Annotated in this window: 55 protein-coding genes and 1 riboswitch (2 of these 56 only partly in view); of the genes, 34 read left to right on the forward strand and 21 right to left on the reverse strand. The window is 68.7% G+C overall.

Annotated features, from left to right (window positions below):
• On the forward strand, positions 1-653 hold the 3' end of the coding sequence (locus ACWAT3_RS04455) for an ABC transporter ATP-binding protein (RefSeq protein ID WP_460796203.1). 1,471 nt of this gene lie to the left of the window's left edge; only the last 653 of its 2,124 coding nucleotides appear in the window; the start codon falls outside the window, past its left edge; its stop codon occupies positions 651-653.
• 226 nt (positions 654-879) lie between these two features.
• Here the strand turns inward: ACWAT3_RS04455 and ACWAT3_RS04460 are convergent, their stop codons facing one another.
• On the reverse strand, positions 880-2,667 hold the full coding sequence (locus ACWAT3_RS04460; protein WP_460796205.1) for a D-alanyl-D-alanine carboxypeptidase family protein: 1,788 nt from the start codon (positions 2,665-2,667) through the stop codon (positions 880-882).
• 60 nt (positions 2,668-2,727) lie between these two features.
• Positions 2,728-2,838: riboswitch (TPP riboswitch) on the forward strand.
• Between ACWAT3_RS04460 and ACWAT3_RS04465 the strand changes: the two genes are divergently transcribed.
• From ACWAT3_RS04465 to ACWAT3_RS04475, 3 genes are all read left to right on the forward strand, one after another.
• Positions 2,830-3,477 carry an ECF transporter S component gene (locus tag ACWAT3_RS04465; RefSeq protein WP_460796207.1) on the forward strand — a complete coding sequence of 216 codons (648 nt, stop codon included), beginning with the start codon at positions 2,830-2,832 and terminating at the stop codon, positions 3,475-3,477. (Overlaps the previous riboswitch by 9 nt.)
• 8 nt (positions 3,478-3,485) lie before the next feature.
• Complete coding sequence (locus tag ACWAT3_RS04470; protein WP_460796208.1) at positions 3,486-4,937, forward strand: ABC transporter ATP-binding protein; 1,452 nt, start codon at positions 3,486-3,488, stop codon at positions 4,935-4,937.
• On the forward strand, positions 4,934-5,713 hold the full coding sequence (locus ACWAT3_RS04475) for an energy-coupling factor transporter transmembrane component T family protein (RefSeq protein ID WP_460796210.1): 780 nt from the start codon (positions 4,934-4,936) through the stop codon (positions 5,711-5,713). Before ACWAT3_RS04470 ends, ACWAT3_RS04475 begins: the two co-directional genes overlap by 4 nt.
• 1 nt (position 5,714) lies before the next feature.
• On the opposite strand, the gene ACWAT3_RS04480 is transcribed toward ACWAT3_RS04475, so the two are convergent.
• Entirely contained in the window at positions 5,715-6,440 is a 726-nt protein-coding gene (locus ACWAT3_RS04480) for a phosphotransferase (RefSeq protein WP_460796212.1), read from the reverse strand.
• A gap of 57 nt (positions 6,441-6,497) precedes the next feature.
• The gene (locus tag ACWAT3_RS04485; RefSeq protein ID WP_460796214.1) at positions 6,498-6,857 is read right to left on the reverse strand and encodes a DUF488 domain-containing protein; all 360 of its coding nucleotides are present in this window, start codon (positions 6,855-6,857) and stop codon (positions 6,498-6,500) included.
• 97 nt (positions 6,858-6,954) lie between these two features.
• On the opposite strand from ACWAT3_RS04485, the gene ACWAT3_RS04490 reads away from it, so the two are divergent.
• Positions 6,955-7,716, forward strand: a complete 762-nt coding sequence (locus tag ACWAT3_RS04490) for an SDR family NAD(P)-dependent oxidoreductase (RefSeq protein ID WP_460796216.1) — start codon at positions 6,955-6,957, stop codon at positions 7,714-7,716.
• 23 nt (positions 7,717-7,739) lie between these two features.
• Positions 7,740-8,570 carry an SDR family oxidoreductase gene (locus ACWAT3_RS04495; protein ID WP_460796218.1) on the forward strand — a complete coding sequence of 277 codons (831 nt, stop codon included), beginning with the start codon at positions 7,740-7,742 and terminating at the stop codon, positions 8,568-8,570.
• A gap of 43 nt (positions 8,571-8,613) precedes the next feature.
• Here the strand turns inward: ACWAT3_RS04495 and ACWAT3_RS04500 are convergent, their stop codons facing one another.
• Positions 8,614-9,345, reverse strand: a complete 732-nt coding sequence (locus ACWAT3_RS04500; protein ID WP_460796220.1) for a sulfite exporter TauE/SafE family protein — start codon at positions 9,343-9,345, stop codon at positions 8,614-8,616.
• Positions 9,342-9,956 (reverse strand): TetR/AcrR family transcriptional regulator, encoded by a 615-nt coding sequence (locus tag ACWAT3_RS04505; RefSeq protein WP_460796222.1) that lies wholly within the window; start codon positions 9,954-9,956, stop codon positions 9,342-9,344. Before ACWAT3_RS04505 ends, ACWAT3_RS04500 begins: the two co-directional genes overlap by 4 nt.
• A gap of 88 nt (positions 9,957-10,044) precedes the next feature.
• On the opposite strand from ACWAT3_RS04505, the gene ACWAT3_RS04510 reads away from it, so the two are divergent.
• The gene (locus ACWAT3_RS04510) at positions 10,045-10,329 is read left to right on the forward strand and encodes a hypothetical protein (protein ID WP_460796224.1); all 285 of its coding nucleotides are present in this window, start codon (positions 10,045-10,047) and stop codon (positions 10,327-10,329) included.
• An 18-nt stretch (positions 10,330-10,347) separates the two neighbouring features.
• Positions 10,348-11,622, forward strand: coding sequence for a dual-specificity RNA methyltransferase RlmN (gene rlmN, locus ACWAT3_RS04515; protein ID WP_460796226.1), 1,275 nt, complete (start codon positions 10,348-10,350; stop codon positions 11,620-11,622).
• A gap of 62 nt (positions 11,623-11,684) precedes the next feature.
• Here rlmN and ACWAT3_RS04520 read toward each other — a convergent pair whose 3' ends face one another.
• Positions 11,685-12,296, reverse strand: coding sequence for an NAD(P)H-dependent oxidoreductase (locus tag ACWAT3_RS04520; protein ID WP_460796228.1), 612 nt, complete (start codon positions 12,294-12,296; stop codon positions 11,685-11,687).
• A gap of 64 nt (positions 12,297-12,360) precedes the next feature.
• Here ACWAT3_RS04520 and ACWAT3_RS04525 point away from each other — a divergent pair, with 64 nt between their 5' ends.
• Positions 12,361-12,930, forward strand: coding sequence for a TetR/AcrR family transcriptional regulator (locus ACWAT3_RS04525; protein ID WP_460796229.1), 570 nt, complete (start codon positions 12,361-12,363; stop codon positions 12,928-12,930).
• 68 nt (positions 12,931-12,998) lie between these two features.
• On the opposite strand, the gene ACWAT3_RS04530 is transcribed toward ACWAT3_RS04525, so the two are convergent.
• Positions 12,999-13,304: a hypothetical protein gene (locus ACWAT3_RS04530; protein ID WP_460796231.1), complete on the reverse strand. Its 306-nt coding sequence runs from the start codon at positions 13,302-13,304 to the stop codon at positions 12,999-13,001.
• Between the two features lie 64 nt (positions 13,305-13,368).
• Between ACWAT3_RS04530 and ACWAT3_RS04535 the strand changes: the two genes are divergently transcribed.
• Together ACWAT3_RS04535 and ACWAT3_RS04540 are read left to right on the forward strand one after the other, a co-directional pair.
• Positions 13,369-14,817, forward strand: coding sequence for an aminotransferase-like domain-containing protein (locus ACWAT3_RS04535; RefSeq protein WP_460796233.1), 1,449 nt, complete (start codon positions 13,369-13,371; stop codon positions 14,815-14,817).
• Positions 14,818-14,886: 69 nt separating this feature from the next.
• Positions 14,887-15,900 (forward strand): aldo/keto reductase family protein, encoded by a 1,014-nt coding sequence (locus ACWAT3_RS04540; RefSeq protein WP_460796234.1) that lies wholly within the window; start codon positions 14,887-14,889, stop codon positions 15,898-15,900.
• Positions 15,901-16,058: 158 nt separating this feature from the next.
• On the opposite strand, the gene ACWAT3_RS04545 is transcribed toward ACWAT3_RS04540, so the two are convergent.
• The 6 genes from ACWAT3_RS04545 to ACWAT3_RS04570 all read right to left on the reverse strand — a co-directional run bounded on the left by ACWAT3_RS04545 (position 16,059) and on the right by ACWAT3_RS04570 (position 21,068).
• Complete coding sequence (locus tag ACWAT3_RS04545) at positions 16,059-16,568, reverse strand: glycine cleavage system transcriptional repressor (RefSeq protein ID WP_460796236.1); 510 nt, start codon at positions 16,566-16,568, stop codon at positions 16,059-16,061.
• Positions 16,569-16,584: 16 nt separating this feature from the next.
• The gene (gene cds1 / locus ACWAT3_RS04550) at positions 16,585-17,646 is read right to left on the reverse strand and encodes an L-cysteine desulfhydrase Cds1 (protein ID WP_460796237.1); all 1,062 of its coding nucleotides are present in this window, start codon (positions 17,644-17,646) and stop codon (positions 16,585-16,587) included.
• Between the two features lie 19 nt (positions 17,647-17,665).
• A complete protein-coding gene (locus ACWAT3_RS04555) occupies positions 17,666-18,613 on the reverse strand; it encodes a ribokinase (RefSeq protein ID WP_460796239.1) in 948 nt (315 codons plus the stop codon).
• On the reverse strand, positions 18,610-19,293 hold the full coding sequence (locus ACWAT3_RS04560; RefSeq protein ID WP_460796241.1) for a FadR/GntR family transcriptional regulator: 684 nt from the start codon (positions 19,291-19,293) through the stop codon (positions 18,610-18,612). The genes ACWAT3_RS04555 and ACWAT3_RS04560 overlap by 4 nt, the downstream gene beginning before the upstream one ends.
• A 135-nt stretch (positions 19,294-19,428) precedes the next feature.
• The gene (locus ACWAT3_RS04565) at positions 19,429-20,211 is read right to left on the reverse strand and encodes an SDR family NAD(P)-dependent oxidoreductase (RefSeq protein WP_460796243.1); all 783 of its coding nucleotides are present in this window, start codon (positions 20,209-20,211) and stop codon (positions 19,429-19,431) included.
• Positions 20,208-21,068: a fumarylacetoacetate hydrolase family protein gene (locus ACWAT3_RS04570; protein WP_460796245.1), complete on the reverse strand. Its 861-nt coding sequence runs from the start codon at positions 21,066-21,068 to the stop codon at positions 20,208-20,210. The genes ACWAT3_RS04565 and ACWAT3_RS04570 overlap by 4 nt, the downstream gene beginning before the upstream one ends.
• Before the next feature lie 99 nt (positions 21,069-21,167).
• On the opposite strand from ACWAT3_RS04570, the gene ACWAT3_RS04575 reads away from it, so the two are divergent.
• The 5 genes from ACWAT3_RS04575 (at position 21,168) to ACWAT3_RS04595 (ending at position 29,181) form a co-directional block, all read left to right on the forward strand.
• Entirely contained in the window at positions 21,168-22,457 is a 1,290-nt protein-coding gene (locus tag ACWAT3_RS04575; protein WP_460796246.1) for an L-fuconate dehydratase, read from the forward strand.
• Positions 22,444-23,412, forward strand: a complete 969-nt coding sequence (locus ACWAT3_RS04580; protein WP_460796791.1) for an aldo/keto reductase — start codon at positions 22,444-22,446, stop codon at positions 23,410-23,412. The genes ACWAT3_RS04575 and ACWAT3_RS04580 overlap by 14 nt, the downstream gene beginning before the upstream one ends.
• On the forward strand, positions 23,405-23,824 hold the full coding sequence (locus tag ACWAT3_RS04585) for an RbsD/FucU family protein (protein WP_460796248.1): 420 nt from the start codon (positions 23,405-23,407) through the stop codon (positions 23,822-23,824). Before ACWAT3_RS04580 ends, ACWAT3_RS04585 begins: the two co-directional genes overlap by 8 nt.
• A gap of 550 nt (positions 23,825-24,374) precedes the next feature.
• A complete protein-coding gene (locus ACWAT3_RS04590) occupies positions 24,375-28,427 on the forward strand; it encodes an Ig-like domain-containing protein (RefSeq protein ID WP_460796249.1) in 4,053 nt (1,350 codons plus the stop codon).
• Positions 28,428-28,509: 82 nt separating this feature from the next.
• Positions 28,510-29,181: a GntR family transcriptional regulator gene (locus tag ACWAT3_RS04595; protein WP_460796250.1), complete on the forward strand. Its 672-nt coding sequence runs from the start codon at positions 28,510-28,512 to the stop codon at positions 29,179-29,181.
• On the opposite strand, the gene ACWAT3_RS04600 is transcribed toward ACWAT3_RS04595, so the two are convergent.
• From ACWAT3_RS04600 to ACWAT3_RS04630, 7 genes are all read right to left on the reverse strand, one after another.
• Positions 29,160-29,960 (reverse strand): amidohydrolase family protein, encoded by an 801-nt coding sequence (locus ACWAT3_RS04600; protein ID WP_460796252.1) that lies wholly within the window; start codon positions 29,958-29,960, stop codon positions 29,160-29,162. The genes ACWAT3_RS04595 and ACWAT3_RS04600 overlap by 22 nt on opposite strands.
• A gap of 1 nt (position 29,961) precedes the next feature.
• Positions 29,962-30,909, reverse strand: coding sequence for an aldo/keto reductase (locus tag ACWAT3_RS04605; protein ID WP_460796253.1), 948 nt, complete (start codon positions 30,907-30,909; stop codon positions 29,962-29,964).
• On the reverse strand, positions 30,879-31,664 hold the full coding sequence (locus tag ACWAT3_RS04610) for an RraA family protein (RefSeq protein ID WP_460796255.1): 786 nt from the start codon (positions 31,662-31,664) through the stop codon (positions 30,879-30,881). Before ACWAT3_RS04610 ends, ACWAT3_RS04605 begins: the two co-directional genes overlap by 31 nt.
• Entirely contained in the window at positions 31,661-33,583 is a 1,923-nt protein-coding gene (locus ACWAT3_RS04615; protein ID WP_460796256.1) for a hypothetical protein, read from the reverse strand. Before ACWAT3_RS04615 ends, ACWAT3_RS04610 begins: the two co-directional genes overlap by 4 nt.
• Before the next feature lie 2 nt (positions 33,584-33,585).
• Positions 33,586-34,437, reverse strand: coding sequence for a carbohydrate ABC transporter permease (locus tag ACWAT3_RS04620; RefSeq protein WP_460796258.1), 852 nt, complete (start codon positions 34,435-34,437; stop codon positions 33,586-33,588).
• The gene (locus ACWAT3_RS04625; RefSeq protein ID WP_460796260.1) at positions 34,437-35,402 is read right to left on the reverse strand and encodes a carbohydrate ABC transporter permease; all 966 of its coding nucleotides are present in this window, start codon (positions 35,400-35,402) and stop codon (positions 34,437-34,439) included. The genes ACWAT3_RS04620 and ACWAT3_RS04625 overlap by 1 nt, the downstream gene beginning before the upstream one ends.
• A gap of 61 nt (positions 35,403-35,463) precedes the next feature.
• Positions 35,464-36,723: an ABC transporter substrate-binding protein gene (locus ACWAT3_RS04630; protein ID WP_460796261.1), complete on the reverse strand. Its 1,260-nt coding sequence runs from the start codon at positions 36,721-36,723 to the stop codon at positions 35,464-35,466.
• Between the two features lie 220 nt (positions 36,724-36,943).
• On the opposite strand from ACWAT3_RS04630, the gene ACWAT3_RS04635 reads away from it, so the two are divergent.
• The 5 genes from ACWAT3_RS04635 (at position 36,944) to ACWAT3_RS04655 (ending at position 41,579) form a co-directional block, all read left to right on the forward strand.
• Positions 36,944-37,306, forward strand: a complete 363-nt coding sequence (locus tag ACWAT3_RS04635; RefSeq protein WP_460796262.1) for a VOC family protein — start codon at positions 36,944-36,946, stop codon at positions 37,304-37,306.
• Between the two features lie 245 nt (positions 37,307-37,551).
• Entirely contained in the window at positions 37,552-38,595 is a 1,044-nt protein-coding gene (locus ACWAT3_RS04640; protein ID WP_460796264.1) for an ABC transporter substrate-binding protein, read from the forward strand.
• A 1-nt stretch (position 38,596) separates the two neighbouring features.
• Positions 38,597-39,493 (forward strand): ABC transporter permease, encoded by an 897-nt coding sequence (locus ACWAT3_RS04645; protein WP_460796265.1) that lies wholly within the window; start codon positions 38,597-38,599, stop codon positions 39,491-39,493.
• Positions 39,469-40,245 (forward strand): ABC transporter ATP-binding protein, encoded by a 777-nt coding sequence (locus ACWAT3_RS04650; protein WP_460796267.1) that lies wholly within the window; start codon positions 39,469-39,471, stop codon positions 40,243-40,245. The genes ACWAT3_RS04645 and ACWAT3_RS04650 overlap by 25 nt, the downstream gene beginning before the upstream one ends.
• Positions 40,242-41,579 (forward strand): LLM class flavin-dependent oxidoreductase, encoded by a 1,338-nt coding sequence (locus ACWAT3_RS04655; RefSeq protein ID WP_460796269.1) that lies wholly within the window; start codon positions 40,242-40,244, stop codon positions 41,577-41,579. The genes ACWAT3_RS04650 and ACWAT3_RS04655 overlap by 4 nt, the downstream gene beginning before the upstream one ends.
• A 39-nt stretch (positions 41,580-41,618) precedes the next feature.
• On the opposite strand, the gene ACWAT3_RS04660 is transcribed toward ACWAT3_RS04655, so the two are convergent.
• Entirely contained in the window at positions 41,619-42,155 is a 537-nt protein-coding gene (locus tag ACWAT3_RS04660; RefSeq protein WP_460796271.1) for a CGNR zinc finger domain-containing protein, read from the reverse strand.
• A 39-nt stretch (positions 42,156-42,194) separates the two neighbouring features.
• Between ACWAT3_RS04660 and ACWAT3_RS04665 the strand changes: the two genes are divergently transcribed.
• From ACWAT3_RS04665 to ACWAT3_RS04725, 13 genes are all read left to right on the forward strand, one after another.
• On the forward strand, positions 42,195-43,166 hold the full coding sequence (locus tag ACWAT3_RS04665) for an EamA family transporter (protein ID WP_460796272.1): 972 nt from the start codon (positions 42,195-42,197) through the stop codon (positions 43,164-43,166).
• A 76-nt stretch (positions 43,167-43,242) separates the two neighbouring features.
• Entirely contained in the window at positions 43,243-43,875 is a 633-nt protein-coding gene (locus ACWAT3_RS04670) for a GntR family transcriptional regulator (RefSeq protein WP_460796274.1), read from the forward strand.
• Positions 43,872-45,389: an MmgE/PrpD family protein gene (locus ACWAT3_RS04675; protein ID WP_460796276.1), complete on the forward strand. Its 1,518-nt coding sequence runs from the start codon at positions 43,872-43,874 to the stop codon at positions 45,387-45,389. Before ACWAT3_RS04670 ends, ACWAT3_RS04675 begins: the two co-directional genes overlap by 4 nt.
• A 61-nt stretch (positions 45,390-45,450) precedes the next feature.
• Positions 45,451-46,359 (forward strand): methylisocitrate lyase, encoded by a 909-nt coding sequence (gene prpB, locus ACWAT3_RS04680; protein ID WP_460796277.1) that lies wholly within the window; start codon positions 45,451-45,453, stop codon positions 46,357-46,359.
• Positions 46,360-46,406: 47 nt separating this feature from the next.
• Positions 46,407-47,534 (forward strand): bifunctional 2-methylcitrate synthase/citrate synthase, encoded by a 1,128-nt coding sequence (locus ACWAT3_RS04685; RefSeq protein WP_460796278.1) that lies wholly within the window; start codon positions 46,407-46,409, stop codon positions 47,532-47,534.
• A 55-nt stretch (positions 47,535-47,589) separates the two neighbouring features.
• Positions 47,590-48,606 carry a LacI family DNA-binding transcriptional regulator gene (locus tag ACWAT3_RS04690; RefSeq protein WP_460796280.1) on the forward strand — a complete coding sequence of 339 codons (1,017 nt, stop codon included), beginning with the start codon at positions 47,590-47,592 and terminating at the stop codon, positions 48,604-48,606.
• A gap of 209 nt (positions 48,607-48,815) precedes the next feature.
• Positions 48,816-50,135 carry an ABC transporter substrate-binding protein gene (locus ACWAT3_RS04695; RefSeq protein ID WP_460796281.1) on the forward strand — a complete coding sequence of 440 codons (1,320 nt, stop codon included), beginning with the start codon at positions 48,816-48,818 and terminating at the stop codon, positions 50,133-50,135.
• Between the two features lie 85 nt (positions 50,136-50,220).
• Positions 50,221-51,123: a carbohydrate ABC transporter permease gene (locus ACWAT3_RS04700; RefSeq protein WP_460796283.1), complete on the forward strand. Its 903-nt coding sequence runs from the start codon at positions 50,221-50,223 to the stop codon at positions 51,121-51,123.
• Positions 51,124-51,160: 37 nt separating this feature from the next.
• Positions 51,161-52,093 carry a carbohydrate ABC transporter permease gene (locus ACWAT3_RS04705; RefSeq protein ID WP_460796284.1) on the forward strand — a complete coding sequence of 311 codons (933 nt, stop codon included), beginning with the start codon at positions 51,161-51,163 and terminating at the stop codon, positions 52,091-52,093.
• A gap of 1 nt (position 52,094) precedes the next feature.
• Positions 52,095-53,384 carry an arabinan endo-1,5-alpha-L-arabinosidase gene (locus ACWAT3_RS04710; protein ID WP_460796286.1) on the forward strand — a complete coding sequence of 430 codons (1,290 nt, stop codon included), beginning with the start codon at positions 52,095-52,097 and terminating at the stop codon, positions 53,382-53,384.
• Positions 53,381-54,064, forward strand: a complete 684-nt coding sequence (locus tag ACWAT3_RS04715) for a YesL family protein (protein ID WP_460796288.1) — start codon at positions 53,381-53,383, stop codon at positions 54,062-54,064. Before ACWAT3_RS04710 ends, ACWAT3_RS04715 begins: the two co-directional genes overlap by 4 nt.
• A 79-nt stretch (positions 54,065-54,143) precedes the next feature.
• Positions 54,144-55,643, forward strand: coding sequence for an arabinosylfuranosidase ArfA (arfA, locus tag ACWAT3_RS04720; RefSeq protein ID WP_460796290.1), 1,500 nt, complete (start codon positions 54,144-54,146; stop codon positions 55,641-55,643).
• Positions 55,640-56,383, forward strand: the 5' portion of a protein-coding gene (locus ACWAT3_RS04725; protein ID WP_460796292.1) for an arabinan endo-1,5-alpha-L-arabinosidase. It continues 249 nt past the right edge of the window; the window shows 744 of its 993 coding nt (coding positions 1-744); the start codon lies at positions 55,640-55,642; the stop codon falls past the right edge of the window. The genes arfA and ACWAT3_RS04725 overlap by 4 nt, the downstream gene beginning before the upstream one ends.

Here is a 56,383-nt window from a genome sequence, read left to right on the forward strand (position 1 = left end):
ACATCGCCGATCTCACGCGTTCGGATCTCCGCTCGCGCACCGGAATGGTGCTGCAGGATCCGTGGCTGTTCGCCGGGTCGATCCTGGAGAACATCCGGTACGGACGTGCGACGGCGACCGACGACGAGGTGCTCGCTGCGGCGAAGGCGACATACGTCGACCGGTTCGTGCACGCGCTGCCCGAAGGGTACGAGACGGTCCTCGATGAGGATGCGTCGAACGTGTCGGCGGGTGAGCGTCAGCTCATCACGATCGCGCGTGCGTTCGTCGCGCAGCCCTCGATCCTCATCCTCGATGAGGCCACGAGTGCGGTCGACACCCGCACCGAGCTGCTGCTGCAGCACGCCATGGCGGCGCTGCGACAGGGTCGGACGTCGTTCGTGATCGCGCACCGCCTCTCGACGATCCGCGACGCCGACCTCATCCTCGTGATGGAGCACGGCGACATCGTCGAGAAGGGAACGCACGACGAGCTCATCGCCGCGCAGGGCGCGTACTGGCGGCTGTACCAGTCGCAGTTCGAGCAGGCGGCGACCGACATCGATGCCGAAGAGGCGCTCACCGCATCGACCCCCGTGGTCGTCACCGGAGACGCCGATGAGGCCGAGTCCGCCGCCGGCGTGGCTGCGGAGTCCGAGTCCGAACAGGCCTGACCCCGCTCACGAAGGGACCGTCACCGAGAGGTGGCGGTCCCTTCATCGTTCCCGTCGTCATCTGTGTCGCGGGTCGCGAGGGGGCGCGTGTGGTCGCTTGCGACGCACTGTGGCGGCGTTTCGGGTCCCCTCGCGCGGCGGGTGGGTGTGCCGTGGGTCGGGAGTGGTCGCTTCGCGCCGGGTGGGGCGACGATCCGGGTCCCGTCGCGAGGCGTCGGTTCGCGCGTCAGTCGGTGATGCCGAGCAGCTCGAAGGGGTGCGTGAGGCGCCACCACGGGCTCGGGCCTTCGAGATCACTGGCGAGGACGACCGGAACGTCGACGCTGTTCACCGGGCCGGCGACGGTCATTGTTCCGACCGCGGCATTGGCATCCCTGGTCTCCCCGAGATCGAACGCGACCTCGGCCGTCGGGGCGGCGGAGTTCCACAGCACGACGGACGCATCGCCATCGGTGACGACGTCGGCGGACGCGCCCCACGGCGTGCTGACCTGACCGACGACCGTGTCGCCCGTCACGGCCGGCCCCTGGGCCTGCAGCTGCGCTTCGACCTGCGTGTACAGATCCCGGCTGGCGGCGAGCCGCGCCTCGTCGCTGTCTTGACCGAGAACGGCGGCGTAGATGCGCACCGTCGCGTCACCGACGGTGACATCCTTGGCGCTGAGCAGGTTGTAGTCGCCGTCGAGGGATCCGGTCTTCACCCCGACGAAGCCGGGTTCGGGGAGGAGGCCGTTCGAGTTCGTGACGACTCCGGCTCCCGGCAGGTCGACGGACTCCGTGCCGACGATCTCGGCGAACACCGGGTTCGCCATGGCGATCGAGGCCAGGGTCGTGAGCGAGGCGGGGGAGGCCACGTTGTTCTCGTTGCGACCGGAGGGCGTGACGATTGTGATGTCGCTCAATCCGCGAGCGGACAGCCAGGACTCGGCGGCTGCGGCGAAGTCGCGGTCGGAGCCCCAGATATCGTCAGCGAGTCGGTCGATGTAGTTGTTCGCCGACCCGAGCAGGATGCCCTGGAGCATCTGGTACTCGGTCAGCACGCCGCCGACCGGCACGTCCAGAGCGGACTGGTCGTCACGCAGGTACGACCAGAACTCACTCGAATCGCTGTTGTCGAAGGAATACTCCGGCCCCTGCTCGCCGAGCTGCAGCGGCTGGGCCTCGAGCACCATCAGCGACGAGACGACCTTCGTCACGCTGGCGATGGGGGCGGTCTCGGTCGTCGACGACGTCGTGCTCACACCCTCGACGCTGACCGCGGCGCTGCCGTCGGCAGGCCACGTGAAAGCGGCCGCTTCCGCACCGACGGGCGTCACGGTCGTCGCTTCGATCGTCGGAGGGAGCTCGTGCAGCGGCCACAGCAGAGTGGTGCCGACATACGCGAGTCCGAGCGCGGCCAGTGTTCCGAGCGGCACGAGGATGCCGGGTTGCAGGAATCCTCGCCGCGGGGCGTCGACCAGAAGGTCGGGACCGCCGCCGTCGGATGGCGCTTCGAGCGGTGCTGCCTGAGTGGCGATCTCGACGGTGACCGGATCCACCCAGGTCAGCGCGGTCGCGGGGGACTTCTCGTCCGCCCACGCGGCGACCGGCTGCGCGGACGCGTCGCCAGCCGCGAGCAGCGTCGCCAGTTCGGCATCCGGGTCGGTGCCGGTCGGCGTCGTCCGGTCCGCTTCGGTGCTGGCAGGAGCAGCGAGCCCGGCACCCGCTTCGAGGGGAGCGTTCAGTTCGGCTTCGGCGCCGGCGTGAGCCGCGATCTCGGCTTCGGCCTCGGCGGTCAGCTCGGGCTCCGCCTCGACCGGCTCCGCGAGTTCCGCGTCCGCCCCTGCGGGCTCCGTCTCGACGGATGCGGCGAGCTCAGCATCCGGAGCGGCGCCGGCAGCGGACGCGGCCTGGGTCACTCGTTCGGCCTCGGCGACGACATCGGCATCCGTCGTGATGGGAATGGCCCCGGTGCGTCGACGGTGCTCGCGGCGTGTGAGGGCAGCGCCGCCGTCGGTCTGGTCATCGAGGGTCACTCGAATACGGTACCGAATCCGCATGTGACAATGCCGTATTCGCCGAGGAGTAAGATCGAGCGCACAACCCACGGGAGTCCGGCGAGCCGGGCTGAGAGGAAGCGATCCGCGCTTCGACCGTCGAACCTGATCCGGATCATGCCGGCGCAGGGAGGAGATCTGATGAGTACATCCACGTCTGCATCCGCTTCCGCAGATGCGAGCACCACGGCATCCGCCCACCCGCTGAGGTGGCGCGTCGTCGACATCGTCGTGGCCGCCGTCCTCGGTGTCGCGATCGGCCTGCTGTTCTGGGGCTGGAACATCGTCGGCGGCGCCTGGTTCGGCGCAGCCGACGCGCTGACGCCCGGACTGGGCGGCGTCGCCGTCGGCATCTGGCTGATCGGCGGGGTGATCGGCGGGCTCGTCATCCGCAAGCCCGGCGCGGCCTTCGTCGTCGAGGTCGTCGCCGCGATCGTCTCGATGCTCATCGGCAACGTCTGGGGTGTCGGGACCGTGGTGTCCGGTGTGGTGCAGGGCCTCGGCGCCGAACTCATCTTCGCGCTGTTCTTCTACCGCCGCTTCGGCCTCGCGGTCGCGATGCTGGCCGGCGTCGGCGCCGCCCTCGGCGCATGGGTCTGGGAGCTCTTCGGCGGCAGCTCGCCGAATATCCTCAAGTCGGTCGAGTTCAACGCGATCTACCTCACCACCCTCGTGATCTCGGGGGCCATCCTCGCCGGTGTCGTCGGGTGGCTGCTCGTGCGCGCATTGGCCGTCACGGGGGCGCTGAACCGCTTCGCGGCCGGGCGAGAACTCGTCCGCGAGGTCTGAGCCTGAGCATGAACGCCCCGGTGCGCGTCCAGGCCACGGGCTGGGGGTGGCGCTATGCAGGCCGGAAACTGCCCGCCGTCAGCGAGGTCTCGTTCACGATCGAGCCGGGCGAACGCGTCCTGCTGCTGGGCGCATCCGGAGCCGGGAAGTCGACGCTTCTCGCCGGGCTCGCTGGAGTCCTCGGTGACGCCGATGAGGGCGTGCGCACCGGCTCCCTGCTGATCGACGGGGTCGCTCCGGAGTCCGCTCGCGGACGGACGGGGCTGGTCCTGCAGGACCCGGATGCCGGCATCGTGCTGTCCAAGGTCGGCGACGACATCGCCTTCGGGTGCGAGAACCTCGGCGTTCCGGCATCCGAGATCCCCGGTCGAGTGGCCGAAGCGATCGAGTCGACCGGGCTCGATGTGTCGCTGAGCCGAGCGACCAAGGCCCTGTCCGGCGGACAGAAGCAGCGGCTCGTGCTCGCCGGTGCGCTCGCGATGCGGCCCGGACTGCTGCTGCTGGACGAGCCGACGGCGAACCTCGACCCTGCCGGCGTTCGCGAGGTGCGGGCGAGCGTCGAGCGCGCGGTCGAGGCGACCGGCGCGACCCTCATCGTCGTCGAGCACCGCACGCCGGTGTGGGCCGATCTCATGAACCGCGTGATCGTGCTCGCCGCCGACGGAGGGCTGCTGGCCGACGGCCCGCCCGCTCGCGTCTTCGCCGAGCACGGCACGGCGCTCGCCGAGGCCGGCGTCTGGGTCCCGGATGCCGAGATCCACCTGCCCGAACTCGACGCGGCGGCGGGGCCTGTGGTGCTCTCGGCATCCGGCCTCGCGATCGCGCGGGAGCCGCGCACGATCGTCCAGGCGGGGCTCGACGTCGTCGTGCCCCGAGGCAGCGCCACCGTCATCTCCGGTCCCAATGGCGTCGGGAAGTCGACGTTGGCGCTGACTCTGGCCGGCCTCATCCCGGAGCGGTCCGGCGAGGTGAGCGCCGCACCGGAGCTGGCCGGTCGGACCGGCCGTCGCCCGTTCCGCTGGACATCGCGCGAACTGCTCACCCGTATCGGGACGGTGTTCCAGGAGCCGGAGCATCAGTTCCTCACGCAGACGCTGCGCGACGAGCTGGCGGTCGGGCCGAAGGCGCTCGGGTGGGATCGGGCGCGGACGGATGCCGTGGTCGACGGCCTCCTGGAGCGACTGGGGCTCGCCCCGCTCGCGCTCGCCAACCCGTTCACGCTGTCCGGCGGGCAGAAGCGACGGCTGTCCGTGGCGACCGTGCTCGCGGCATCCCCCGAGGTGATCGTGCTCGATGAGCCGACCTTCGGGCAGGACCGGCGCGGCTGGATCTCACTCGTGGCCCTGCTGCAGGAGGAGATCGCCCGCGGGCGGACGATCGTCGCGGTGACCCACGACGACGGGGTGATCCGTCATCTCGGCGGGCATCGCATCGCGCTGGAGAGCAGGGTGCGCGCATGACCGTCGTCGAGGCCGAACGGAAGGCGTGGCTCGACGGCGTCAACCCCGTGACGAAGCTGGTGCTCGCCCTGGCTCTGTCGGTGCCGTTGTTCGCGTCGATCGACGTGACGAGCGCCCTCGTGGCCATCGCTCTGCAGCTGCTGTGCCTGCCGCTGACCGGGCTGACGCTCGGAACGGTGCTGAAGCGGCTGCTGCCGATCGTGATCTTCGCTCCGATCGCGGGACTCAGCATGCTGCTCTACGCCGAGCCGGCGGGGCACATCTACTGGAGTCTCGGGTTCATCACGATCAGCGACGACTCCATCGAACTCGCGATCGCCGTCAGTCTGCGCGTCGTCGCGCTCGGGTTGCCGACGATCCTGCTGTTCGGGCGCACCGACCCGACCGAACTCGCCGACGCTCTCGCGCAGGTCGCCAGGATGCCCAGCCGGTTCGTGCTCGGCATCCTCGCCGGTGCCAGGATGCTCGGGCTGTTCATCGACGACTGGCGCACGATGGCTCTGGCGCGTCGGGCGCGTGGAGTCGGCGATACCGGGGCCCTCCGGCGCTTCTTCTCGATGGCGTTCGTGCTCCTGGTGTTCGCCGTGCGGCGCGGCACCAAGCTGGCCATGGCGATGGAGGCCCGTGGCTTCGGCTCCGGCATCCCGCGCACCTGGGCGCGCCCGTCGCGCCTGCACGCGAGGGATGCCGTGGCGCTCGTCGGGGGACTCGCGATCATGGCGGTGTCGATCGCTGCGGCGGTGGCCGTCGGCACGTTCCGTTTCGTGGGGGCCTGAGTCAGCTCGCGTTCCACAGGTCGCGGTAGTAGGTCAGGCGCTCCCGGTCGGGTTCGACGCCGTACGCCTCGATGAGCAGGTCGTCGAAGCCGGGGCCGACGTTCCACAGGGTGCTCATCGACGCGACGGCGATGTCCGCCCAGCGATCCCCGGTGCCGAGCGCGGCAAGGTCCACGTGCGCGATGGCGCGGCCGGCGTCGTCGAGCAGGGTGTTGGGCATGCAGGCGTCGCCGTGGCACACCACGAGCCGGTCCGTCTCCGGGGCGTCGCGCAGAACGTCGGGGAGTCGGATGCCGCGGCGCTCGGCGTTCGCGAAGCGGCTCGCGATGCTCCACTCCCACGGGCATTCGTCGACCGGAAGCGCGTCGTGCAGCATCCGCAGACCTTCGCCCACCGCCCGCACGGCCGCGACCGGTTCCGCGATCCAGCGCGGGTCGACCGCGCTGCGGCCCCGGATCGCCGACGTGACGAGCCACTCGTGCGCGGCATCCTGGTCCTGCTCGAGCACCTCGGGCACCGCCGCCCAGCGTCGCGCCCACCGCATCCGCTCCGCTTCGTCGCGCATGTTCGCCTCGAGGTCGTGCGGACCCCACTTGATGAATCGGTCGTCGTCGGTGCGGAACGTCAGTCCGCCGATCCCGTTCTCCCAGACCGGCGTGAGCCCGGCGCCGTCGGCGAGCTCGCGCACGCGGTCGGGGACGGCGATGCCGGCGGCGGGGATGCTCACGGGCGCTCCTTCCTGGGATCCTTCCGGGAATCCTTCCGGGGTTCCGCACCGATGCTCTCACAGCAGGTCGCGCAGTGCCTCCTCGAGCACGATCGCGTGATTGTGCTCCGGATCGTGCGCGGCGTAGACGAGCGTGACCACCTGGTGGGTCCGCAGCTCATCCGTCAGCGCGGCTAGCGCGGGCGCTGTCTCCTGAGCGAGTTCGGCCCGATACCGGTCTGCGTAAGCGTTCCACTCGTCGTCGGATGCCGCGTGCCACGCGGTGCGCAGCGCGGGGCTCGGGGCGGCGTCCTTGGCCCAGAGATCGATGGCGGCGCGCTCCTTCGAGACGCCCCGCGGCCAGAGCCGATCGACGAGCACGCGGTACCCGTCCGAGGTTTCGGCGGTGTCGTAGGCTCGCTTGCGACGCAGTTCCATGAGTCCAGCCAACACCGCTGGTCGTCCCGCGCCAAGCGTGGGACTCGGATCCGCGTAAGCTGGAACTGAGTTGCACGATCGTTCGAAGGAGAACAGCATGCAGATCCAGGGATCCGGCGCCCTCGTCACGGGTGGCGCATCCGGACTCGGCCTCGCGACGGCGCGCACGCTCGCCGCGGCCGGTGCGCACGTCACCCTGCTCGACCTGCCCGGCTCAGCCGGTGCCGCCATGGCCGCCGAACTCGGCGGCGCGTTCGCCCCCGGCGATGTGACCAGCCCCGCGGATGCCGCGGCCGCCGTCGCCGTGGCGAACACCGAGGCGCCGCTGCGCATCGTCGTGAACTGCGCCGGCATCGCCCCGCCGGCGAAGGTGCTCGACCGCGAGGGCGACCCTGGCTCCCTGGAGGACTTCGAGCGGATCGTCCGCATCAACCTCATCGGCACGTACAACGTGCTGTCGCAGGCGTCCGCGATCATCGCGAAGACCGAAGCGACCCCGGCCGGTGACCGGGGCGTCATCGTCAACACCGCGAGCGTCGCGGCGTTCGACGGTCAGATCGGTCAACCCGCCTACTCGGCATCCAAAGGCGGCGTGCATGCGATGACCCTCCCCGTGGCGCGCGAGCTCGCGCGCCACGGCATCCGTGTCTGCACGATCGCTCCGGGCATCATGGAGACGCCGATGCTGGCCAGCCTCCCCGAGGCGGCGCAGGCGTCGCTCGGCGAGCAGGTGCCGTACCCCGCCCGGCTCGGCCGACCGGCGGAGTACGCCGCGCTCGTGCAGCACATCGTCGAGAACGGATACCTGAACGGCGAGACGATCCGTCTCGACGGCGCCATCCGCATGGCCCCGAAGTGACCAGCGCTCGAGAAGGAGAACACATGACACTGGCAGGAAAGACCATCCTGATGTCGGGCGGCAGCCGCGGCATCGGTCTCGCGATCGCGCTCCGTGCCGCGCAGGACGGCGCGAACATCGCGATGCTCGCGAAGACCGACACCCCGCATCCCAAGCTCGAGGGCACGATCCACACCGCGGCGGATCAGATCCGCGCGGCCGGCGGCAACGCCCTGCCGATCGTCGGCGACGTCCGCGAGGACGACGACGTCACTGAGGCCGTGCTCAAGACCGTCGGCGAGTTCGGCGGCATCGACATCGTCCTCAACAACGCCAGCGTGATCGACCTGTCGCGTTCGCTCGATCTCAGCGCGAAGAAGTACGACCTCATGCAGGACGTCAACGTACGAGGGACGTTCCTGCTGTCGCGTGCGGCCGTGCCGGTGCTGAAGGATGCCGAGAACCCGCACATCCTCTCGCTGTCGCCTCCCCTGAACCCGACTCCGAGATGGCTCGGCGCGCACACCGGCTACTCGCTGGCGAAGTTCGGGATGACGATGGTGACGCTCGGCCTCGCCGCCGAATTCGCCCGCGACGGCATCGCCGCCAACACGCTCTGGCCCCGCACCACGATCGCGACCGCCGCGGTGCAGAACCTGCTCGGCGGCGATCAGGTCATGGCGGCGAGCCGGACGCCTGCGATCTACGCGGATGCCGCTTACTCGGTGCTCGTCACGCCGTCGCATGAGCGCACCGGTCAGAGCCTGATCGTCGAGGACGTGCTCGAGGAGGACGGCGTGACAGACTTCTCCGGCTATGCCGCGGTCCCCGGCACACCGGACAGCGCACTGTTCCCGGACATCTTCCTCGACTGACCGGCGCTCGGCATCGGCCCCGAGAAGGAGCGGGGGCTGAGCGTCAGAACAGCAGGTACACGGCCCCGACGATCGTCAGGATGATGACGAGTCGATCGAACAGCTGCTGCGGCATCCGTTTGGCGAGTTTCAGGCCGACGAGCGCGCCAGCGACGACCAGCGGGGTGAGCAGCAGGTCCATCAGCAGCACCTCGGGGGTGAACAGGCCGATGCCCGCGAGGAACGGCACCTTCACGAGATTCACGATCGCGAAGAACCAGGCCGATGTGCCGAGGAACACCTGCACGGGTGTGCGGGTGGCCAGGAAGTACATCGACATGACCGGCCCGCCGGCGTTGGCGACCATCGTGGTGAATCCGGCGAGCGTGCCGTAGGTGGCGCCGAGCAGCGGCCCGCCCACGGCCTTCGCCGAGCGGCGTCGGCGCCACAGCGTCACCGCGATCATGAGCAGGAGGATCACGCCGATCGCACGGCGCACGATGCGATCGTCCCCGTACGCGAGGAACAGGAATCCCAGCACGAGTCCGGCGACGACCGCCGGCGCGAGCCGCAGCAGTGTCGGCCAGTGTGCGTGCCGCCGGTACGCGATGAGCGCGAACACGTCGCCGACGATGAACAGCAGCAGCATGGCGGCGGTCGAGGTCCGCGCGGGGAGCACGGCGGCGAACAGCACCACGGACACCGTGGCGCTGCCAGGGATCGCGGTCTTCCCGAGACCGGCGATGAGCGCGGCGAGGCCGAGCAGGCCCCAGGCGAGAGGGGTGAGGTCGGTCATCGATCGGCATCCTGCGCCGCGGCATCCGAGAGGAGAGACTCGACCAGTGCGCGCACCGCGCGCAGCACGAACACTCGGCGTTCGGCGATCCGCTCCGGCAGATCCGTGCGACCGCCGCTGTACAGCTGATCGAGCGAGCGGAAGACCTGCCAGCCGTCGGCCAGCGTCACGATGGTCAGGAGCAGTTCGATGGCCGTCGCCTCGTCGAGCTCGGGCAGAACCCTGCGCAACTGGGTGACCTTGTTCGCGTGCGACACCGATCGGGCCTCGAACGCCACCGGGCTGGTGCGCTCCAGCCCCTCCCAGGCGAGCAGGCGCGAGAGCTCAGGGTGCGCGACCTGATAATCGAAGACCGCTGCGGCGTAGTCGAGCACCGCGTCGATCCCGCTTCCCTCGATGGCCACGGCGTGGATGACGGCGAGCAGCGTCGACTCGAGTGCAGCGCCGAACAGCCCTTCCTTGTCGCCGAAGTAGGCGTAGATCCGCTCCTTGTTGGCGTCGGCCGCCTGGGCGATCCGGTCCACGCGCGCGCCGGCCAGGCCGTTCGCGCTGAACTCGTCGACCGCCGCAGCCAGCAGTCGGCGCTTCGTCTCCTCCGGCGTATAGGGCATGGGACGATCCTATTCCAACTGTTCGGTTGCCTTAGGGGTTCAGCTGTGGTTCACTGTAACCAACCAGTCAGTTGGAAAGAGGATGTTCATGTCTGCCCCCGTCGCCCCGGTCTCGGTCCACGTCCGTGCTGTGATCACCTGGCTCGCGATCTTCCCGCTCGTCACGATCGGCCTCTACGCGCTCGCACCGTTCACCGAGGGGTGGCCCGTCGTGCTGCGCGCCCTCGTGCTCACCGTCGTCGTGGTGCCGCTCTCGGTCTACCTCGTCGTGCCGCAACTGCTGCGGCTCTGGATCGCGGTGTCGGCGAACGTCGGAGCCGCGAAGCGGACGACGCCCACGAATCCGGCCGATCCCGCGGTCTCCCAGCCGTGACGCCGTACCCTGGAAGACATGACCGACACCTCTCGTGCGCCGCGCAACAGCGGCGCTGTGCGTCCCACGACGCCGCGCGCGGCATCCGGCACGCCGCAGGTGCGGCCCGCCACGGAAGGCTGGACCCAGAAGAAGGACGCCGAGGGTCGACCGCTTCTGCAGTTCGCCAGCCCCAAGCGCGGCAAGCCGCCGGTGCACCTCGCCGACCTCACCCCGGCCGAGCGCGTCGAGAAGGTGAAGGAGCTCGGGCTCCCGGGCTTCCGCGCGAAGCAGCTCTCGACCCACTATTTCAAGCACTACACCTCCGACCCCGCCGAGATGACGGACCTGCCCGCGGGCATTCGCGACGAGCTCGTCACCGGGCTCCTGCCTCCGCTGATGACCGAGGTGCGACGGCTCGAGACGGACAAGGGCGACACGATCAAGTTCCTGTGGCGTCTGCACGACGGGGCGCTCGTCGAGTCGGTCCTCATGCGCTACCCGGGTCGGATCACGCTGTGCGTGTCGAGCCAGGCCGGGTGCGGCATGAACTGCCCGTTCTGCGCCACCGGCCAGGCCGGGCTCACGCGCAACATGTCGGCTGCCGAGATCATCGAGCAGGTGGTCCGCGCGAACCGCGCGATCGCGAACGGCGAGCTGGGCGGCAAGAAGCGCGACGACCACTCGCTGGAGCGGGTCAGCAACATCGTCTTCATGGGCATGGGCGAGCCGATGGCCAACTACAACCGCGTCATGCACGCGGTGCGCACCATGGTCGATGCCCAGCCGGACGGACTCGGCATGAGCGCCCGTGGCATCACGGTGTCGACGGTCGGTCTCGTGCCGGCGATCCGCAAGCTCGCGGCCGCAGAGATCCCGGTGACGTTCGCCCTCTCGCTGCACGCGCCGGATGACGAGCTACGCGACGAGCTCATCCCGGTGAACTCGCGCTGGAAGGTCGACGAGGCGCTGGATGCCGCGCGCGAGTACTTCGACAAGACCGGCCGTCGCGTGTCGATCGAGTACGCGCTCATCAAGGACATGAACGATCACGCCTGGCGCGCGGATCTGCTGGCGGACAAGCTCAATGCGCGCGGTCGTGGCTGGGTGCACGTGAACCCGATCCCGCTGAACCCGACGCCCGGATCGATCTGGACCTCGTCCGACGTCTCGGTGCAGAACGAGTTCGTCCGCCGGCTTAACGACGCCGGCATCCCGACGACGCTCCGCGACACCCGCGGCAAGGAGATCGACGGGGCCTGCGGTCAGCTCGTCGCGACCACTGAGGACGAAGCGGCGGCCGCCACCGTCTGAGCCGGAGTCCGCGTCGCCGACCCGGTCGGTCGTTCAGGTCGTGCGGGGTGCGATAGCTGTCGTCACACCGGCGCCGCGACGGCCGCTTCGGCGACCCGGGCGCCCCTGGGTGACCTCGCATCCCGTGCGCCGAGATCTTCCGCGCGATCCAGCCAGGTCGAGATCCGCTGGGGTCTGGCATCCTTCACGCCCAGCATTCGGTGCGTGCGCACGGAGCGGATGCCGCAGAGGCGGAGCGTGTTGCGGGCGACCTGCGTCTGCGCCGGAAGCCCGGTGAAGGCAGCGGCGTACCAGGGGGTGTCCGCGAGCAGCAGCAGCCGACCGCGGCGAGCGCCCAGCAGGCCTTCCGGCACGCCGAGCTTCGTGTAGCGGTACTCCTGCTGCGGGAGCAGAGCGCGGTCGAAGAACCCCTTGAGCACGGCAGGGACCGACCCCCACCAGAGCGGGGTCGCGACGACGACGGTGTCTGCCGCGTGCAGAGCGGCCTTCGCCTCGGCGAGGTCGGCCTCGAGCGGCATGCGCTCCCGGTAGCCGAACCGCAGGTGCGGATCGAAGTCCAGATCTCGCAGAGCCAGCACCCGCGCATCCCCGTGTCCTGCGGCATAGCGGCGGACGAGCTCGGAGGTGAGCGATCGGGCGTCCGGGTGGCCGTCGATAATCAGCGCGGTGGGCATGGGATCTCCTATCTGGACAGTGTCTACTTGGTTGACAGTGTCAAGATACGAGAGAATGTTGCTTGTGTCAACTTCGCGAACCGGCTATCACCACGGCGATCTCGCCCATGCCCTGGAGGCGGCGGCGATGAAGCTCCTCGAGGACAAGCCGGCGCCGGAGATCAGCCTGCGAGAGGTCGCGCGATCGGCGAACGTCAGCCACAACGCGCCGTATCACCACTTCGCAGACCGGCAGGGACTGCTCAAGGTGCTCGCCGAGCGCAGCATGGCGGATCTCGTCGCGGCGGTGCGCGCTGCGATCGCGGACGCGGGGGACCCGGTCTCGGCGCTCATGGCGGGTGGCGGAGCCTACGTCCGGTACGCCGTGCACAACCCGAACGGCTTCGATGTCATCTACGACCCCACCGTCTGCGTGCCCGGCGACCCCAGTGCGACGATGGCGCCGTTGATCACCGAACTCGAGCAGGTGCTGGGTGGCGCGGCGTCGTCCGCCGGACTCGACGCAGAGGCGGACGCTCTGGCGCTGTGGGGCCTCGTCCACGGCCTCGGCACGCTGTGCGCGGCCGGCCACTTCGATCTCGACGCCGCGCTCGCCGCTGGCGAGGCGGCGATCAGGCGGATGCTGCCGGTCTGATCGGGTCGCCCCGACCGGACGTGGGGTCGTGTGGGGCTGTGTTCTCGTCCGGCGCCCCGTCTCTGTGGCTAGGATCGCGCCGAATCGACTGTCTCCGGGACCGGGGTCCGCACGCGCAGGACGTCGGCCACGGTCTGCGCGCGCAGCGCCGGATGCCGCGACACGTGCAGGGAGATCGATCGCACCAGACTGATGATCGCGGGTTCCCGCGTCAGCCGCACCCCGGAGAGCGAGGCGTCCAACTCGCGCGTCCACCGGCTGCCGGTCAGCGACTCCTCGATCGCCCGCAGCGGCGCCCGCACGGTGGGATCGCTCAGGCGTGCGTCGTCGGCGCCGAACCATTCGAGGAGCTCCTCGATAGTCCAATCGTTCACAATTGGATCAGTGAATGGCGAACTGGTCGATACAAAGTGGCTCATTGGACCAGAATTCATGAGTATGAGCCGCGATGACAGTGCCAATCAGCGTCTGGTGGACCACCGAACGGCCACCGTCGATTCGACGGCGCTCGCCGCACGGCTCGGACGGTGGGCGCAGGGAGACGGCACACTGTCGAGCAGGTTGGCGCACGGCATCCGCGCCCTCGTCGACACGGGGGAGCTCCGCCCCGGCGACCGGCTTCCCGCGGAACGCACTCTGGCCGCGGCGATCTCGGTCTCTCGGGGAACGGTCGTCGCCGCCTACGCCGATCTGACCGAGCGCGGTACGGTCGAGCGGAGACAGGGGAGCGGAACCCGCATCGCTGGCTCGCCGGTCACCCAGCCCGGCAGAGCCGGCCGCGGTGAGGCGCTGTTCTCGTCGCTGCCGAACGCGATCGATCTGCTGCGATCGGTGCCGCTGATCCCGCCGACGGCGGTCGAGCTCATCCGCGGCCACAGGCCCCGACTCGATCTCGCGCTGCTGCCGGAAACGGACCCGGCAGGGCTCCCGATGCTTCGGGAGCAGATCGCCGAGATGCTCGCCGAGGGCGGCACGCCGACCACGCCGGAGCAGATCCTCGTCACCCACGGCGCGCAGCAGGCGATCAGTCTCGTCGTCAACGCGCTGGTCGGCCCCGGCGATGTCGTTCTGGCCGAAGAGGTGACGTGGCCGGGTGTCACCGACTCGGTCACGCTGCGCGGCGGCACTGTGCAGGGCATCCCGATCGGCGAGGACGGTCTCGACCCCGCGGCGCTCGAAGTGGCGATGGCGCGGCTGCGCCCGGCCCTCGTGGCGCTGAACCCGCACCATCACAATCCCACCGGGACGCGTCTGTCCGCCCAGGCCCGTCGTCGGGTGGCGGACCTCGCGGCGCAGTACGGCGTGCCGATCGTCGAGGACAGGGTGCTCGCCAGCATCTCGTTCGACGGCGTCGTTCCCCCGACGCTCGCGGCGGAGCGGCCGGATGCTCCGGTGATCGTGGTCGAGTCGGTGTCGAAGTGGGCGTGGGCGGGACTGCGGATCGGCTGGCTGCGTGCGGACCCGGTGCTCGTCCGCCGGCTGCGCGGGGCGCGGCAGCTCGCCGATCAGTCGTCGAGCGTTCCCGCTCAGCTGCTCGCGAGCGACCTGCTCGCTCACGCCGCCGAGCTGCAGCGCGAGGTCTCCCGCGCGCACCGCGACCGTCTCGGTCTGCTCGTGCGGCTGATGGCCGAGCATCTGCCTGAGTGGACGTTCCTCGAGCCGCGCGGCGGGCTGTCGCTGTGGGCGCAGATCCCGGCAGGGTCCGCGGATGCGTTCGCGCGGGTAGCGGCAGTGCACGGCGTCTCTGTGGCCGGCAGTGCCGAGTTCGCGGCATCCACCTCCCCGGACGACCACATCCGGATCCCCTTCACGGCACCGGATGAGGTGCTGGCCGAGGGCGTGCGCCGACTCGGCGAGGCCTGGCAGGACTATCGCACCGCGCTCTGATCGAGAGATCGCTTTCTGAAGATCGGCCGATCCCGTCCAGGCGCCATGGCGCACCGCTAGCGTTGTCACATGGTCAACTATCGTTTTCTGGGCAACAGCGGTCTCAAGGTCTCCGAGATCACCTACGGCAACTGGGTCACGCACGCATCGCAGGTCGGCGACGACGCCGCGGTCAAGACGGTTCACGCCGCTCTGGACGCCGGAATCACCACGTTCGACACCGCGGACACGTATGCCAACACGGCTGCCGAGGTCGTGCTCGGCAAGGCCCTCCAGGGGCAGCGCCGCGCGAGTCTCGAGATCTTCACCAAGGTGTACTTCCCGACCGGCCCCAAGGGGCCGAACGACACCGGTCTCAGCCGCAAGCACATCTTCGAATCGATCAACGGCTCGCTCGAGCGCCTCGGCACCGATTACGTCGATCTCTACCAGGCGCACCGCTACGACTACGAGACGCCGCTGGAGGAGACCTTCCAGGCGTTCGCCGACGTCGTCCGCCAGGGCAAGGCGCTGTACATCGGTGTCTCCGAGTGGACGGCTGAGCAGCTGCGCGACGGTCACGCGCTGGCCACGCAGCTCGGCATCCAGCTCATCTCGAATCAGCCGCAGTACTCGATGCTGCACCGCGTGATCGAGGGCAAGGTCGTCCCGGCATCCGAAGAGCTGGGCATCTCGCAGATCGTCTGGTCGCCGATGGCGCAGGGCGTGCTCAGCGGCAAGTACCTGCCGGGTCAGCCGGTTCCCGAGGGGTCCCGCGCGACGGATGAGAAGAGCGGCGCCGGGTTCATCAAGCGCTTCATGAACGATGACACGCTGTCGGCGGTTCAGCGCCTCAAGCCGATCGCGGAGCAGGCAGGGCTCACCATGCCGCAGCTGGCGATCGCGTGGGTGCTGCAGAACAAGAACGTCGCGGCGGCGCTGGTCGGGGCATCCCGTCCGGAGCAGCTGGCCGACACCGTCAAGGCCTCCGGCGTCACGTTGGATGCTGACACGCTCGCAGCCATCGACGCCGCGCTCGGCGACGTCGTCTTCGCGGATGCCGAGGACACGTACGGCGTCTCGCCGAAGGCCCGCCTGGTCTGAGGTCGCCGTCGTGTGACCTCTCGTGAGCTGCGAAACCCCGTCGTATCTGCACGGATACGACGGGGTTTCGTCGATACGGAGAGGTCTCGAAGGGATGCCGGGGGCACAGGGGGGCACCGGGGCGGATCCGGGGGACGGACGCCGCGGGGTGCGGTCCGTCAGCTCAGCGTGATGTCGACCTGGAGCTCGGTCGTCAGGCGCTCGAGGTCGGCGCGGAGCGCGTCCAGATCCACGGACTCGGGGACTTCGGCCACGACGGATGCCTCGAACAGGCGTCCACCGGCCATCGCCGCATCCCGGGTCTCGGTCGTCATCGTGTCGATGCTGAGCTCGTGCGTGCGCAGCACTGTTGAGACCTCGCGGACGATCCCCGGCCGGTCGTTCCCCAGGATCTGCAGGGTGATCGGACGGGCCGCGGCGTCGCCCTCGGCGTCCGAACCGGCATGCACCGTGACGGTCAGCAGGCCGTCCAGCTCGCGCAGCGCCGCGGCCAGGTCGGCGCGGCTGGCCTCCGGAACGGACACCTGGATCACCCCGGCGAACGCACCGGCGAGTTCGGCGAGCTGACTGTTCTCCCAGTTGCCGCCGTGGGCGTCGACGATGTCGGCGACGGCGGCGACGAGTCCTGGACGATCCGAACCGACGACGGTGAGGATGAGCGTGGTCATGCCAGAAGCGTAGCCCTCAGCTGGCCCAGACGCCCGTGGAGAGGAAGTGATCCATCTGCTTCCGGTGCGGCGCAAGATCCCAGCCCTGCGCTGCGACCCAGTCATCCGAGTAGTACGTGCCGGCGTAGCGGGCGCCGCCGTCGCAGATCAGGGTGATGACGCTGCCGGTCTCGCCGGCCGCGCGCATGCGCGCGATCAACCGGAACGCGCCGACGAGGTTGGTGCCGGTCGAACCGCCAGCCCAGTGCATCGTCCGCTCCTGCAGCAGGCGGATGGCCGCGACGGATGCGGCATCCGGGATCTGCAGCATCTCATCGATCACGCCGGGGATGAACGACGGCTCGACGCGCGGGCGTCCGATGCCTTCGATGCGGCTCGGCGTCCCGGTCGTGTAATCGGCGGCGCCGGTGCTCCAGCCGCCGAAGAACGCCGAGCCCTCCGGGTCGACGACGGCCACCCTGGTGTCGTGCCTGCGGTAGCGCACGTAGCGGCCGAAGGTCGCGCTGGTGCCGCCGGTGCCGGCTCCGACGACGATCCAGGACGGGATCGGATGCCGCTCGCGCTCCATCTGGCTGAACACGCTCTCGGCGATGTTGTTGTTTCCGCGCCAGTCGGTCGCACGCTCGGCGTAGCTGAACTGGTTCAGGTAGTGGCCTCCGCACTCGGAGGCGAGACGCTCGGCCTCGGCGTACATGTCGGCGGCGCGATCGACGTAGTGGCACCGCCCGCCGTAGAACTCGATGAGCTCGATCTTCTCCGGGCTCGTCGATCGGGGGACCACCGTGACGAAGTCGAGTCCCAGCATCCGGGCGAAGTAGGCCTCGGAGACGGCGGTCGATCCGCTGGATGCCTCGACCAGAGTGGTTCCCTCATGGATGCGGCCGTTGACGAGCCCGTACAGCAGCAGCGAGCGTGCGAGCCGATGCTTGAGCGATCCGGTCGGGTGCACCGACTCGTCCTTCAGGTAGAGGTCGATGCCCCACTCGACGGGCAGTGGGAACACGTGCAGGTGCGTGTCGGCGCTGCGGTTCGCATCGGCATCCAGCAGGGCGATCGCGGTGCTGGTCCAGGAGGTCATGGTCTCGAGCGTAACCGCCTCAGCCGACGCGCGAGGCGAGAAGGGCGTCGACCTCGGCGCGGTGCGGGATGCTCGGAGACGCGCCCTGCCTGGTGACGGTGAGCGCGCCGGCCACGGTGGCGAGACGTACCGCCTCGCCCAGTGGGGCGCCGTCGGCGAGGGCGGCGCCCAGATACCCGGCATAGGCATCGCCGGCCGCCGTCGTGTCGATCGCCTCGACCGGCAGCGCCGGGCCGAAGAACGCCCCGTCGGAGGTGACGACGACCGCCCCCTGCTCCGCGAGCGTGATGACTGCGGCGCCGACGCCGTGGGCGAGGAACCAGCGGCCGGCCTGTTCCGCAGAGGGCGGGTCGGTGACCTCGGTGCCGGTGATCAGCGATGCCTCGGTCTCGTTCGGGGTGACGATGTCGACGTTGCGCCACACGTCGGCGGGGAGGTCCGCGGCCGGTGCCGGATCCAGGATGACCGTGTAGCCGAGCGCGCGACCGCGAGCGGCGATGTGCGCGGTGAGCGCGACCGGGGTCTCCAGCTGGGTGAGGATCACGGATGCCGTCGATGCGAGGTCCTCGAGCGCGGCGTCGATCTGCTCGGTGCTCAGCTGCGCATTCGCGAGCGGCACCACCACGATGTCGTTCTGCGCGGAGGCATCGACGCGGATGTGCGCGATGCCCGTGGGGCCGTCGACGGTGCGCAGGTGGGCCACGTCGACCCCGGCAGCGCTCAGGCCGTCGACGACGAGATCGTGGAAGAGGTCGTCGCCGACGCATCCGACGAAGTTCGTCCTGACTCCTGCGCGGCCGGCGGCCACGGCCTGGTTGGCGCCCTTGCCGCCGAGCAGGAGCGTGAACTCCTCCCCGAGGATCGTCTCGCCTCTCGCCGGCAGTCGCTGCGAGAACGTGGTCACGTCCGCGGACACGCTGCCGATGACGACGACGCCGCCTCGGGAGGCAGAGGATGCAGTGGTCATGATGCTCCTGTGATGGCCTGACGAAGCCAGTACTCGATGCCGGCGATGTGCGCTGTGGCGAGCGACGTCGCGAGATGGGAATCGTGCCTCGCGATGGCATCGGCGATCGCCCGGTGCTCGGCGAGGGTGCGCTCGACCGCGCCCTGTTCGGTGAGGCCTCGCCAGATCCGTGCGCGCACGGTCTGGCTGCTGAGGTGCTCGATCAGACTCGCGAGATAGGTGTTGCCGGCCATCTTCGCGATGTCCTGATGGAAGCGGATGTCGTGCGCCACCAGATCGTCGACCGAGACATGCGCGTCGATGCCGTCGAGTTCGTCGCGCAGCGTCTGCATCTGCTCGTCGTCCGCGAGGGTCGCAGCGAGCCCGGTGGCCTGCGACTCCAGCATCCGCCGGACCGCGAAGATCTCCAGCAGCGAATCGTCGTCGTGCATGTCGACGACGAACGCGACGGCTTCCAGCAGAAGATGCGGTTCGAGGCTCGTCACGTACGTGCCGTCCCCACGACGCACATCGAGCACCCGGATGACCTCGAGCGCCTTGACGGCCTCGCGCATCGAGCTGCGCGACAGGCCCAGTCGCTCGGCCAGTTCCTTCTCTGGCGGCAGGCGGTCGCCGGGGGCGAGCTCGCCGGACACGATCATCGCCTTGATCTTCGCGATCGCCTCGTCCGTCACTGCCATGCGGTCATCCTCGCACATTGGTCGGATGTCTGTGGGCCCGACCGGACAGGGCGCGTTCGGTCGCCTCGGTCGGCGTGAGGCGGCGCTATGCGACCTCTGCCGGACGCGGCTCGTCGCCGGAGCGCGCGTCCCGCCCTACTCCGCTCGCAGGCGCAGCTGGGCCATTCCGCCATCGACCTCGATCGACGTACCGGTGGTCGACCCGGCATCCGGACCGACCAGGTAGGCCACGGCGGCCGCGACCTCCTGCGGCGACACGAGTCGGCCGTGCGGCTGGCGCGCCTCCAGCGCGGCGCGCTCGGCGGCCGGGTCGTCGGCCTGGTCGAGCAGACGCCCGACCCAGGGGGTGTCGGCCGTGCCTGGATTGACGGCGTTGACCCGGATGCCCTCGCGCAGGTGGTCGGCCGCCATCGCCCGGGTCAGCGCCGAGACAGCGCCCTTGGATGCCGTGTACAGCGCGCGCTGCGGAAGGCCGGTCGTCGAGGCGATGGATGCCGTGTTGCACACCGCGGCCGCGGGTGACCGCCGCAGCCACGGCAGTGCTGCCGAGGTCACCCGGGCGATGCCGGTGACATTGATCGAGAGCACGCGGGCCCATTCGTCATCGTCGTTCGCGGCGATGTCGCCGATCGCGCCGATGCCGGCGTTGTTCACGACGATATCGATGCGGCCGAAGCGCTCGGCGACGGCGGCGACGGCGGCATCGACCGAGGCGCGATCCGAAACGTCGGCGGTGAACGCCGCGAAGTCGGTCCCCGAGGGATCGCGGTCGAGCACCGCGATCTCGGCGCCGTCGGCATGCAGCCGTGCGGCGATCGCCGCGCCGATGCCGGACGCTCCGCCGGTGACGATCGCGACGAGGCCGGAAAGGCGCGCTTCGACAGGCTCACCGACCGATTCGAGAGACTCCGCGGTCATCGTCCGGCCTCCCATGCCACGAACTCCTGGCGCTGATGCCCCAGGCCGTCGATCTCGATCTCGACCACGTCGCCCGCCCGCAGGTAGGGGAACTTCCCGCCGAACGCGACACCCTGCGGTGTCCCCGTGAGGATGAGGTCGCCGGGCTCGAGGGTGACGTACTGCGACAGGTGATGCACGATCTCCCGCACGTCGAAGATCATGTCGTCCGTGTTCGAGCCCTGCCGCGGCTCGCCGTTCACCCAGCTGCGCAGGCGCAGGTCGTCGACGTCCACCTCGTCCGGGGTGACGAGCCAGGGCCCGGTCGGATTGAACCCGAACGCGATCTTGCCCTTCGACCACTGGCCGCCGGAGACCTCCATCTGGAACGCCCGCTCCGAGACGTCGTTCGCGACGACGTATCCGGCGATGTGCGCATCCGCCTGTGCCGGCGAGTCGAGGTAGGCCGCGCGCGCGCCGATGACGACGCCCAGCTCGACTTCCCAATCCGTCTTCTCGCTGCCGCGCGGGATCGTCACGGCGTCGTTCGGGCCGACCACTGTGTTGGGCGTCTTCAGGAACATGATCGGGATCGTCGGCGGCTCCGCGCCGGACTCGCGCGCGTGCGCGGCGTAGTTCTGGCCGATGCAGATCACCGCGCTCGGTCGGGCGATCGGAGCGCCGATGCGCAGCTCGGATGCTCCGGCGAGATCGGTCAGCTCACCGGCATCCAGCGCCTGCGCGACCCTGGCGCGGAAGTCGCTCGCAAGGAAATCGCCGTTCACATCGGATGTCACGGGTCGGAGGTCGAGGTGGCGATCGCCGTGCACGAGGACGGGGATCTCGGATCCGGGGGCGCCAAGCCGCGCGAACTTCATGTTTCTCCTGCTTCGTCGATGGAGGGGGCCAATGGGGCCCGCTGTCGTTGACAGTATAGACATCCGATGTTTACACTCCAAGAGATCCGAAGGAGACCCGTGAGCCGCATCGTCGCACTCGAGACCACCGACGTCCGCTTTCCGACGTCGCTGAGCCTGGACGGCTCGGACGCCATGAATCCCGACCCGGACTACTCCGCGGCGTACGTCGTCATCCGCACGGATGCCGGGGATGCCGGCCACGCCTTCGTCTTCACGATCGGTCGGGGGAACGACGTGCAGGTCGCTGCGATCGACGCGCTCGCCGGTCACCTCGTGGGCCGCGAGCTCGAAGCGCTGATCGATGACATGGGCGGCACCTTCCGGGAGATCATCGGCGACTCGCAGCTGCGCTGGCTCGGGCCGGAGAAGGGCGTCATGCACATGGCGATCGGGGCCGTGATCAATGCGCTCTGGGACATCAAGGCCAAGCGCGCGGGCCTCCCGCTGTGGCAGTTGCTCGCGCGGATGACCCCGGAGGAGATCGTCGACCTCGTCGACTTCCGCTATCTGACCAACGCACTCACCCGCGAGGACGCGCTCGAGATCCTGCGTGCGGCGGTGCCCGGTCGTGCGGAGCGCGAGCAGGAGCTGCTCGCCACCGGCTACCCGGCATACACCACGAGCCCCGGCTGGCTCGGCTACTCGGACGAGAAGCTCGAGCGCCTCGCGCGCGAGGCCATCGGCGACGGCTTCACCCAGATCAAGCTCAAGGTCGGCGCGGATCTCGAGGACGACATCCGCCGATTCCGCAAGGCGCGCGAGGTGGTCGGACCCGACTTCCCGATCGCGATCGACGCCAACCAGCGCTGGGAGGTCTCGGAGGCGATCGACTGGGTGAACGCGCTCGCCGAGTTCCGTCCGGCGTGGGTCGAGGAGCCCACGAGTCCGGATGACGTCCTCGGGCACGCCGAGATCGCGCGCGGCATCGCCCCGATCAGAGTCGCGACGGGCGAGCATGCGCAGAACCGCGTGATCTTCAAGCAACTCCTGCAGGCTGATGCCATCGGCGTCATGCAGATCGACGCGGTGCGGGTCGCCGGCGTCAACGAGAACATCGCCAATCTGCTGCTGGCGGCGAAGTTCGGCATCCCGGTCTGTCCGCATGCCGGAGGCGTGGGTCTGTGCGAAGCCGTGCAGCATCTGTCGATGTTCGACTTCGTCGCGGTCACCGGCTCGCGGGAGGGGCGTCTGATCGAGTTCGTCGATCACCTGCACGAGCACTTCGTCGTGCCGACCGACATCCGTGGGGGCGCGTACACCGCACCCACGGCCCCCGGTGCGGGCATGGAGATGAAGGCCGAGAGCATCGCCGCTTACACCTGGACGGGTGCCCATGCGCTCGCGTGAGCTTCCGACGCTCGGGTACGGCGCCGCGAACGTCGGCAATCTCTTCCGCGCCCTCACCGACGACGAGGCCTGGGAGGTGCTGGATGCCGCGTGGGAGAGCGGCATCCGCTCCTACGACACGGCTCCGCACTACGGTCTCGGACTCTCCGAGCGGCGCCTCGGCGCCTTCCTGCAGACCAAACCCCGCGACGAGTTCGTGCTGTCGACCAAGGTCGGCCGGCTGCTGCGCCCGAACCCCGAGCACGCCGGAGGCCTCGACACCGCCAACGACTTCCACGTGCGGGATGATCGGATGCGGGTGTGGGACTTCTCGGATGCCGGCATCCGCGCGAGCCTCGACGAATCCCGTGAGCGGCTGGGGATCGAACGCATCGACATCCTCTACCTGCACGACCCGGAGCGACACGATCTCGACCTCGCGGTCGACAGCGCGTTCCCGGCGCTCGAGCGGCTGCGCGCCGAGCGCGAGGTCGCCGCGATCGGAATCGGTTCGATGGTCTCGGATGCGCTCGCTCGCGCCGTTCGCGAAGCGGATCTCGACCTGATCATGGTCGCGGGGCGGTACACGCTGCTCGAGCAGCCGGCCGCCGTCGAGGTGATCCCGGCCTGCGACGTCACCGGGACGGGGATCGTCGCGGCATCCGTCTTCAACTCCGGACTGCTGGCGCAGAGCGAGCCGCGTCGCGACGGGCGCTACGAGTACGGCGCGCTGCCGGATGACCTGTGGCGGCGGCTGGTGCGGATCGCCGACATCTGCCGTGCGCACGACGTGCCGCTGCCCGCGGCGGCGATCCAGTTCCCGCTGAGGGCTCCTGCGGTGCGCTCCGTCGTGGTGGGCGGCAGCCGACCGGCCCAGCTGCGTCAGAATGCCGAGTACGCCGGCTTCGGCATCCGGGCTGAGCTGTGGTCCGAGCTCGCGGACGAAGGACTCATCCCCGGGGGTGCGAATGCTTGAAGGAATCCACCCGCTGCTCACTGGGGAGCTGCTGCTGCACCTGGACCGGATGGGGCACTCCGATTCCGTCGTCGTCGCCGATGCGCATTTCCCCGCGTGGGCGCTCGGCGCGCGAGTCGTGGATCTGCCCGGTACGACGACGCCCGAGGTCGTCGCCGCGATCAGGACCGTCCTGCCGCTGGACGACGCGCCGGGGCTCGACCTCATGGAGTCCGCGGATGCCGTGGTGCTCGGTGTCCAGCGCGAGCTCATAGCGGCGGCGGGGACCGTCGAGGCGACGACGCGCTTCGTCGAGCGGTTCGCGTACTACGACGTCGCGAAGGGGGCGTATCTCATGATCCGCACCGGCGAGACGCGGAAATACGGCAACGCGCTGCTGCGCAAGGGCGTGGTCGGCCACGCTTCGGTCTGACGGACGCTGCCGAGCAGCGATGATCTGATCGGCGATGTCCTCGGCGGAGCTTCCGTCGGTGTCGATGACGACGCTTCCCTCCGGTCGGATGCCGACATCGGCGGCCTCATCCACGGATGCTGCGATGGATGCCGCGAGCTCGGCCCCGCGCAGCCCGAGCCGCCGGCGAGGGGAGGCCCGCCACCTGCCGCTCGTGCGCGGATGCGAGCGGCGATCGTCTCCGGGGCGGCGTGCGGCCACATCGAGCGTGCGGCCGGAAGGGCGCGTCCGAACTCGCGAGCGATGGAGGCATCGCCCGTGACGAAGATGTGCGCGATTCCCCTGGCCGCCATGACGTGGACAAGCGCGACCGAGTTCCCGGCTCGCAGGGATACGGCGCTCGGTGCATGAGGATCGTCGCCCAGGAAGCCGAGTTGATGGCTGTCGATGTCCCCTCAGCGTAGCGAGAGCACTCAATCGATACTTGTCAGTCGATTATCGATTACGCTAACCTGACGGCATCCACCCTGCCGTGCGCAGTCGCGCGGCGCCCCCGAGTCTGGAGACCGCGATGAAGCGAGCTGCGACGACATTGATCCTGACCGCCCTGGTGGCGACGGCCCTGCCGACGCTCCACCCCGATCCGGCAGCAGCCGTCGATGAGCCGCCGGGAGATGTGATCTACGTCGCCCCGGACGGTGACGACACGGCGGGCGGGTCGATCGACGCGCCGCTGGCGACGCTCGAAGCGGCCCGTGACCTCATCCGCGAGCGCAAGGCGACCGGTACCCTCTCGGCGGACGGCGCCACCGTCTACCTGCGTGAAGGGAGCTATCAGCGCTCGGTTTCCTTCGCGCTCGGCGCCGAGGACTCCGGCACGGCGGATGCTCCCATCGTGTACCGGTCCTACCCCGGCGAGGTGGCGACCCTCACCGGCGGTCGGGCCCTCTCGTACGAGGACTTCCGCCTGACGGATGACCAGGCGGTCCTGGACCGTGTGATCGAGGAATCCGCCAGGGACGACATCCGGGAGATCGATCTCGCCGCGCTGGGCATCGACGACTACGGCCAGCTCAGTCGCCACGGCTACTGGAAAGCCAACGATGTCAGCAGCACCCCGCCGATGGAGCTGTACGTCGATGGCCAGGGGATGACGCTCGCCCGTTGGCCGAACGCCGGTGCGGCGAAGGATACCGTGCAGATGGGCGACATCATCGATCCGGGACCCACCCGCGCCGACGCCGACCTGCAGGAGCGCGGTGGCACCTTCACCTACACCTACGACCGCCCGCAGTATTGGACAGAGGCCGAGGACCTCTGGCTCGACGGCATCTTCGGCTACAGCTGGGAATGGTCGTACAACAAGATCGAGGCCATCGACACCGAGGCCAAGACCATCACGCTGCGCTACGGCGAGATGTCCGGGATCATGAAGAGCTGGTTCCCCGACTTCCACTTCGCGCAGAACCTCCTCGAAGAGCTCGATGCTCCGGGGGAGTACTACATCGACAGGGCCGCGGGAAAGCTCTACCTCGTGCCGAATGCCGCGTTCCTCGCCGGGCGCGGCGCGCCGGTGGTGACCACGCTCGACGAGCCGATGATCCGAGCGGACGGCGCCTCGCACATCACGTTCGACGATCTCGTGCTCGAGTACGGGCGCGCAACTGCCGCCGTCATCCTCGGCGGGTCGAACGTGACGATCCAGCACAGCGACATCCGCAACTTCACCGACGGCGGCGTGCTCATCAACTCGCCCGGCCGCTACACGTACGACGGCATTCCCGTGAACCGCGGCGGTACGGACCACGCGGTGCTGTCGAGCGAGCTCAGCCACATCGGGGGCGTCGGTGTGGTGCTGCAGGGCGGCGACAAGACGACGTTGACCGCGGGGAACAACAGCGTGCAGAACTCCGAGATCCACGACTTCGCGTATTACCACAAGGCCTACAACCCTGGTGTGATGTTCGACGGCGTCGGCAACGTGGCTCGGGGCAATGAGATCCACGACGCTCCGCACCCCGGCATCATCGTGCACGGCAATGATCACCTGTTCGAACAGAACGAGGTCTACGACGTCTGCAACACCTTCCACGATCTCGGTGCGATCTACATGAACTCCGGGATGACGCCTCAGCAGCGAGGGCACGTGTTCCGTCAGAACTACTTCCATGACATCGGCGCCGGCATGGCAGGAGTCGAGGGCATCTACGCCGACAACTTCACCTGGGACCTCACGATCGAGAAGAACATCTTCGTGAACATGGGCAACAGCGCGATCAAGAGCGGTTCGGCCGACTACATCGACGCGACGAACAACGTCTTCGTCGACGCCAACGTGCCCTACGACAACTACGAGCTGTGGATGGGGGATCAGGAGGGCAACACCGTCGATCGCGCCTACATGCCCGAGTGGGAGAAGGTGTTCGCCGAGAACAACGACTTCGTCGGGACGCCGTATCTCGAGAAGTACCCCGAACTCGGGCACTTCTTCGAGGACAACCACTACTTCCCCGACCACAGCACGTTCGCCAGGAACGTCGTGTGGAATCCGACCGTGGCTCGCCAGTCGCAGGTCAACGCGCAGGGCGCTCGTGACGTGAAGGAGCTGCTCAACTACGACAGCAACTGGGTGAGCGAGGGCGACCCCGGATTCGTCGACGCGGCGAACGGCGACTACCGCCTCACCGAGGACGCCGCCGTATTCGCGCAGATCCCCGGATTCGAGGACATCGGCTTCGACGAGATCGGTACGCAGGGCCACATCGGTCAGACGCAGTCCCTCGAGGCAGTGCCGCTCGAGGCCGTGGCGTTCGATGCCGACGCCGTCGCGCTCGATGTCGGCAAGGAGCTGCTGGTGCGGGCGACGCCCCTGCCATGGAACGCGGATGACGCGACCCTCGTGTACGTGTCGGCCGATGAAGCGATCGTGACGGTCGACGAGGGAAAGCTGACCGGCATGGCACCCGGTTCGACGACGGTGACGGTGGCCGCGGCATCCGATGCCTCGATCGCCGACACGATCGAGGTGACCGTCGGCGAGGGCGATGGAGTTCTGCACTTCACCGACTTCGAGGACGGCCCCAACGGCTGGCTGACCGATCCGAACCGCAGCATCGTCACCGCCGAGGGAGGGGACCACGTCTACCGGATCGTGAACGGTGCGAACTCGCAACTCCCACGGGACTTCACGAACTACGTGCTGGACTTCGACGTCACGACGCCCGAGACGATTCCCGCGAACGCGGTCATGCTCGTCTACAACCGCAACAGCGCGGGTGGCGGTTACCTCCGCTACCGCAACGCCGCGGCCGGGCCCACCTGGACGATCTTCGACAACGGGTGGCAGACCGTCGGCGAGGTCGTCCTCGATCCAACGAAGGCGCTGCCGGCCGCAGCGACCAGCCACGTCCGCATCGCCGTGCGGGACGGAGTGATCCGCATCGTGGTGAACGGCGAGGTCGTGCTCGAGGGCGCTGACCCCGCGCCAGGCGCGGCCGGAAGGGTCGGGTTCTACACCGAGGGCTTCTCCCACCTGGATTACGACGACATCGGGTTCTCGATCTCGGCGGTCCCGGTGGACGGCCTCGCCCTCGACACCGCCGAGCTCGCTCTGCAGACCGGCGAGCGTCGGCCGATGATCGCGACGGTGTCTCCGCAGGACGCCAGCGACGTGCGCGTCACCTGGTCGAGCAGCGACCCGGCCGTGGCATCCGTCGCGGACGGCACCGTGGCCGCCCTCGCCGCAGGCGAGGCGACGATCACTGCCACATCGGTCGCCGACCCGTCGATCTCGGCGACCGCGGTGGTGACGGTCGCGGATGCCGAGCATCCCACGATCGCGCTCGGCGGCCAGCTCGCCGATGCCGCGAACTGGACGCAGTCGGACAAGCTCGACTTCGATCAGGGGACGATCCGGGTGAATGCGGAGGGCGTGCACGGCTACGAGACCGAGCGCTTCGGGGACGGACTGCTGGAGTTCGATGCGGCCTTCGGCGCATTCGACGGTGGCTGGTACGGCTTCCAGGTGCGCTCGGATCAGACCGGCATCCCCGCCTGGCAGAACTCCAACACCGGCTATCTCGTGGTCATCAAGGAGGACACGTTCGAGTTCCAGAGCTGGAGCCCGGGGCAGACGATGCTCGACATCATCCCGAACACCGTGATCGAGCCAGGTGGCACGCATCGCATCGCGTTCGGGGCCGTCGCCGAGGGGTCAGGCACCCGCATCGTTCTCCAGGTGGACGGGCAGACGGTCTGGAACCGGCTGGATGCCAGAGAGAACCTGCGCATCGGCACTGACGGGTTCTTCAACGTCTATCACTACGCCAAGCAGAACAGCATCACGCTGACCTCGATCGCCCCGGCGGCAACGGTCAGCGGCATCTCGTGGGCTGCGGACGCGAAGCCCAAGACGAAGTATCTGATCGGCGAAGAACTGGATGTGACAGGGATGGTCCTGGACGTCGCCTGGAGCGACGGGACGACGAGCGATCTCGCCGTCACGGCCGACATGGTCACCGGCTTCGACAGCAGCAGGGTGCGTCCGCACCAGAAGCTCACGGTCGTCTACGAAGGGCACTCCGTCGACATGACGGTATCCATCAAGAAGAAGCAGAAGAAGTGACGTGAAGCGGGGCCCGCGAGCTCATCGTCTCGCGGGCCCCGCTTCATTAGCGATAGTCGATAATGGACGTAAGATGGTGGGCATGGCAGACGCACTGGCTCCGCAGGGACTGCAGCGAGGGCTGCTGTCCGACCAGATCTACCTGATGATCAAGGCGATGATCAAGGACTCCAGCCTCGCCCCTGGCGAACAGCTGGTCGAGTCGCAGCTCGCCCGTCAGCTGGAGGTCAGCCAGGCGCCTGTGCGCGACGCACTCAAGCGTCTGGCGCACGAGGGCCTCGTTTCGCACATCCGTCATCAGGGCAATTTCGTGGCGACCTACACGGATGATGAGGCCGCTCAGGCCAAGATCGCACGCGTCGAGCTCGAAGGTCTCGCCGGAAGGCTGGCCAGCGGAAACCTGGATGCCGATCGGCGCGCCGAGCTGATCAGGCTCATCGAGCGGATGCACGCTGCGGCCGATGATTCCGATCTGCCCGCGTTCCGCGAACTCGACTTCGTGTTCCACCGCGCAGTGATCGAAGCGAGCGGAAACGTGTATCTCCCCAAGATGTGGGATCTGCTCGAACCCAGCCTGCGCGTCATGCACGTGCTCGGCGACCCGACCTTCACCGGCGACTGGCACGAGGTCGCCGACTGGCACCGCGGGCTCCTGGACGTCCTCGACGCCGGCGACCCTGAGGCCTCATCGATGCTGTTCCGCCGGCACGCAGCCGGCACGCTGCTGGAGGATCAGGACGCGCCGAGCGCGTAGATCCGATCCGCGGTGCCGTGCCAGATCGCGGCGGCCTCCACGGCGGAGAGGGCGGGCAGCATCTGCGCCGTCGTCTCGATGACGTCTGCGTGCGCGAGCCGACGCGCGGACATCGGCCAGTCGCTGCCGAACATCAGCCGCTCTGGGCCGAACGCCGTCACCGCGGCGTCGGCGATCAGCGCGAGTTCGCCCTTCTCCCGCGACCCGATCACGCCGGACAGCTTGGCGTGCGCGTTCGGACGCCGGGCGAGGTCGGTGAGCCCCGAACGCCAGGAATCCGTCACAGTGCCCGTCCCGAGGCCCAGATGGCATACGACGATCCGCAGGTCCGGATGCCGGTCGGCGAAGGCTGCGACGCCGCCGAGCTGTTCGGGGCGAACCAGGAACTCGAGCACGCGGTCGCTCCGGGCGAGGCCCGCACCCAGATCGTCGAGCCCGGGCACATCCGCCAGATCCGCGGCGAACTGAGGGACCGCCGCCCTCAGCCCCGCGACCGTCGACGTCATGACCGGGGCGGTCGCGCCCGCCCACTCGCCCGGTGCTGCTGCGTACTGCAGCACGATGCGGGGCAGCATCCGACTCCTCTCCGCCTGGGCGGCGAGCCAGACGGCTTCGGTCAGGGTGTCCGCGGCCTGCACGGCGACCGCGGCATTCACGGCGGCCGCCGCCTCGAGATCGCGAGCCGTCACGGACGGCGCGAGTCCCATGTCGTCACGGAACCACGACAGCGGATGCCGCGTGCGATCCCAGAGATGGACGTGGGCGTCGACGATGCGCACGTCAGTCCGCGGCGATCCGGTCGAGATCGGACCAGAGCGCGTCGGGGATCCGCACGTCGGCGCTCGCGGCGAAGGCCTCCACCTCCGAGGGTGTCCGCGTCCCGACGATGACGCCCTCGACCTCGTGCCGGAACGCGTACTGCACGGCGGCGTCGGCGAGGCGCGCGCCGGCATCGCGGCAGGCCTCCTCCAGCCGCAGCGCTGTCGCGACGGTCGACGGCGGGGCGGGGTGGTAGTCGAAGTACGCGGCACCGCGCGGATCAGCGAGCACGCCGGAGTTGTAGACCCCGGCGGCGAGAATGCCGACACCGTGCGAGGCGGCTGCGGGCAGCAGCTCATCGAGGGCGGTCCGGTCCAGCAGCGTCAGCCGGCCGGCCTCCATGATGACGTCGACCGGTGCCTCGACGGCGAACCGCGTCAGCGGTGCTGTCCGCACCATTCCGACGCCCAGTGCGCGGACCACGCCCTGATCCCGAAGCTCGACCATCGCGCGCATCGCACCGGACAGCGCGGCATCCACATCCTCCGGATCGTGCAGGTGCAGCAGGTCGATCCGATCCGTGCGGAGGCGCTTCAGGCTGCCCTCGACGCTGCGCCACACGGCGTCGTATCCGACGTCGCTCACGAGCCCAGCACCACTTGCACCGACGGGCACCTCGGTGCCGTCGGCATCCACGATCATGCGACCCACCTTGGTCGCGAGCGTCACGGTGTCGCGGTCGACGCCGGCGAGAGCCGTGCCGAGCTTGCGCTCGCTCTCACCGGCCCCGTAGTTCGGGGCGGTGTCGAAGAACCGGATGCCGTGGGCGAGCGCGGCTTGGACAGTGGCGACGGCGTCATCGTCGTCGACCGCCGAGTAGAGGTTGCCGATCGGCGCGCAGCCCAGCCCCAGATCGTCGCGGAAGCCGTCGATCTCCGTCAGCGGACGGAGCTCTGCGCGGAACGCCATGCCTCGTACTCCTCACGGCTGTCCGGGGTCAGGGGGTAGTAGTCGCTCAGGCGTGCGCCCTCGTCCAGGCGCTGACGGCTGAAGCCCTCCCATTCTTCATGGTCACGGGCCGACTCGACGACGCTCGACGCCATCGCCCGGGGGACGATGACCGGCCCGTCGTCGTCCGCCACGACGAGGTCGCCTGGCATGCACAGAGAGCCGCCGACGGCGACCGGCACGTCGTACCCCCACGGGGTGAGCTCGGACTGCGAGGCGTAGTGCGGGGTCGTCCCGGTGGACCAGACGGGGATGCCGAGTTCGCGGATCTTGCCCGAGTCGCGGATCCGGCCGTCGACCACGATGCCGGCGCCGCCCTTGCGGGCGAAGTAGCGCGCGAGGATGTCGCCGATGCAGCCGGAGAAGCGGCTGCCGTACGCCTGGATCACGAGCACGTCACCGGGCTGCACCGCCTCCAGGACGTGCCACAGCGCGGTGTGGCGTTCGGCGTACTCCTGACCGTGTCCGGAGGCGAGGTCCTCGCGCTGCGGCATGAACTGCAGGGTCAGCGCCGAGCCGACCACGCGTTGACCGGGGGAGAGGGGAACCGGGCCGTCGACATAGCTGTGCCTGATGCCGAGGCCGTGGAGCTTCGCGCATGCGGTGGCGGAGGAGACCTGGTCGAACGAGGACATCAGATCTGCGGACGGCCGCTCGTACATCGGCCCGCGGACCGGCAGCGCGAATTCGGGGCGGATCAGGGGAGTGTCGCTCATGGTGTTCCTTCGTCGGTGCGGTGGTGCGGTGCGGACGCTGTCCGCGTGAGAGTCAGTGTCAGTTCGGCGGCGTGGGCCGGGGCCAGTTCCACGGTCAAAGTGCCGTCCGGGCAGTCGATGGTCTTGATCGACGGCGCCACACGGACACCGGCGTACGCGCCGCTCGGGCCCGGGTATCCGTCGTCGCCCTCGCCGGTCGCCGTGGCCCGAGCGATGCGGGTGCGCGAGAAGCGTCCGGGAAGGATGCGCACACGGCGGGCGCGGGTCGTCGAGGTGTTGATCAGCCGGATGCCGAGGGCATCGGGTTCGAGACGATCGACGAGGGCTGCGACGTCGCGTGGCAGACCGGGGCGACCGAGGTCGGGGTCGGCGTAATCGACCGCCGAGAACGGCAGTCCGCCGTTGTAGAGCACTTGCGGGGTGCCGGTGATGAGTTGGGAGAGCACCTCGGTGACCACGGGATTCACACGCTGCCAGAAGTGCAGGTGCGCGCCATCCGGATCATCTCCGTCCGTGCGCATGAGCGCGACCCGGCGAGCCACCTGACCGAGAGCCATGGTGAGAGCGCGCTCCGGATAGTCCGGCAGGTCCCCGTCGAGGAAGCGGATCCATCCGGCCTCGTGGCCCGCTTCCTCCTTGTCCCGGAACTCGCCGACGAGGTCGACGGTGGGAGGGATGCCGTCGATCGCGCGCTCCAGGCGTGCGCGATCGGCATCCGATCTCGTCCACCACCACAGCCATGTCGGAAGGTCCAGCTGCAGCGGTCCGAAGTCGAACCAGCCGTCCGCGCCGTGACGGTAGGGAACGAGCAGTCCTTCGTCGACGGATGCTTCGCCGAACCGGAACATCCATTCACCGCGCAGGCTGTAGCTCGAGGCGTCCACGGTGCCGCGGACGGCCTGCTCGAGCACGGTGTCGAGCATCGTCCGCACCATGTCGAGCGCCCGGTCGTCATCGGCGACGAGCGCGGCGTTGAGAGCCCCGATCAGGGCGCTCATGGCGACGGAGTGGAGGCCGTGCGGCCATGCCCACCCGTAGTGACCGCCCCACCAGTGTCCGTCCTGCAGCCCGCCGACTGTGCCATCGGGAGCCACATTGTCCGGCAGCAGTCCGTTGTTCGCCTCGGCCCGCGTCATCCACGCGTCGACGTAGCGCGTGACCCAGGCGGCCGAGCGCTCGTCCGTGTCGTACAGCCAGGCGTTGGTCACGAGCGATGTCGCCGCGAGGTTCACCGCGACGTCTCCCGCTGCCCTGCGCTGCATCTCGTCCGCCATGCGGCGCGCGTTCGCCGGGTCGGACAGATCATCCCACTCCGCGATCCCATCGATGCCGTGCACGGGCAGCCCGTAGGGGCGCATCTCGGTCAGAGCGGCGGAGTACGGACGCGGAGAGCCGTCCTCGAGACCGCGCCGCGCGCCGAGCGCGCCGTTGTGCGGCGCCCGGATGATCTCGCGCTCCGGGTCGTGGTTGCCGCGCCGGGGGTCGGTGTACAGCGCCGCGAACCGACGCGCCCGCTCGGCGAATCGTTCATCACCGGGGTCGGCGGCGCAGATGCCGAAGAAGAGCAGAGCCGACTCGCCCTGGTGGAACCAGTCGTACCCGTTCTCGTACTCATCGGTGAGCATGCCGGCGGCCGTCAGCTGGGCGGTGACGCCCTCCCAGTGCCGCTTGGCGTCGATCAACGCGGCATCCGGTCCGCCCAGAAGGTAGAACGCGGGCCAGTTGAAGAACGGCTCGTACAGGTCGTCGACACCGTCCCGATCGTGGAATGCGGCGGTACCCCGCAGGCTTCCGTCCGGATGGGTGTAGCGCTCGACGAAGAGTCGTCTGGCATCCTCGATCTCGTCGAACAGCCGCCGCTGCAGCACGGCCCACGCCGGCAGCGACCGCAACGGCGTCGTGTGAGAGGTCGTCGACATCGTCAGCCCTTCGTCGCGCCGGTGACGAGACCGCCGATGATGTGCCGCTGCATGATGATGAAGAACACCATGGCCGGGAGGACCGCCAGCAGAAGCGTCGGGAAGACGACCGTGTAGTCGGTGGCGAACTGCCCGACGGCCGCGTACACGCCGGTGGTGACCGTGTAGATGCCCGAGCTCGGTCCGAGGATGATCTGAGGGCTGACGAAGTCGTTCCACACCCCGATCGAGTTCAGAACGACGACGGTCGCGACGATCGGCCGCATGACGGGGAAGATGCACGACCAGAACGCCCTGATGCGTCCGGCGCCGTCGAGTGCCGCGGCCTCGTCGATGTCCCGCGGAACCGTGCGCAGGTAGGCCGCGAACAGGAAGATCGTCACGGGCAGCGTCGCCGCGGTCTCGAACAGGATGAAGCCGGGGATCGTGTTGATGAGGCCGAGCACGCGCAGCACGAAGACCACGGGGATCAGCGTCACCTGTCCGGGGATGAACAGGCCGGAGACGAACAGGAGCAGCAGCCCCATGTGCCACTTCGACCGGCCGCGGGCGATGACGAATGCCACGGGAGCGGCGAGTGCGATGCAGCAGACGTTGACGAGAGCGACGAAGAGCAGCGTCACGCCGTACGCGGCGATGACGTTGAACTTCGAGCTCGTGATCGCCGCCCAGAGATAGTCGAAGGTGAAGGTCGCCGGGTCGAGGCCGAGCGGGTTGGCGATGATCTCCGCCTGCGGCTTGAAGGCGTTGACGACCATCGTGTACAGCGGCACCAGCATGAGCAGGGCCACAGCGCCGAGGATGATCCAGCGGACCACGCGTGCGGGGACGGGAGCGGAGGTGCGTGCGCTCATCAGTCGGTGACCTTTCGCTCTGCGCGGCGGCGGATGAGGGTGACGCTCAACCCCAGAACGGCGGTGACGATGAGCAGGATGACGGACTGCGCGGCTCCGAAGCCGAGGTTCGCGTTCGCGAAGCTGTCCTTGAGGATCTGGTAGACGATGGTCTGAGTCGACCCGGCTGGTCCGCCGTCCGTGAGGGAGAGGACGATGTCGTAGGCCTTGAGGAGCCCGACCAGAGTGAGCACGATGTTGACGGTGAAGACGGGCGCGATGAGCGGGAGCGTGATGTTGCGGAACTGCTGCCACCGGGTCGCGCCGTCGACGGTCGCCGCCTCGTAGTACTCGATCGGGACGGACTTGATGCCCGCGAGGAACAGGATCATGTTGAACCCGAAGTGCGACCAGACGATGGTGAAGATGATGCACGCCCTGGCGAAATCCGGCTCGACGAGGAAGGGCATCGCGGGGAAGCCCAGCGTCGTCAGCATCCCGTTGACGGCGCCCTCCGGGGAGAGCATCGCGGACCACAGGAAGCCGATGATCAGGGCGCTGATGACGTAGGGATAGAAGAAGATCGTGCGCAGCAGGGTGTTCGACCGGCCGGGACCCGAGATCAATGCGGCGATCGCGAGGCCCACCACATTGCACAGGACCGTGCCGACGACGGCGATGATTCCGGTGAAGATGGCGGCGTCGACCGAGCGAGGGTTGCGGAACGCCTTCAGATAGTTGTCCCACTCGACGAACGTGAAGCTCAGGCTGTACCCGTTCCAGTTCGTGAAGCTGAGCACGAATGCGAGGATCATCGGGATCACGAACATGAGCAGGAAGACGACAACAGCGGGCGCAGCCATGAGGAACCCGGGGAAGGCCTCCCGCACGCGCGTGGCTGCCGACTTCCCGCGCCGTGGGGGAGGCGGTGCCGCGGCTGCGGGTCGCTCGGTGGTATCCGGTGGGGCGATCATGGTCTGACTCATCTTCGAGATCCTCTGTGGTGCGGGCTCCGGGTGCGGCGCGAGCCGCACCCGGAGCGGGGCGTCAGTTCGCGTTCGCGAGGAACCACGCGTCCATCGCGTCGAGCATCTCCTGCGCGGAGGCGCCTCCGATCAGGCCCTGCGTCTGCGTGTTGAGCTCGCCGGAGTACTCCGACGGCAGCGTGCGCTCGCCGTAGCCGTTGCCCGTCGGTGTGTACGCGTCGGCCGGGGTGTCGGCGACGATCGCGAGCAGATCCTCACCGAGGGGCGTCATCTCGTACTCGTATCCGTCGCGGAAGTTGCCGTCGACCGCGAGCTGGCTGCTGACGGCCTCCTGGTCGGTGACGAGGAACTCGATCAGCTGGGCTGCGGCGTCCTGGTGTTCGCTGGATTTCATGATCGAGTACGGGCTGGCGATGTTGGCGCCCATCGACGGCTGCGCGTCCGCATCGAAGGCGGGTGCGCGGAAGACGCCGATGTCGGCGGATTCCGCCGCATTCGCCTGGGTGCCGGCGAACCAGCTGCCCATGGAGTACAGCGCCGTCTTGCCGGAGAGGAACGCCTGCTCGGCATCCGGGTACTTGATGCCGAGCGCCTCCTTGGGGATGTAGCCCTCGGCCACCCACTCCGCGTAGGTGTCGACGGCCTGCTTGTACGTGTCGCCGAAGGTCAGCTCGCCTGCGCTCATCTCCTGGAACCAGTCGGGGTACTCGGCGATGATCGACGGAAGCCCGAGCGACTGCAGCGTGTGGCTGGTCATCCAGTCGCCGCCGGTCTGGACAGGTGTCCAACCGGCCGCCTTGAGCTTGCCGAGCGCCTCGGTCAGCTCGTCCACCGTGGTGGGCGTCTCGGCGATGCCCGCCTCGGCGAAGGCGGTCTTGTTGTAGAAGAACAGGCTCTGCAGCTGCACGCCGATGCCGGCCATGTAGTTCTTGCCGTCGATCGTGTACTGCTCGGCGAGGGGGCCGGAGGCCGCCCACTCGTACTCGGACAGATCGACCAGCTCAGGGGCGATCTCGGCCGTGGGCGCCATGGACTGCACGATGTCCGGGGCGTCGCCGGCTGCGAGCAGCCGAGGGACGGCGGCATGCACGCCTTCGGCGCCGGGGTTCTGGATGACGACGTCGATGTTCTCGTGCTCCTTCTCGAAGGGCGCGACGAGATCGTTCCAGTACTCCTCGGTGAGGTTCGGAGTGACGTTGACGAGCATGCTGATCTCGATCGTCTCGTCGCTGTCCGCCGGCGCGGAGGTGGCGCAGCCGGCCAGCGCGAGGGAGGCGACCGAGGCGATGCCCAGCGCGGTGAGGTGACGGCCCTTGATCATCGTTGATCCTTTCGTGGTGCACGGGAGGGATGCCCCGAACATACACTAATCGATAATCGTTTGTGAAGTACTCGTCGAGGCCGAAATGCGCCACGCTCAAATCATGACAGCGCGAGGACCCCGTCGTCGGCCGCCCTCTTGTCGATGTCCGACGCCGGGAGCAGACTGGCCGCGACGGCTCGGCAGGCGGGTCGCTCAGCTCTGACGAGAGGTGGCGGTTTTGGCGCACGGAGACATCACCCACATCGACATCCCGGTCGATGACATGGCGCGGGCGACGGAGTTCTACTCCACGCTCTTCGGCTGGAGCATCGCCGAGATGCCCGGGTTCGAGGGGTACCCGATGTGGCAGGCGCCGAACGGCATCTCGGGCGGCGGACTCGCACCGCGCGACGACGCCTTCACGCAGCCGCGGTCGTACGTCGAGGTCGACTCGATCGACGAGACGGTCGCCGCTGCCGTGGCCGCCGGGGGCAGCGTCATCGCGGAACGGCAGCCGATCACGGAGACGAGCGCGTGGGCGGTCATCGTCGATCCGGACGGCAACCACATCGGCCTCTTCGAGGGGGTCGTCGGGGGCTGACGGAGGAGCGTGCGACAGGGGTCGACCGCCGCGCGGTCGGCCCCTGTCATTTCTGTTTCACGCCGTGCACCGCGGGCCGCATGAGCGCGCCGATCGTGCACGATCACCGGTAACACGCGGTCACGCGATGACACGTGTGACGCATTGGTGGACGCCCGTGGTGCCTGCGCTGGAGGATTCCTGACACCGAACTCCAGCGAAAGGATCACACCATGGCCTCCTCCCCCCGAAACCGTCGGCCATCGATGAGGCGTGCGCCCGCCATTGCCGGCGCGGCCGCCGCTCTGGTGCTGCTGGCCGGTTGCGCGAGTGCGGGTTCTGCCGCTGTCGACGCGACCTCGGCATCCGAACCTCTCGCCAGCGGCGCACCAGACGACGACACCGGCCTGCGCGTCGCAGGACGTACCACCCAGCTGCAGCTCGAGCTGGCCGGCGATGAGGTGCAGGGGCCGGAGTTCACCGTCACGGAGTGGGTGAACGCGGCAGCGGGGCCCGACGTCATCCAGGCGTTCCGCGCCGGTGCGCTCGACATCGCGAGCAACGCGATCATCCCGCCCATCCAGGCCCACGACATCGGGTTCGACGCGACGATCGTGAGCGTGCTCGAGCGACCGCTGCCCGGCTACGTGTTCGCGAGCGCCCCCGGTGTCGACCTGAGCGACTGGGAGGATCTGCGCGGCAAGAGGATCGCCTTCTCGCAGGGGCAGTCGCAGGGGGACACGGTGCTCCGGACGCTGCAGCAGGCGGGCATCGACTACGACGAGGTCGAGTTCGTCGAGCTGCCGAGCACGCAGTTCCTCACGGCGCTGCAGGGCGGGCAGGTCGACATCGCTCCGCTGTCGGAGCCGGCGGTGACGAAGTACATCGACCAGTTCGGAGCGGATGGCGCCGACGCGCTGCTCGCCGAGGTCCCCGATCTGCTGACCGTCCTCTGGGTCCCGACGACGGTGCTGGCGGACGAGGAGAACGTGCGCGCGGTGCGCGATTACATCCGCGTGTGGGCGCAGACCCAGGTCTGGGCATGGGAGCACCCCGACGAATGGAAGCAGTTCTACTTCGTCGACACCGAGGGCGTGACGGCCGAGGACGCCGACCGCATCTGGGAGCTGGCGAGCAAGCCCTCCTTCCCGACGAGCTGGGACACCGCCGTCGAGTGGGCGCAGTCGTCCGCGGACCTGCTGTCCGACGGCGGGTTCATCCAGGACGTGGATGCCGAGGTGCTGTTCGATCGCCGGTTCGAAGCGGATGCCGCTGCTGCCGTGTCCGACGAGTACGTGACGGAGGACTGACATGTCTCTTCTCAAGCTGACGACCCGCCCCACCGCTGTCGTCGATGCCCCGGAGGCGCCGCCCGCCCCGGAGCAGCCGACGACGCCCCCGCCGAACTCCGACCTCGTCCTGCAGTCGCGACGGCACCGCCTCGGGCGGGGCAGGTCCCTGCCGGGGGCACGGCTGCTCGGCCCGTTCATCGTCGTCGTGCTCTGGTTCGCGGCATCCGCACTGGGGCTGCTCGATCCGCGTCTGCTCAGCGGACCGGGGACCGTCGCTGCGACCGCGTGGCAGCTCATCACGGACGGAACGCTGGCCGAGCACGTGGGCGCCTCGCTGTCGCGGGCGCTGCTCGGACTGGTGATCGGCACCGTGACGGGCGTCGCGCTCGCCGTCATCGCAGGGCTCAGCCGACTCGGCGAAGCAGTCGTCGACGGCACGGTTCAGGTGAAGAGGGCGATTCCCGTCCTCGCGCTGATCCCCCTGCTCATCCTGTGGCTGGGCATCGGCGAGGAGTTCAAGGTCACGATCGTCGCGCTGGGCGTCCTGGTCCCGATCTACATCAACACGTACAGTGCGCTGACCGGCATCGACACCAAGCAGATCGAGCTCGCCGAATCGCTCGGCCTGACGCGGTGGCAGTACATCCGCTTCGTGCTCGTACCCGGCTCCCTGCCCGGATTCTTCGTCGGCTTCCGCCTCGCCGTGGTCGGGTCCTGGATGGCTCTGATCGTGGTCGAGACCATCAACGCCACCTCCGGCGTCGGCTACATGATGGCGCAGGCTCAGCTGTACGCCCAGTCGGACATCATCCTGGTCGGCCTCGTCGTCTACGGCGTCTTCGGCTTCGTCTCGGACGCGCTCGTCCGACTCCTGGAAAGGCGGGTGCTGTCATGGCGACGCACGCTCGCGAGCTGACTCCGACCGTCTCAACGGCCGTCCGTGCTGTCGGGCTGCGCCGATCCTTCGGCGACAGGGACGTTCTGGACGGCATCGATCTCGAGATCGAGCGCGGCGAGTTCGTCGCGCTGATCGGCCGCAGCGGATCGGGCAAGAGCACGCTCCTGCGCGCCGTCGCCGGACTCGACGACTCGGTCTCAGGCGCAGGACAGATCTACGTCCCCCGCCGCGTCTCGATGGTCTTCCAGGATTCGCGACTGCTGCCCTGGCTGCGCGTGCTCGACAACGTCGTGCTCGGGCAGTCCGGCACCATCGCACGCGAGCGCGGCCGCGAGGTGCTCGCCGAGGTCGGGCTCGCCGGTCGCGAGCGCGCCTGGCCGCATGAACTGTCCGGTGGCGAGCAGCAGCGCGCGGCGCTGGCCCGCTCCCTCGTGAGCGAGCCGCAGCTGCTGCTCGCCGATGAGCCGTTCGGAGCGCTCGACGCGCTCACCCGCATCCGGATGCACGGGCTGCTGCGCACCCTGCTGCGCGTCCACCGCCCCGCCGTGCTGCTCGTCACGCACGACGTGGACGAGGCTCTCCTGCTCGCCGACCGCGTGCTCGTGATCGACGGCGGACGGTTCTCACTCGATCTTCGCATCGAGCTGCCGGACCAGCGCACGGCGGCGGACCCGGAGTTCGCCCGCCTGCGCGAGCAGCTGCTGGCCTCGCTCGGTGTGCAGAGCGCGACCGCCACCGACCCATCCACGACGACCGAGGAGATCTCATGAGCACGCCACGCCAACTGCATTTCAACCTGTTCCTGCACGACACCGGTCACCACGAGGCGTCCTGGCGTCTGCCGGAGTCCGACCCGCACGCGCTGCTCGATCTCGCGTATCACCAGCGGCTCGCGAAGATCGCCGAGGACGCGAAGTTCGACTCGCTGTTCCTCGCCGATTCGCCCGCGCTGTTCGGCGAGGTGGGTCGGCGCCCCGTCGGTGGATTCGAGCCGACCGTCCTCTTGACGGCTCTCTCGGTCACCACCTCGCGGATCGGCCTGATCGCGACGGCATCCACGTCGTACAACGAGCCGTTCAACCTCGCGAGGCGACTGTCGTCGGTCGATTGGATCTCGAACGGGAGGGCCGGCTGGAACATCGTCACCACGGCAGGAGAGGCGGCCGCACGCAACTTCGGACTCGAGGACCAGCCTCTGCACCGCGACAGGTACGCCAGGGCATCCGAGTTCCTCGAGGTCGCGACCCGGCTGTGGGATTCGTGGGACGACGATGCGATCATCGCGGACAAGGATGCCGGGGTGCACGCGCGTGCGGATCGGGTGCACGCGATCGGGCACCGCGGCGAGCACTTCCGCGTGGAAGGGCCGCTGAACTCGCCGCGCAGCCCGCAGGGGCATCCGCTGCTCGTGCAGGCGGGGTCGAGCGAGAGCGGCAGGGAGTTCGCGGCGCGCTGGGCGGAGGCGATCTTCACCGCCACGCCGACGATCGAGGAGGCGCAGGAGTTCTACGCCGACATCAAGCGTCGAGCGATCGCGAACGGTCGCGACCCCGAGCAGATCAAGGTGCTGCCGGGGCTCGTGCCGATCATCGCCGACACGGAAGCCGAAGCGCGTGAGCTCGAGGCCGAACTCGACCGGCTCATCGCGCCGGAGTTCGCGCGCGACCAGCTCGAGAAGGTGCTGAAGCTGGCGCCTGGGTCGCTGCAGCTGGACGAGCCGCTGCCCGAGGATCTGCCCAGCGAGGACGAGATCGAGGGGGCGAAGAGCCGCTACACGCTGATCGTGTCGCTGGCCCGGCGCGAGAACCTCACCGTCCGCGAGCTGATCGGCCGCCTCGGCGGAGGCCGAGGGCACCGTACCTTCACCGGGACACCGGTGCAGGTCGCCGATACGATCCAGCACTGGTTCGAGAACGGTGCGGCCGACGGCTTCAACATCATGCCAGCCGTGCTGCCCTCGGGGCTCGAGGTGTTCGTCGAGCGGGTGGTCCCGATCCTCCAGGAACGCGGGCTGTTCCGCACCGAGTACACCGGTCGGACACTGCGCGAGCACTACGGGCTGCCGCGACCGGTCGGGCGCCGCGAGCTGGCGACCGTCGGCTGACGTTCGGGCGGCGCCCCATCGTGGTGGGCGCCGCACGCGTCAGCGGGCCGCGCGCCGTGACCGGTAGGCGGCCACGGCGTTGCGGTTCGCGCAGGTCGTGGAGCAGTAGCGCTTCGAGCGGTTGCGCGACAGATCGAGGGCGATCGCGTGGCAGTGGTCGTCGGCGCACACGCTCAGCCGTTCGCCCTCGCGCGCGCGGATGACGTCGATGAGCGCCATGGCGGTCTCGACGAGGATCCGCTCGGGCAGCGGGCGGTCGTCGGCGATCGCGTGCAGATGCCAGTCGGCCTCGTCATGCCTGACCAGCCGGGGGGCCAGCGAGACCTCTGCGAGCACGTCGTTGACCTGCTGGACCATCTCGTCGCGGGACGCGAGCAGCATGGTCCTCAGTCGGGGGCGCAGGGCCCGCAGCCCGCTGAGCTCGCGGTCGTCGCGGTCGAGTCGCCCCGTGTACGGATGCTGCGCGAGGAAGGCGTCGACGTCGTCCTGCGTCGTCAGCGTGTCTGGCTCCTCAGCCGTGTTCGCGAGGAGCACGGCTGCACGCAGCGCCTCTCCGGTGTCATCGATGAAGAACATGTTGACATGTTACACGCGCAGTGGCTAGCGTCATTGTCCATGAGCGTTATGGCAAGTGACGCCTTGCGCCGATCCCGCGTCGGGGCGGGCCTCGCGATCGCGATCGGGGCCGCCTTCTCCTTCGGGATGTCCGGTGCATGGGCGCGGGGGCTGATCGACGCGGGATGGACGCCGGGCGCCGCCGTCACTGCGCGCGTGTGGGTGGGTGCGGTCATTCTTCTCGTGCCGACGCTTCTGGCGCTGCGCGGGCGCTGGGCTTCGGTGCGCAGCAATGCCGGCATGGTGCTCGCCTACGGGGTCCTCGCCGTCGCCGCCACTCAGCTCTTCTACTTCCAGGCTGTCGCCCGGATGGATGTCGGCATCGCGCTGCTGATCGAGTACACGGCCCCCATCGCGGTGGTCCTGTGGCTCTGGATGCGCCGCGGCGAGCGGCCGACGCGGCGCAGCATCCTCGGAGCAGGGATCGCCTTCGTCGGGCTGATCCTCATGCTCGACGTGATCACGGGCGCCACCGCCGCCGTGATCGGGATCCTCTGGGCGCTCGGCGCGATGGTCGGCGCGGCGAGCTACTTCCTGCTGTCCGCGCGGCACGACACGGGCATCCCGCCGGTCGCGCTCGCCGGCCTCGGGTTGCTGCTGGGCGCCGTCGCGCTGTCGATCGCCGGCGTGGTCGGGGTGCTGCCTATGGCCTGGACCACCGGCGACATCGCATACCGTTTCGGCGCCGTGCCGTGGTTCGTCCCCGTGCTCGCGATCGGGCTCGGTGCGACAGCGCTGGCGTACGTTCTCGGAATCGTGTCGACACGGATGCTGGGATCGCGGCTGGCGTCGTTCGTCGCGCTCGCCGAAGTCGTCGCCGCGATGTTCTTCGGCTGGCTGCTGCTGGGGCAGCTGCCCGATCTGCTGCAGGCGGCGGGGGCCGTGCTGGTGCTCGCCGGTGTGGTGCTGGTCAAGCTCGGTGAGCCCGCGGCATCCGAACTCGTGGAGCCCCTACCGGAGCGCCCTGCATGACGCACCTCTGTATACGTTAGGACGGAGGTGATTGAACTAGATGCCCTTGCGCGCACGTTGTGCATACAATTGATCCATGCGAGCAAGCGATCGGGCGTATGCCGCGCTCCTGGACGAGATCCAGTCCGGCGCGCTCGCGCCCGGCGCCGTGCTGGCCGAGGTCGAGCAGGCGGCCCGGCTCGGCGTGAGTCGCACCCCGTTGCGCGAGGCGCTGCAGCAACTGACGCTGGACGGGCTCGTCGTCCAGCAGTCACCGCGGGTCACCGTGGTCTCCGCGATCGACGCCGACGACATCCGCTCGCTGTTCGAGACCCGACGCGCGCTCGAGGAGGCCGCCGCACGACTCGCGGCGCAGCGCGGCGACGCGCAGGCGTTCACCGGCCTGGCGCGCGCGTTCACGGCGGTCGAGCTCCCGGGCGACACCGACGCCTACTACGCCCTCATCGCACGCCTGGACCGCGCGATCGACGAGGCGGTCGACAACGGCTACATGGCGGCGGCCCTGCGCACCGTCCGCACCCACCTCGTGCGCGTGCGCCGCATGGCCCGCGACAAGCCCGAGCGCCTGGTCGCCTCCGTGGGGGAGCACCGCCTCATCGCCGAGGCGCTCGCCGCCCGCGACGGTGATCTCGCCGCGCATGCGACCCATGTGCATCTGCACAACGCCCTCACCAGCATCCTGGAATCCCTGACCGAAGGACAGTCATGACCGTCACCCACCACGTCCGCGTTCACCGCTCCGACGAGGAACTTCCTCGCGAGGAGCAGCTCGCGTGGCGGATCGCCGAAGTCGCGGCCGATCCGGTCGACATCGAGCCCGAGGTCGTCGACATGATCATCAACCGGATCATCGACAACGCGTCGGTGGCCGCGGCGTCTCTCACGCGCGCGCCGATCGTCGCCGCACGGGACCAGGCCTTCAGCCACCCGGTCTCCACCGGCGGTGCGGGCGCGACCGTCTTCGGTGCGACGCTCGAGCGGCGCACCAGCCCGGAGTGGGCGGCCTGGGTCAATGGCGTCGCCGTGCGCGAACTCGACTACCACGACACCTTCCTCGCGGCGGAGTACTCGCACCCCGGCGACAACATCCCGCCGATCCTCGCCGTGGCCCAGCACGTCGGCTGCGACGGGAGCGCGCTCGTCCGCGGCATCGCGACCGGCTACGAGATCCAGGTGGATCTCGTGAAGGCGATCTCGCTGCACAAGCACAAGATCGACCACGTCGCGCATCTCGGCCCCTCGGCGGCGGCCGGCATCGGCACGCTGCTGGGGCTCGACGTCGAGACGATCTACCAGGCGGTCGGTCAGGCGCTGCACACCACGACGGCCACCCGGCAGAGCCGCAAGGGCGAGATCTCCACGTGGAAGGCGCACGCTCCGGCGTTCGCCGGGAAGATGGCCGTCGAGGCGGTCGACCGGGCCATGCGCGGGCAGACGAGCCCGTCGCCGATCTACGAAGGCGAAGACGGCGTCATCGCCTGGATGCTCGATGGCAAGGACGCCTCCTACGACGTGCCGCTGCCGGCCGCTGGCGAAGCCAAGCGCGCGATCCTCGACACCTACACGAAGGAGCACTCCGCCGAGTATCAGGCGCAGGCGTGGATCGATCTGGCGCGCAAGCTGCACGGCCAGGGGATCGACGTGGCGGCGATCGACTCCGTCGTGCTGCACACGAGCCACCACACCCACTACGTCATCGGCTCCGGGGCGAACGACCCGCAGAAGTACGACCCCACCGCATCGCGCGAGACGCTCGATCACTCGATCCCGTACATCTTCGCGGTGGCGTTGCAGGACGGCTCATGGCACCACGTCGACTCATACCTGCCCGCGCGCGCCGCGCGCCAGGACACGGTGGAGCTCTGGCACAAGATCACGACGGCGGAGGATGCCGAGTGGACCCGCCGCTACCACTCGATCGACCCGGCGGAGAAGGCCTTCGGCGGACGCGTCGAGATCGCCTTCGCCGATGGGTCGACACTCGTCGACGAGATCGCCGTCGCCGATGCGCACCCGCTCGGGGCGCGCCCGTTCGCGCGCGAGGACTACATCGCGAAGTTCCGTCTGCTCGCCCAGCCCGTCCTCGACGAGGCCGAGATCGAGCGCTTCCTCGCGCTCGTGCAGCGGCTCCCCGAGCTGACCGCCGCCGAGGTGCAGGAGCTGTCGATCATCGCGCGCCCCGGCATCCTCGCCGCCGCGCCGACGACGACGGGGCTGTTCTGATGACGAACTCGGGGACCGCCCTGGCCGCCGAGCGCGTCGACGCACCGACGAAGGAGAACTGATGCTGTACTCCACGACGCCACCGGCCGAGAAGCGGCGGCTGTTCCGCGAGCGCCTCGCGTCGGGCGAGCTGCTGCGCTTCCCCGGTGCGTTCAATCCGCTGAGCGCGCGCCTGATCGAGCAGAAGGGGTTCGACGGCGTCTACATCTCCGGCGCCGTGCTCTCTGCGGACCTGGGGCTCCCTGATATCGGCCTCACCACGCTCACGGAGGTCGCCGGCCGGGCGCAGCAGATCGCGCGGATGACCGAGCTCCCCGCGATCGTCGACGCCGACACCGGCTTCGGCGAGCCCATGAACGTCGCGCGCACGATCCAGACGCTCGAGGATGCGGGGCTCGCCGGCACGCACATCGAGGACCAGGTGAACCCCAAGCGCTGCGGGCACCTCGACGGCAAGGCCGTCGTCGACGAGAACACGGCGATCAAGCGCATCCGGGCGGCCGCCGACGCCAGGCGGGATCCGAACTTCCTCCTCATGGCGCGCACCGACATCCGCGCCGTCGACGGCCTTGATGCGGCGATCGACCGCGCCAAGGCGCTGGTGGATGCCGGGGCCGACGCGATCTTCCCCGAGGCCATGCGCGACCTCGCCGAGTTCGAGGCTATGGCGAAGGCGCTGGACGTGCCGATCCTCGCCAACATGACCGAGTTCGGCAAGTCAGAGCTGTTCTCGGCCGACCAGCTGCGCGATGCCGGGGTGAACATCGTCATCTGGCCGGTGTCGCTGCTGCGCATCGCCATGGGCGCGGCGGGTCGCGCACTCGATACGCTGAACGGCGAAGGGCACCTCACCTCGAAGCTGAGGGAGATGCAGCACCGTGCAGACCTCTATGACCTGATCGACTACGAGTCGTACAACCGGTTCGACTCCGGCGTCTTCAATTTCACCATCGCCCCACCCGCTCGTTGAGCGAGCGGAGCGAGTCGAAACGCACACCCCGCGCAAAGGAGCAGGACATGGCAGACCCCGAGATCCGTAAGGGCCTGGCCGGCGTCGTCGTCGACACGACGGCGATCAGCAAGGTCAACCCCGAGACGAACAGCCTGCTCTACCGCGGCTATCCGGTGCAGGAGCTGGCCGCGACCCAGCCGTTCGAGGCCGTCGCCTACCTGCTCTGGAACGGTGAGCTCCCGGATGCCGAGCAGCTCGCCGACTTCCGCGCGATCGAGCGCGCGCATCGCGCCCTCGCGCCTCAGGTCAAGGCGACGATCGACCTGGTGCCCGTCGAGGCGCACCCGATGGACGAGGTCCGCACGGCCGTCAGCGTCATCGGTGCGACGGATGCCGCCGGCTCAGCGCTGGACGCACAGGCGAGCCAGGAGGAGAACCTCGCCCGCAGCATCCGTCTGTTCGCGGCGCTCCCCGCGATCGTCGCCTACGGCCAGCGCCGCCGCAGGGGGCAGGAGCCGATCGCGCCGCGCGACGACCTCGACTACTCGGCGAACTTCCTCTGGATGACGTTCGGCGAGCTGCCCGATCCTGTCGTCGTCGACGCGTTCAATCGGTCGATGGTCCTGTACGCGGAGCACTCGTTCAACGCATCGACGTTCACGGCGCGCGTGATCACGTCGACGCTGAGCGACCTGTACTCCGCCGTCGTCGGAGCGATCGGCGCGCTCAAGGGGCCGCTGCACGGCGGCGCCAATGAGGCCGTGCTGCACATCTTCGACGAGATCGGCGAGGCCGCCAACGTCGAGCCCTGGCTGGATCAGGCGCTCGCCGAGAAGCGCAAGATCATGGGCTTCGGGCACCGCGTGTACAAGAACGGCGATTCGCGCGTGCCGACCATGAAGTCGGCGCTCGACACGCTGGTCGAGCACTACGGCCGCGACGACGTGGCAGAGCTCTATGACGCGCTCGAGCAGGAGTTCGTCGCGCGCAAGGGCATCTACCCGAACCTCGACTACCCCTCAGGCCCCGCCTACAACCTCATCGGGTTTGACACGCTGACGTTCACGCCGCTGTTCGTGGCGGCGCGCGTCACCGGGTGGACCGCCCATGTGATCGAACAAGCCGGTGCCAACGCGCTGATCCGCCCGCTGTCGCTCTACGATGGGCTCCCAGAGCGACACGTCCGCATCTGAAGTCCCAGAGACTCTCTACAACGTTGTAGAATGGCGTTGAAAAGGGGTGGGGACTATGGCCGTGACGCTGCACGACGTCGCGAGGCTCGCAGGGGTCTCGATCAAGACCGTGTCGAATGTCATCAACGACTATCCGCACATCCGTCCGACGACGAGGGAGAGGGTCGAGCAGGCGATCGCTGAGCTCGGCTACACGCCGAACCTGACGGCCCGCAACCTCCGTTCGGGGCGCACGGGCGCGATCGCGCTCGCGCTGCCGGACCTGAGCCTGGCGTACTTCGCCGAGCTCGCCGCCCAGGTCATCCACGAGGCCGAGGCCGCGGGTGTCGTCGTGCTCGTCGAGCAGACCGGGGCCGATCGCGACCGGGAACTCGAGCTGCTGCGCAGCCCTCGGCTCAAGCTCACCGATGGCCTGATCTTCAGCCCGCTCGGCATGGGGCAGGAGGATGCCGCGGCTCTGGAGGTCTCCTACCCGCTCGTCCTCCTCGGCGAGCGCATCTTCGATGGTCCGACCGATCATGTCACGATGCGCAACGTCGAGGCGGCGAAGGCGGCGACCGAGTACCTGCTGGCATCAGGACGGCGACGCATCGCGGTCGTCGGAGCGCATGAAGGCGAGATCGTCGGCTCTGCGGCGCTGCGTCTGCAGGGGTACCGTGAGGCGCTGGCGGATGCCGGCGTCCCGTACGACGACTCGATCGTGGGCTACACGACGCTGTGGCACCGTGCGAACGGCGCCGACTCCATGCGCGAGCTCCTCGCTCGCGGTTCGGAGTTCGACGCGGTGTTCGGGCTCAACGACACCCTGGCCCTCGGCGCGATGCGCGTCCTGCAGGAATCGGGACGCCGGGTGCCGGAGGACGTCGCCGTGGTCGGCTTCGACGGCCTGGACGAGGCTGAGTATTCGATCCCGAGTCTCACCACGATCGACCCGGGGCGCGAGTGGATCGCGCGGACCGCCGTGAAGACCCTGCTGGAGCGCATCGGTGCCGGCGACGACGGGCCGGAACCGAGGACGCGTCTCGCCGACTACCGCATCCTCGAGCGCGAATCCGCGCCCGCCGGCGCCTGATCGCGCGGTGCTCCGACGCGTGATCGCACCGCGTTCGCGCGCCCGCGGATAACAATTCCGGCAAGCAATTGACAATCGTTCGACACGGGTTCACAATAACTTCTACAACGTTTACTACAACGTTGTAGATCGATTGGGAATCGCACCGCGCTCACCAGGCGGGAGCGCGCGAGGCGACATCGAAGTCAGCCCCGAGAGGACACAGCACAATGAAGTCACGAATTCTGGCCGGAGTCGGCATCGCCGCCCTCGCGGCCGCCGCCCTCACCGGCTGCGCCGGCGGCAGCGGAGACAGCGCCAGCAACGAGATCACCTTCATGTTCCGCGGCAGCGATGCGGAGAAGGAGGCCTACACGGCTGCGATCAAGCAGTTCGAAGAGGACCACGACGCCAAGGTCAAGATCATCATGACCACGGCGGATGACTACTCGACCAAGCTCAAGGCCGCGATCACCGGCAAGCAGATCCCCGATGTCTTCTACGTCGACCCCGGCAGCGTTCAGGCTTACGTGAAGTCCGGCATCCTCAAGGACATCACCGAGGCCGTCGAGGCCGACGTCGACCTCGACAACATCTGGCAGTACGGTGTCGACAGCTACCGCTTCGACGGTCAGCTGATGGGTCAGGGCGCGATCTACGCGATGCCCAAGGACATCGGCCCGTTCTCGTTCGGCTACAACAAGACCATGTTCGAGGCCGCCGGCGTCCCGCTGCCCGACAAGGACAAGCCCTACACGCTCGACGAGTTCGTCGACGTCGCCAAGCAGCTGACGCTCGACACCAACGGCGACGGCACGCTCGACCAGTGGGGCACCGGCCTCAACGTGCAGTGGAACCTGCAGCCGTTCGTGTGGTCGAACGGCGGCGACTGGCTGAACGAGGACCGCACCGAGGTCACCGTCGCCGAGCCCGAGTTCGTCGAGGCGCTGCAGTGGTTCGCGGACCTCTCCAACGTGGAGGGCGTGACCCCGTCGACCTCCGACGCGCAGACGCTGGACACGTACCAGCGCTGGATGCAGGGTCAGATCGGCTTCTTCCCGGTCGGCCCGTGGGACGTGCCCACGTACGAGACTCTCGACTTCGAGTGGGACCTGATCCCCTACCCGGTCGGCGCCACGGGTGAGCCGGCGACCTGGACAGGCACGCTCGGCATCGCCGTCTCGGAGACGACGAAGAACGCCGACCTCGCCACGCAGCTCGCGATCTACCTGTCCACGGATGCCACGGCTCAGCAGTCGCTGGTCGACGCGGGCGTGCAGATCCCGAACCTCATCGACATGGCCGACGAGTGGGTCGCCTCCAGCACCCTGCCCCCGGCCAACAAGCAGGAGTTCCTCGAGATCGCGCAGGACTACGGTCGCGCACTGCCGGCGAACACGACCTACAGCGCCGAGTGGTACGACGAGCTGTTCAAGAACATCCAGCCCGTCCTCGATGGCGACCAGACCGCCGAGGACTACCTCAACGAGGTGCAGCCGCGCATGCAGGAGCTGCTGGACAAGGCGAACGCGGACGCCGGCCTCGGCTGAACGCCGACCGGCCTCTGATCACCCCTGGGCCGGCGCACGCCGGCCCAGGGGCCCATCCGCCCGTCCTTGACCCATCGAGGTGACCATGTCCACGACGACCTATCGTCGCTCCCGGCTGCACCGCCGTGAGCACCTGGCCAGCGCCGCGTTCATCGCGATTCCGGCGCTCGGCTTCCTGATCTTCATCGCGTACCCCCTGGCGTACGCGGTCTACGCGTCGTTCACGAAGTGGAACGGCCTGAGCGACCCGGTCTTCAACGGGCTCGACAACTACGTCGAGATGTTCAACGACCGGTACTTCTGGCAGGCGATGGGCAACACCGTCTTCATGATGATCGGCATCCCGATCGGCCTGATCATCTCGCTGCTGCTCGCCCTCGCGCTGAACCGCAAGATGCGCGGCACCACGTTCTTCCGCACGGTCTACTACGTGCCGGTCATCTCGTCGCTCGCCGCCGTCGCCATCCTCTGGCAGTGGGCCTACAACGGCGACTTCGGTCTGATCAACCAGGTCCTCGCGATCTTCGGCATCGAGGGCCCGAACTGGCTCCAGGATGCCGCATGGGCGAAGCCCGCCATCATCATCATGTCGGTGTGGAAGGGCCTCGGCTACTCGATGCTCCTCTACCTGGCCGCCCTTCAGTCGGTTCCGCGTCACCTCTACGAGGCTGCGGCGATCGACGGCGCCGGTGCGTTCAAGCAGTTCCGGCACATCACGATCCCGATGCTGAAGCCGGTGACCTTCTTCCTCGTCGTCACGAGCATCATCGGCGGCGCGCAGATCTTCATCGAGATCAACATCATGACCCCCACCGGCGGACCCGAGTTCTCCACGGCATCCATCGTCTGGTACATCTGGCAGAAGGCTTTCAACTACCTCCAGATGGGCTACGCGACATCCATGTCCGTCGTGCTCGGCATCCTGGTCTTCGTCGTCACGGCGATCCAGTTCCAGATGAACCGTCGCTCCCAGTTCTCGATCGAGTGAGGCAGCCATGACACAGACAGCTCCAGCTCCTGGCACCATGACCACCGTCCTTCCGGAGGTCGCTCGCCGCAAGCGCCTGCCCCGCAACCCGATCGGCAACGGCAAGGGCAACTCCGCCGCCGCCGTCGGCATGCGATCGCGCTCCTACCGCACGATGAACGTCATCGTGACGATCATCCTGTCGCTCGGCGGAATCCTCATGGTCGCGCCGCTGGTCTGGACGTTCAGCACGTCGCTCAAGACCCGCGAGGCCGTGTTCGCCCTGCCGCCGCAATGGATCCCCGATCCGGTGCAGTGGGAGAACTACGTCCGCGTCTGGACCGCCGGTCCGCTCGCCAGCGGTATCGTCAACAGCGCGATCGTGTCGATTAGCGTCACCGTGGTCGGCACCGTGACGTCGGCGCTCGCCGCGTTCGCGTTCGCGAAGATGCGCCTGCCGTTCAAGAACGTCGTGTTCCTCGCGATGCTCTCGGCCATCATGATCCCGTTCCCGACGATTATGATCCCGCAGTTCAAGATGTTCGGCGACGCCGGCCTGGTGGACACGCTGTGGCCGCTGATCCTGCCGGGGATCTTCGGCAACATCGTGATGATCTTCTTCCTGCGCCAGTACCTCGACTCGGTTCCTGACTCGATTATCGAGGCCGCCAAGCTCGACGGAGCGGGCTACCTGCGGATCTTCTTCAAGCTGATCTTCCCGGTGATCCGCCCCGCCATCGCCGCGCAGTTCATCCTGTGGTTCATGGCGGTCTGGAACGACTACCTCGCTCCGATCATCTACCTGAACTCGCCGGAGAAGCAGACGCTGCAGCTCGTGATCGCGAGCTTCAACGCCCAGTACGCGAGCCAGACCGACTATCCGCTGATCATGGCGGCTTCGTTCATCGCGCTCATCCCCGTGCTCGTCGTTTTCCTCATCTTCCAGCGTCAGATCATCGAATCGGTCGCGCTGAGCGGATCGAAGGCCTGACATGAGCACTGCCACCAGCGACCCGACCGCGTGGGGCGCGCGAAACGCGCACGACCCCACCGTGGTCCGCGGCGACGACGGCCTCTGGTACATGTTCTCCACGGATGCCGGCGGCGATGCCGCCGACATCCCGGTGGGCGCCCATGTGCGCACCTCGTCCGACCTGGTGTCGTGGTCCTTCCATGGCACCGCGCTCGGCGAGGTGCCGGCACCCGCGCGCGAGTGGAGCGGGGCCGAGGGGCTCTGGGCGCCCGAGGTGGTCCGCTGGCCGTCGATCGACGGATCGACCAGGTGGCATATGTACTACTCGGCGTCGACGTTCGGATCGCGCACCTCGGCGATCGGACTCGCGACGGCGGAATCTCTGGCCGGACCGTGGACCGACCAGGGCATCGTCGTCGCGACGAAGCACGATCAGGACGGGCACAACGCGATCGATGCGGCGGTGACGTTCGATCGCGCAGGGCGCGCATGGATGATCTACGGGTCGTTCTTCGGCGGCATCCACATCGTCGAGCTGTCGCTCGGAACCGGCATGCGCGTGCGCGACGAGACCGGTGCGCTCATCGCGCGGCGGCCGTCGAACGTCGACGGCGCGATCGAGGGCGCGTACATCGTGTACCGCCCCGAGGAGGACCGCTTCGTCCTGTTCGTGTCCTACGACTCGCTCGTGGACACCTACAGCGTGCGCGTCGGAGTGGCGGACGAGATCACCGGCCCCTACCGGGATGCCGCGGGCCTCGACCTCACCGACCCGACCGCGGAGCAGGCGGCCCTGGCAGGCACCAAAGTGCTCGGCGGCCACCGGTTCCCCGGCGGTACCGGCTTCATCGCGCCAGGGCACAACTCGATCTTCCGCGACGGGGAGGCGACCTACATGGTGCACCACGTCCGTCTCGCGGACGCGCCGACCCAGCACGAGGCGCAGATCCGGCGCGTGCACTGGACGCGCAGCGGCTGGCCGCTGGTCTCGCCGTTCCCCTACGCGGGTGCGGATGCCGAGACGCTGGATGCCGCGGCATCCGTGTCCGGAGCCTGGAACGCCGTGCGCTTCGCCCCTGAGGAGGCGGGGCTGATCGACGCCGAGACCGTGGAGCTGTCGGCATCCCTCACGACCGCCGGCGAGGCGGTCGCCGGCGAGATCGCGCTGACCTCGGCATCCGGAGCCGCGACGCTGGACGGCGCCGTGTTCGGCGCGTGGGATCCGGTGGCGCAGCGGCCGGTACTGGCCTTCGCCGGCATCGACGAGTCCGGCGTCGTCTGGACCGGATCGCAGCAGGTGTCCTCATGACCGCGGACGCTCGTACCCGTCGTCCGCTCCGTGCGGAGAGCGCCTCGACGGATGACGACGCACTCGGCTGGACCGGCCGGGTCATGCAGTGGCTGCGGGTCGTCACGGCGCTGGTCCTCGTGAACGTCCTGTTCCTGCTCGGAGCGCTCGCCGGTCTCGTCCTGCTCGGCCTCATGCCCGCATCCGTGGCGGCGGCCGCCGTCCTGCGTCGCAACGATCTCCTCCTCGGCACCGCGGAGGAAGGGCTGTTCCGCAGCTTCTGGGCGACCTACCGCGCCGAGTTCTGGCGGGCGAACCGCGCCGGCATCCCGTTCTGGATCGTCGGAATCCTGCTCGCAGCCGACCTCGCGGTGCTGCCGCAGCTGGCCGGTCCCGTCTCGGCGGTCCTGCTGGTCTTCACCGGCGCGCTGGTGCTCGCGGCGGTCGTGACCTTCGCCGCCGCGGTCGTCCTGCTGTCGCGCTACGACGGCGACGGCGTTGCCGCGGTGCTGCGCTATGCGCTGGTCCTGCCGCCCACATCGCTCGCCATGAGCGCCGGGGTGCTCGTCGCCATCGCCGCCTGGGTGCTGATCGTCTCGATCGTGCCCGTCCTGCTGCCCCTCATCGGATCATCCATCCCGCTCGCGATCTCCGTGCGTCTCATCGACGCCCGACTGGATCGCATCGAGGATGCCGGCTGAGCCGAGCATCCTCCCCGAAAGCCCACTACCCGCACGCCGTGCTGCCTTCAGCGCGGCCTGTCCCAGAGAAGGAAACATCGTGACTCAGGCACGCATCTCCGTCGACCGCGAAGCGGTCGTCGCCCCCCTCAACCGGCGGATCTTCGGCTCGTTCGTCGAGCACCTCGGCCGCTGCGTCTACGACGGGATCTACGAACCCGGCCACCCCACCGCGAACGAGGACGGCTTCCGCCTCGACGTCGTCGACCTCGTGAAGGAACTCGGCTCGACGACCATCCGCTACCCCGGTGGCAACTTCGTCTCCGGCTTCCGCTGGGAGGACTCCGTCGGCCCGCGCGATCAGCGCCCGGTCCGCCGCGATCTCGCGTGGCACTCGATCGAGACCAACCAGGTCGGCGTCGACGAGTTCTCGCGCTGGCTGAAGCTCACCGGCTCCGAGCTGATGATGGCGGTGAACCTGGGCACGCGCGGCATCGAGGCATCCCTCGACCTGCTCGAGTACTGCAACCACCCGTCCGGTACGGCGCTCAGTGACCAGCGCATCGCCAACGGCACTGTCGAGCCGCACGACATCAAGATGTGGTGCCTGGGCAACGAGATGGACGGCCCGTGGCAGACCGGCTACATGACGGCAGAGGATTACGGCAAGATCGCCGCCCGCACGGCGCAGGCGATGAAGACCGCCGACCGTTCGCTCGAGCTCGTCGTGTGCGGCTCGTCGAGCTCGTCCATGCCGACGTTCGGCGACTGGGAGCGCACCGTCCTCGAGCAGGCCTACGAGCACGTGGACTACATCTCCTGCCACGCCTACTACCAGGAGCGCGGCGGCGACCTCGGCTCGTACCTCGCCTCGTCGCTGGACATGCAGTACTTCATCGAGACCGTGGTCTCGACGGCCGACCACGTGGGCAACAAGCTCAAGTCGAAGAAGAAGATCAAGCTCTCCTTCGACGAGTGGAACATCTGGTACCTCGACGAGCACCAGGCATCCGACGAGGTCAACGACGAGTGGCGCATCGCCCCGCGTCAGCTCGAGGACGTCTACTCCGTCGCGGATGCCGTGGTCCTCGGCAACCTGATGATCACGCTGCTGAAGAACCACGACCGGGTCGCCTCGGCATCCCTCGCCCAGCTCGTCAACGTGATCGCTCCGATCATGACCGAGCCGGGTGGTGCGGCCTGGCGCCAGACCACGTTCTTCCCGTTCTCGGTGACGTCGCGCCTGGCGAAGGGCGAGATCCTCAAGCCGCGCATCGACGCGGGCACGTACGAGACCAAGGTCTACGGCGCGGCTCCGCTGGTCGACTCGGTCGTCACGACCGATGGCACCGATTCGGCGGTCTTCCTCGTGAACCGCAGCCAGACCGAGGCGATCACCGTCACGGTCGACGTGGCCGAACTCGGCGCGTCGACGGTCGCCGAAGCCGTCACCGTCTGGGACGACGACGTGTACGCCAAGAACACGCTAGCCGACCAGAACCGCGTCGGACTCAAGCAGCTCGAGGGCGCAGTCCTCGAGGGCGGCGTGCTGACCGTCACCCTGCCCCCCGTGTCGTGGTCGGCGATCGCCCTCGCGTGACCCTCTCCGCACGGCGCACGACCAGCGCCGCGGCCGTGGTTCTCACCGCGGCCGCGGCGCTGGTCGCGTGCGCACCCGCTCCCGCGGCTCCCGAGCTGTCCGGCGACCTCTTCGTGCACGATCCGGCCTATGTCTCCACAGAGGACGGCGCCTTCGTCTACTCGACCGGCAACGGTCAGATCGCCGACGGCAACATCCAGATCCGGTCCTCGGACGACGGAGCAGAGTGGGAGTACGCGGGAGAGGTCTGGGAGACCAAGCCGGCCTGGCTGTCGGAGGCCGTTCCCGGCGTCGATAACCTCTGGGCGCCCGAACTCTACGAGCACGACGGCACCTGGTACCTGTACTACTCGGCCTCCACGTTCGGTAGCAGGACCTCGGTCATCGCGCTCGCGACGAACACCACTCTCGATCCGTCCGACGCCGACTACGAATGGGTCGATCAGGGCGCGGTCATCTCGTCCGCGGGGACGGACTACAACGCCATCGATCCCGGGATCATCGAGGATGAGCACGGCGAGCCGTGGATGGCGTTCGGGTCGTTCTCGAGCGGGTTGAAGATCGTTCCGCTGGAATGGCCGAGCGGCCTGCGCGCCGACGACTCGGAGCCCGTGGCGATCGCCGACCGCGGCCTTGCCGAGAACGCGATCGAGGCGCCGTACATCGTCGCGCACGACGGCGCGTTCTTCCTCTTCGCCTCGCGCGGCTTCTGCTGCCGTGGCGTCGACAGCACGTACGAG

This window comes from Microbacterium sp. GXF0217 (assembly GCF_054798195.1).

Coding starts and splice junctions, on each gene's coding strand:
- ACWAT3_RS04570 (WP_460796245.1), bottom strand. CDS start 21,068: ATGAAGTTCGCGCGGCTTGGCGCCCCCGGATCCGAGATCCCCGTCCTC.
- ACWAT3_RS04690 (WP_460796280.1), top strand. CDS start 47,590: ATGGCCGTGACGCTGCACGACGTCGCGAGGCTCGCAGGGGTCTCGATC.
- ACWAT3_RS04610 (WP_460796255.1), bottom strand. CDS start 31,664: ATGAGCGACACTCCCCTGATCCGCCCCGAATTCGCGCTGCCGGTCCGC.
- ACWAT3_RS04535 (WP_460796233.1), top strand. CDS start 13,369: ATGAGCCGCGATGACAGTGCCAATCAGCGTCTGGTGGACCACCGAACG.
- ACWAT3_RS04475 (WP_460796210.1), top strand. CDS start 4,934: ATGACCGTCGTCGAGGCCGAACGGAAGGCGTGGCTCGACGGCGTCAAC.
- ACWAT3_RS04470 (WP_460796208.1), top strand. CDS start 3,486: ATGAACGCCCCGGTGCGCGTCCAGGCCACGGGCTGGGGGTGGCGCTAT.
- ACWAT3_RS04665 (WP_460796272.1), top strand. CDS start 42,195: ATGAGCGTTATGGCAAGTGACGCCTTGCGCCGATCCCGCGTCGGGGCG.
- ACWAT3_RS04605 (WP_460796253.1), bottom strand. CDS start 30,909: ATGGCGTTCCGCGCAGAGCTCCGTCCGCTGACGGAGATCGACGGCTTC.
- ACWAT3_RS04545 (WP_460796236.1), bottom strand. CDS start 16,568: ATGACCACGCTCATCCTCACCGTCGTCGGTTCGGATCGTCCAGGACTC.
- cds1 (WP_460796237.1), bottom strand. CDS start 17,646: ATGACCTCCTGGACCAGCACCGCGATCGCCCTGCTGGATGCCGATGCG.
- ACWAT3_RS04540 (WP_460796234.1), top strand. CDS start 14,887: ATGGTCAACTATCGTTTTCTGGGCAACAGCGGTCTCAAGGTCTCCGAG.
- rlmN (WP_460796226.1), top strand. CDS start 10,348: ATGACCGACACCTCTCGTGCGCCGCGCAACAGCGGCGCTGTGCGTCCC.
- ACWAT3_RS04715 (WP_460796288.1), top strand. CDS start 53,381: ATGACCGCGGACGCTCGTACCCGTCGTCCGCTCCGTGCGGAGAGCGCC.
- ACWAT3_RS04645 (WP_460796265.1), top strand. CDS start 38,597: ATGTCTCTTCTCAAGCTGACGACCCGCCCCACCGCTGTCGTCGATGCC.
- ACWAT3_RS04510 (WP_460796224.1), top strand. CDS start 10,045: ATGTCTGCCCCCGTCGCCCCGGTCTCGGTCCACGTCCGTGCTGTGATC.
- ACWAT3_RS04620 (WP_460796258.1), bottom strand. CDS start 34,437: ATGAGCGCACGCACCTCCGCTCCCGTCCCCGCACGCGTGGTCCGCTGG.
- ACWAT3_RS04685 (WP_460796278.1), top strand. CDS start 46,407: ATGGCAGACCCCGAGATCCGTAAGGGCCTGGCCGGCGTCGTCGTCGAC.
- ACWAT3_RS04560 (WP_460796241.1), bottom strand. CDS start 19,293: ATGGCAGTGACGGACGAGGCGATCGCGAAGATCAAGGCGATGATCGTG.
- ACWAT3_RS04500 (WP_460796220.1), bottom strand. CDS start 9,345: ATGACCGACCTCACCCCTCTCGCCTGGGGCCTGCTCGGCCTCGCCGCG.
- ACWAT3_RS04555 (WP_460796239.1), bottom strand. CDS start 18,613: ATGACCACTGCATCCTCTGCCTCCCGAGGCGGCGTCGTCGTCATCGGC.
- ACWAT3_RS04485 (WP_460796214.1), bottom strand. CDS start 6,857: ATGGAACTGCGTCGCAAGCGAGCCTACGACACCGCCGAAACCTCGGAC.
- ACWAT3_RS04710 (WP_460796286.1), top strand. CDS start 52,095: ATGAGCACTGCCACCAGCGACCCGACCGCGTGGGGCGCGCGAAACGCG.
- ACWAT3_RS04705 (WP_460796284.1), top strand. CDS start 51,161: ATGACCACCGTCCTTCCGGAGGTCGCTCGCCGCAAGCGCCTGCCCCGC.
- ACWAT3_RS04490 (WP_460796216.1), top strand. CDS start 6,955: ATGCAGATCCAGGGATCCGGCGCCCTCGTCACGGGTGGCGCATCCGGA.
- ACWAT3_RS04595 (WP_460796250.1), top strand. CDS start 28,510: ATGGCAGACGCACTGGCTCCGCAGGGACTGCAGCGAGGGCTGCTGTCC.
- ACWAT3_RS04640 (WP_460796264.1), top strand. CDS start 37,552: ATGAGGCGTGCGCCCGCCATTGCCGGCGCGGCCGCCGCTCTGGTGCTG.
- prpB (WP_460796277.1), top strand. CDS start 45,451: ATGCTGTACTCCACGACGCCACCGGCCGAGAAGCGGCGGCTGTTCCGC.
- ACWAT3_RS04655 (WP_460796269.1), top strand. CDS start 40,242: ATGAGCACGCCACGCCAACTGCATTTCAACCTGTTCCTGCACGACACC.
- ACWAT3_RS04670 (WP_460796274.1), top strand. CDS start 43,243: ATGCGAGCAAGCGATCGGGCGTATGCCGCGCTCCTGGACGAGATCCAG.
- ACWAT3_RS04650 (WP_460796267.1), top strand. CDS start 39,469: ATGGCGACGCACGCTCGCGAGCTGACTCCGACCGTCTCAACGGCCGTC.
- ACWAT3_RS04590 (WP_460796249.1), top strand. CDS start 24,375: ATGAAGCGAGCTGCGACGACATTGATCCTGACCGCCCTGGTGGCGACG.
- ACWAT3_RS04495 (WP_460796218.1), top strand. CDS start 7,740: ATGACACTGGCAGGAAAGACCATCCTGATGTCGGGCGGCAGCCGCGGC.
- ACWAT3_RS04565 (WP_460796243.1), bottom strand. CDS start 20,211: ATGACCGCGGAGTCTCTCGAATCGGTCGGTGAGCCTGTCGAAGCGCGC.
- ACWAT3_RS04695 (WP_460796281.1), top strand. CDS start 48,816: ATGAAGTCACGAATTCTGGCCGGAGTCGGCATCGCCGCCCTCGCGGCC.
- ACWAT3_RS04580 (WP_460796791.1), top strand. CDS start 22,444: ATGCGCTCGCGTGAGCTTCCGACGCTCGGGTACGGCGCCGCGAACGTC.
- ACWAT3_RS04700 (WP_460796283.1), top strand. CDS start 50,221: ATGTCCACGACGACCTATCGTCGCTCCCGGCTGCACCGCCGTGAGCAC.
- ACWAT3_RS04505 (WP_460796222.1), bottom strand. CDS start 9,956: ATGCCCTATACGCCGGAGGAGACGAAGCGCCGACTGCTGGCTGCGGCG.
- ACWAT3_RS04660 (WP_460796271.1), bottom strand. CDS start 42,155: ATGTTCTTCATCGATGACACCGGAGAGGCGCTGCGTGCAGCCGTGCTC.
- ACWAT3_RS04465 (WP_460796207.1), top strand. CDS start 2,830: ATGAGTACATCCACGTCTGCATCCGCTTCCGCAGATGCGAGCACCACG.
- ACWAT3_RS04625 (WP_460796260.1), bottom strand. CDS start 35,402: ATGAGTCAGACCATGATCGCCCCACCGGATACCACCGAGCGACCCGCA.
- ACWAT3_RS04675 (WP_460796276.1), top strand. CDS start 43,872: ATGACCGTCACCCACCACGTCCGCGTTCACCGCTCCGACGAGGAACTT.
- ACWAT3_RS04630 (WP_460796261.1), bottom strand. CDS start 36,723: ATGATCAAGGGCCGTCACCTCACCGCGCTGGGCATCGCCTCGGTCGCC.
- ACWAT3_RS04520 (WP_460796228.1), bottom strand. CDS start 12,296: ATGCCCACCGCGCTGATTATCGACGGCCACCCGGACGCCCGATCGCTC.
- ACWAT3_RS04585 (WP_460796248.1), top strand. CDS start 23,405: ATGCTTGAAGGAATCCACCCGCTGCTCACTGGGGAGCTGCTGCTGCAC.
- ACWAT3_RS04615 (WP_460796256.1), bottom strand. CDS start 33,583: ATGTCGACGACCTCTCACACGACGCCGTTGCGGTCGCTGCCGGCGTGG.